Raw genomic sequence first — 57,671 nt, forward strand, 5'->3', positions numbered from 1 at the left:
GCCGCCCTGACCGGCCACCCAACCGCCGGCCGCCGCACCCGAGACGGTGGAGAGCGCCACGACGGCCGCCGCGGTCAGCAACCGCCCGCGCCAGCGCCGTCGGGAGGCGTCCTCCCCCGACTCCGGTACGCCCCACCGGTGCCGCCCGTCCGGCCCCAGCTCCGGCGAGACGAACCACGGTCCCCTCGGCTCGCCCAGTCCGGTCTGTGCTGCCATACGTCCGCTCCTCACTGCTCGCTCGACGGGCTCAGGGCAGGCGGGAGAACCACCGCATCGACCCGGCCGCGGCGCCCATCGCGAACACCAGCCCGAGGCCGATGAACCGGGCGGAGATGTCCTGGCGTTCCTTGCGGTAACCCACCGAGGAGCCGATGTCCTCGTAGACGTCGCGCAACTCCCGGGTCGAGCCGGCCTCGTGGAATCCGCCCCCGGTCTGCTCGGCGACCGCCTTGAGCGTTTCCCCGTCGACCGGCACCTGGATCGGCCGGCCGCCCCGGTCCACGAAGCCGCTCGGGGTGCCGAAGGAGATGGTGTGCACCGGCACCTTGGCCGTTACCGCCGCCGCGGTGGCCTCCATCGGGTCCATGCCGGCGGTGTTCGCGCCGTCGGAGAGCACGATGATCCGGGCCGGCGGCGGCTGCTTCGCCGCCTTGGCGTCCAGCCCCTTCACCGCGCCCAGCGACGCGCTGATCGCCTCGCCGATCGCGGTGCCCTGCACCCCGGTCATCCCCTCGGCGAGCCGTCCGATGCCGTCGTGCAGCGCCTCCCGGTCGGTGCCGGGTGGCACCACCACGGCCGCGCTGCCCGCGAAGGCAACCAGCCCGACGTTGAACTCGTCGGGCAGCCCGTCGACGAAGCGGGTGGCGGCCTCCTTGGCCGCGCCGAGCCGGTCGGGCTCCACGTCCCTGGCGAGCATCGAGGTGGAGACGTCGACGGCGACCACGACGGTGGCCCGTTCCCGGGGCACCCGCACCTCGGCGGCCGGCCGGGCGAAGCCCACCACCAGCAGCGCCAGCATGGCCAGGAAGAGGCCGGCGGGCACGTGCCGCCGCCAGGCGGGCCGGTTCGGCGCGACCCGGTCGAGCAGCCGCAGGTTGGTGAAGCGGACGGCGTAGGCGCTGCGCCGGCGCTGCATCAGCAGGTAGCCGACCGCCAGGGCGAGCACCCCGAGCAGCAGCAGGAGCCGGGCGGGCGACTGCCAGGTCACGCGATACCTCCCCGGGCCGCGGCGGGCGCCGCCGCGAGTCGGCGCTGGGCGTGTACGTGCCGCACGATGTCGGCGGTCCAGTCCCGGTCGGTCCGCAGCGGCAGGTGGGCCGCGCCGCAGCGGCGCAGCGCCCGGCGTACCTGGTCGCGCTGGGCGGCCGCGGCGCTGGCGTAGCGCCGGCGCAGGGCCGGGTCACCGGTCCAGACCTCCCGCCGCCGGCCGGTCTCGGGGTCCACCATGGTGATCAGGCCGACGTCCGGCAGCTCCAGTTCGCGCGGGTCGGTGATCTCCACGGCGAGCACCTGGTGCCGGGCAGCGAGCCGGCGCAGCGCCGGCTCCCAGGGCACCGGCTCGTGGTGGTCGTCGGGCAGGCCGTCGAGGAAGTCGGAGACCACCACGACGAGGCCGCGCGCGGTGGCCATCCGCTGCGCCGCGGCGAGCGCCTCGCCCAGGTCGGGCGGGGCCGGCGCGGCGTCGGCGTCGTACCCGCCGGCGCGGGGGGCGGTCAGCAGCGCCCGGAGCAGCCCGAGCAGGTGGGTACGGCCGCCGCGGGCCGGGAACCGGCGCAGCCCGGTCGGGGCGAGGACCTGCGCGCCGAGCCGGTTGCCGGCGCCGGCGGTGAGGAAGCCGACCGCCGCGACGGCGGCCACCGACAGCTCGCGCTTGTCCAGCTCGGCGGTGCCGAACTCCATGCTGGGGCTGGCGTCGACCAGCAGCCAGGTGGTGAGTTCCCGGTCGGCGTCGACCTCGCGTACGTGCGGCACGGTGGTCCGGGCGGTCACCGCCCAGTCCATCCGGCGCACCTCGTCCGCCCCCGGCCGGTACTCGCGGCTGCCGGCGATCTCGCTGCCGGGGCCCGGTAGCAGGCCCCGGTGCTCCCCCTGGAGCAAACCGTCCAGGCGGCGGGTGACGGTCAGCTCCAGCCGGCGCAGTCGCTGCTCGGGAGCGAGTTCGGCCAGACCCGGGTCGGCCGGCACGGCCACGGCCGCGCGCCTCACGCCGCCGCCAGGTCCGGCGCGTGCTCGGGCCGCCCGGTGGCCAGGACGGGCGGTGGCACCGCGTCGACCAGCCGGCGCACCACCGCCTCTGCGGAGACGCCGTCGGCGACCGCGTCGAAGGAGAGCACCAGCCGGTGCGCCAGCACGTCCACCGCGAGGTCCCGGACGTCCTCGGGCAGCACGTACTCCCGGCCGCGCAGCAGCGCCTGGGCGCGGGCCGCGGCGACCAGGCCGAGGGTGGCCCGGGGACTCGCCCCGTACGCCAGCATCGGGGCGACCTCACCGGCGCCGAACCGACCCGGGTCCCGGGTGGCCAGGATCAGCCGGACGACGTACTCGGCGAGCGCGTGGTGCACGAAGATGTGGGCGGCGCGCTGCTGGAAGGCGTGCAGCCGGGCCGGGTCGAGGATCTGCCGCGGCCGGGGCCGGTCGGCGCTCATCCGGTAGAGGATGGCCAGCTCGTCGGCGTCGCTCGGGTAGTCGACCACGACCTTCATCAGGAACCGGTCGCGCTGCGCCTCGGGGAGCTGGTAGACCCCCTCGGACTCGATCGGGTTCTGGGTGGCCAGCACCAGGAACGGCTCGGGCACCGGCCAGCTGCGCCCGCCGATGGTGACCTGCCGTTCCGCCATCGCCTCCAACAGCGCCGACTGCACCTTGGCCGGGGCCCGGTTGATCTCGTCGGCCAGCACCAGGTTGGCCATGATCGGGCCCAGCTCGACGTCGAAGCTCTCCTTGGAGGCCCGGTAGATCCGGGTGCCGACGATGTCGGAGGGGACCAGGTCGGGGGTGAACTGGATCCGGGAGAAGGTGCCGCCGACGACGGTGGCGAGGGTGTGCGCGGCGAGGGTCTTGGCGACGCCGGGCACCCCCTCCAGCAGGCAGTGCCCGTCCGCGATCAGTGCGGTGAGCAGGCGTTCGACGAGCCGATCCTGCCCGACGATCACGCGTCTGACCTCGAAGAGGGTCTGTTCCAGCTCGGCGCCCACCGCGTCGGGATTGACCGGGCTGGGCAGGCTGGCCAGGGTGTCCGAGATGTCCGTCACGGTGCTTGCTTCCCGGGGCGACGGCCGACAAACGTCGGATTATCAGCCCCGGGCAGGCCCTTTCCGCCCCGGAACGGGACGAGTCACCCGCCCGGTCGGCAACCCGGAGAGCGGGCGACGAACGGGCGTTCCACACCGGACGGTGCCGACCCCCGTCCGGGGGCCGGCACCGTCGCGCAACGCGGTGTCAGTTGGCGACGACCAGGTGGAACGGCTTGTCGGCGGCGCTCCCGCCGGAGGTGCGGGTCTGGACGAAGACCGCGTTCGGGGTCAGGTAGCGGGGCGCCACCGCGAACTCGCCACCGTGTACTTGGTGACGGAGACGACGTTCGCCGAGTGCTGGAGCAGCGTCCCGTTGGCGGCGACGACTGCGAAGGCGACCGTGCCGGTGGCCGGCGCGGCCAGGGTGCTGGCCATCGCCGCCTTGGCCTGCCGGGCGGCGGCCGGCGACACCGGCGGCTGGGCCGCACCGGCTGCCGGAGCGTCGTCTGGCCGGCCTGGGCCGGAGCCTTGGTTGTCGGCTGGGCGGCGGCGATCCCTCCGCCGGTCGGGGTGAGCGCCAGGACGCCGAGCGTCACCGTTGCGGCCTTACGCCTGAAGAATGCGGCCACGAGGTTCCCCTTTTTGTGACCGTGGCGATACGGCCGACCCGCTCGTGCCGGCGGGCCGGTTGCATTTTACGGGCGAGCCGCTTGACGAAGGAAGAATGCTTCCATCCGCACCTGAGGTGTGGATTCACCCTCACCTGATACCAGCCCTGATCAGGTGTTACTACGCTCTGTTGCAGCGCCACAACCAGGAGGAACGTAGCATCGCAAAAAGTGGAGGGTCAATAGATCCCCGCCGCGTTTCGCAATTCTGACAACGTCGCCGGAAATTGTGAGAGGCGAACGTCGGAACATTCGCGAAAAGCTGCCGGGCCCCCTACGCGACCCTTTCGGCCGCTAGCCTGGCGACCGTGGTGGACACTGCGACGACCGACCCGGCGACCGGGCGCCGGATCTCCGACGGGCTCTGCTGGCTCGCCGTCCTACCGGCGGTCGGCGCGGCGGTGGTTCGGCTGGCCGGGCTGGAGCGGGGGCCGCTGGTGCAGGCGGTCGCCTTCACGCCGTACGTCGCGGTCTGGAGCGTGCTGGCGCTGCTGCTCGCGCTCGCCCTGCGGCGCCGCTGGCCGGCGGTGACCGCGGCCGTGGTGGCGTTGAGCCTGGTCGGCGCGGTGGCGCCCCGGTCGCTGGCCTCCGGCCAGCCGCCGGCGGGCGGGCCGACCCTGCGGCTGCTCACCGCCAACCTGCTCAAGGGCGGCGGCGACGCCCGCACCCTGGTCGACCTGGTCCGGCGGGAGCGGGTGGACGTGCTCACCGTGCAGGAGTTCACCCCGCAGGCGCAGGTCGCGCTCGACCGGGCGGGCCTGGCCGAGTTGCTCCCCCACCGGCAGCTCAACCCGGAGGTGGGCACCACCGGCTCCGGTGTCTACGCCCGCTTCCCGCTCTCCGCCGGCGGCTTCCGGCGCAACCCCGGGTTCGCGTTCACCCAGGCGTACGGCACCCTCACGGTGCCCGGGGCGCCGCCGCTGCGGGTCGAGTCGGCGCACCCGGCCGCGCCGTACGCCGTCGCGGTGGTCGACGACTGGTTCGCCGACCTGCGGGCGCAGCCGCGGGCCACCCCGGACGGCCCGCTCAGCATCCTGGCCGGGGACTTCAACGCCACCCTCGACCACGCCCCGCTGCGCGCCCTGCTGGGCAGCGGGTACGTCGACGCGGCCGACGCCGCCGGCGCGGGGCTGACCGGCACCTGGGGCCCGTACGACGGGGACCTGATCCCGCCGGTCGCCATCGACCACGTGCTGGTCGACCGGCGGATCGCGGTGCGCGCGGTCAGCGTGCACGGGGTGCCCGGCAGCGACCATCGCGCCGTCCTCGCCGAGCTGCGCCTCCCCACCGCCTGACCGGCGGCGGGGCCGTTGCGGGCCCGTCCCGGGCCGGTCAGACCCGGGCCCGGTCCAGCCCGTAGGTGAGGGCGTCGACCAGCGCGTGCCAGGACGCCTCGACCACGTTGGGGTGCACCCCGACGGTGGTCCAGTCCCGGCCGGTGCCGTCGGCGGTCTCCACCAGCACCCGGGTCACCGCGCCGGTGCCGTGGCTGCCCTCCAGGATCCGGACCTTGTAGTCGGCCAGCTCGAAGTGGCGCAGCTCCGGGTAGTGGCGGGAGAGGCCGACCCGCAGCGCCTCGTCGAGGGCGTTGATCGGGCCGTTCCCCTCGGCGGTGGCGATCACCCGCTCGCCGCGTACCCGGATCTTCACGGTGGCCTCGGAGACCACCGCGCCGTCCTCACGGTGCTCGACCAGCACCCGGTACGACTCGAGCGCGAACGGCCGCGCCGGGGCGGCGTCCGGCAGCTCGGAGCGGACCAGCAGCTCGAACGAGGCGTCGGCGGCCTCGAACGACCAGCCGCCCGCCTCCAGCTCCTTGACCCGGCTGGTGACCTTCGACAGCGCCTCCGGATGGCCGGCCAGGTCCAGGCCCAGCTCGCGGCTCTTGAGCTCGACGCTGGCCCGGCCGGCCATCTCGGTCACCAGGATCCGCATGTCGTTGCCCACCACCGACGGGTCCACGTGGTTGTAGAGCAACGGGTCGACCTTGATCGCGCTCGCGTGCAGCCCCGCCTTGTGGGCGAAGGCGGCGGCCCCGGCGTACGCCTGGTGGGTGTCGGGGGCGATGTTGGCGATCTCGGCGATGGCGTGCGAGACCCGCACCATCTGTTCCAGGCAGCCCTCCGGTAGGACGGGCAGCCCGAGCTTGAGCTGGAGGTTGGCGACGACGGCGAAGAGGTCGGCGTTGCCGGGGCGCTCGCCGTAGCCGTTGGCGGTGCCCTGGACGTGCCGGACACCGGCCTCGACGGCGGCGATGGTGTTGGCCACCGCGCAGGCCGTGTCGTTCTGGGCGTGCATGCCGAGCAGTTCGGGGGCGACGCCGGTCCGGGCGGCGAGGTCGGCGATCGCGGCGGTCACCCGGGACGGCAGCATCCCGCCGTTGGTGTCGCAGAGCACGAACCGCTCGGCGCCCGCGGCGAGCGCGGTCTCGACCACCGAGGTGGTGTACGCCGGGTCGTGCCGGAACCCGTCGAAGAAGTGCTCCCCGTCGACGAAGACCCGCCGCCCCTCGGCGACGAGATGCGCCACGGTGTCGTGGATCATCGCCAGGTTCTCCGCGCCGGTGGTGCGCAGGGCCCGCTCGACGTGCCGGATGTCGGCCTTGGCGACCAGGGCGATCGCCGGTGTCTGCGCGTCGAGCAGCCCGCGCACCTGCGGGTCGTCGGCGACCGCGACTCCGGCCCGGCGGGTCGCGCCGAAGGCGACCAGCAGCGCGTGGTTCAGGTGCAGCTCGGTGCGCGCCCGGCGGAAGAACTCGGTGTCCTTCGGCACGGCGCCCGGCCAGCCGCCCTCGATGAAGCCGACGCCGAACTCGTCGAGCAGCCGGGCCACCGCGAGCTTGTCGACCACCGAGTAGCTGAGCCCCTCGCGCTGGGCACCGTCGCGCAGCGTGGTGTCGTAGACCTGGAACGTCATGGTGGTCCCTTCTTCGTGCCTGGGGCGAGCAACAAAAAGACCCCCCGCGGATGCGGGAGGTCTGCGCGCTCGGCGGAGGGGAGGCCGGCGCGCTAGCTGTCAATAATCAGGACGGTGCTGGTCACGATCGCCACTCTGCCACCCCGGCCCCGGTTTTGGGAGGAAGAATCCACATGCCGGGACGATGACGCAGGGTGGCCGTACCCGATCCGCGGCCCACTCCGGGGCGGAACGCTTCGCCGGTGATCGACTTCACAAGCCACCCGGCCGCCGACCGGCGGAAACAACGCTGCGGGGAGTATCTGGAACCGATCCAGTTAACGGCCCTCGTGCCGCTGTCAAGGAGGACCCGTGCTCACTGTCGGTGACCGCTTCCCCGAGTACGAACTCACCGCCTGCGTGTCGCTCGACGCCGACAAGGCGTTCGAGACGATCAACCACAAGTCCCACGAGGGCAAGTGGCGGGTGGTCTTCTTCTGGCCGAAGGACTTCACCTTCATCTGCCCGACGGAGATCGCCGAGTTCGGCCGGCTCAACGGCGAGTTCGCGGACCGCGACGCGCAGGTGCTCGGCGTCTCGGTGGACAACGAGTTCGTCCACTACGCCTGGCGCAAGGACCACCCGGACCTGCGCGAGCTGCCGTTCCCGATGCTCAGCGACATCAAGCGCGAGCTGACCGGCGACTGCGGCGTGCTCGGCGAGGACGGCGTCGCCCAGCGGGCCACCTTCATCGTCGACCCGAACAACGAGATCCAGTTCGCGATGGTCACCGCCGGCTCGGTCGGCCGGAACGTCTCCGAGGTGCTGCGGGTGCTCGACGCGCTGCAGACCGACGAGCTCTGCCCGTGCAACTGGAACAAGGGCGGCCAGACCCTGGACGCCAACGCCCTGCTCGCCGGCGCCGGCGCCTGACATGGGTCTGGACGTCATCAAGGCGGCGCTGCCCGAGTACGCCAAGGACATCAAGCTCAACCTCGGCTCCACCGTCGGCACCTCGACGCTCAAGCCGGAGCAGGCCTGGGGCACGGCCCTGGCCTGCGCGGTCGCGGCCCGCAACCCGGTGGTGCTGAGGGAGATCGCCGCCGAGGCGGCCAGCCACCTCAGCCCCGAGGCGGTGGAGGCGGCCAAGGGCGCCGCCACCATCATGGCGATGAACAACGTCTACTACCGGGCCAAGCACCTGATCGGCGACGAGCAGTACGCGTCGATGCCGGCCCGGCTGCGGATGCAGATCATCGCGAAGCCGGGCGTGGAGAAGGGCGACTTCGAGCTCTGGTGCCTCGCCGTCTCGGCGATCACCGGCTGCGGGGTCTGCCTGGAGTCGCACGAGAAGACGCTGCGTGCCTCGGGCTTCACCCGGGAACAGGTGCACGAGGGACTGCGCATCGCGGCCGTCGTACACGCCGCCGCGGTCGCGCTGGACGCCCAGGCCGCACTGGGCTGAACCGTACCCATCGGTGGGCCGGTGCCGCGTGTCGCGGCGCCGGCTCATCGTCATTTTCGGTCACATGGTGTGAAAGCCGGCAGCCCCGGGTACCTCGATGATGCGTAAGAAGCACGTCCTCCAAAGACGACTACCACAGTCGAGGCAGGAGTTTTGCCATGGACAGGCTCGACCCGCGCAGTACGCACGGCACGACGGAGCCCATGATCGACGGCGGCCAGGGAGCGTTCGCCGGCGGAGCGCCCACGGGCGCCTTCAACCCGTGGAGCTACCGCGACGAGGCCCGGGTGGCCGACGCGGACCTGGTCGGCTACAAGGTCGAGGCCACCGACGGCAGCATCGGCAAGATCGACAGCGCGAGCCACGAGGTCGGCGCCAGCTACCTGGTCGTCGACACCGGCCCGTGGATCTTCGGCAAGAAGGTCATGCTGCCGGCCGGCACCGTCAACCAGGTCGACCACGACGAGCGCAAGGTCTACGTCGACCGGGACAAGGACCAGATCAAGGCCGCGCCGGAGTACGACGAGAGCAGCCACAGCGACCCGGCCTACCGGGACAAGCTCGGCGGCTACTACGACGACACGTACGGCAACCTTCCTCCGGGCACCGCACGCTGACCGGAACGGACACCGACGGCCGGTGGGGCGACGCCCCACCGGCCGTTACCGTGTCAACGTGGACGACATCGAGGTCAACCGTCGGATCCCCTTCTCCGTCATGTTCAACTTTCGCGACGTCGGCGGCTACCCCGGTCACGACGGCCGCACGGTGCGCTGGGGGCGGCTCTACCGCTCGGACTCACCACACCGGCTCGACGGCGCGGACCGGGAGGCCTTCGCCGCCCTGGGCGTGCGGACCGTGATCGACCTGCGCCGGCCGTCCGAGGTGGAGCGGGACGGCCGGGTGCCGGAGCTCGACGGGCTGGCGTACCGGAACATCCACCCGGAGCACGCCGACTGGGGCGAGAACCACTACCGGCCGGGGGCGGACCTGGCCCGCTACCTCGCCGACCGGTACGCCGACCTGGCCGAGACCGGCGCCGCCGGGCTGGCCGAGGCGGTCGGGCTGATCGCCGACGAGACGAACGCCCCCGTGCTGGTGCACTGCGTCGCCGGCAAGGACCGTACCGGCCTCGTCTGCGGTCTGACGCTGGCCGCGCTCGGGGTCTCCGACGCCGAGATCGTCGCCGACTACGCGCTGAGCACCGAGGCTGCCGCGCGCTTCCAGGCCTGGTTCGAGAGCACCGGCAAGCAGATCCGGCCGGGGCTGCCCCCGCTGACCACCCCGGCGGAGGCGATGGTGCTCTTCCTCGCCGAGCTGCGGCAGCGGTACGGGTCGGTGGAGGACTACCTCCGGCGGTCCGGCATCACCGACGACCAGCTCACGGCCCTCCGCGCCCACCTGCTGGAGTAGGCCGGGCCGGAAACGCGTCCGCCGGCCGCGCCGTGGAGGCGGCGGGCCGGCGGACGTCGGGAACGATCAGAGAACGCGCTGCACCCAGCCCTGCGGGTCCTCGGCCTCGCCGCGCTGGATGGCCACCAGCTGCTCGCGCAGCGCGGTGGTGGACCGGCCCGGCTCGCCGCCACCGATCAGGAACTCGCCGTCCGGGAAGCGCACCCGGCCGATCGGGGTGATCACCGCGGCGGTGCCGCACGCGAAGACCTCGCGCAGCCGGCCGCTCGCGGCGTCGGCCTGCCAGTCGGCGAAGCTGACCGGCCGCTCCTCGACCCGGTGCCCGGAGGCGGCCGCCAGGGTGAGGATCGCGTCCCGGGTGATGCCGGGCAGGATGGTGCCGGTCAGCGGCGGGGTGACCAGGGTGTTGTCGTCGTAGACGAAGAAGACGTTCATGCCGCCCAGCTCGTCGACGAACCGGCGCTCCACCGCGTCGAGGAAGACCACCTGGTCGCAGCCGGCCTCGATCGCCTCGGCCTGGGCGGCCAGCGAGGCGGCGTAGTTGCCGCCGCACTTCGCCGCGCCGGTGCCGCCGGGCGCGGCCCGGGTGTAGTCCGGGGAGACCCAGACGGTCACCGGCTTGACGCCACCGGCGAAGTACGCCCCGGCCGGCGAGGCGATGACGCAGTAGAGGTACTCGTTGGCCGGGCGGACGCCGAGGAAGACCTCGCTGGCGAACATGAACGGCCGCAGGTAGAGGCTGGCGTCCGGGCCCTCCGGGATCCAGTCCCGGTCGATCTCGACGAGCTTGCGCAGCGACTCGACGAAGGCCTCCGGCGGCAGCTCCGGCATGGCCAGCCGCCGGGCGGAGGCGACGAACCGGGCCGCGTTGGCCTCCGGGCGGAACATGGTGACCGAGCCGTCGGCGGTCCGGTACGCCTTGAGCCCCTCGAAGATCTCCTGCGCGTAGTGCAGGACCGCGCTGGCCGGGTCCATCGGGATCGGCGCGCGCGCCTCGACCCGGGCGTCGTACCAGCCCTTGCCCTCGGCGTAGCGGATGGTGACCATGTGGTCGGTGAAGACCCGGCCGAACCCCGGGTTGGCCAGCAGGGCGGCCCGATCGGCGGCGGATACCGGCGCGGGATTCGGACGGATCTCGAAATCGAGCTTGTCACCACCGCTCATCGCGCTGACCTCCCTGCGGGTTCGCGGCGTGCGGGATCGCACACCGACGTCACTGGTGCCTGAAACTTACCCCGAACGGTCGTTCAGCGGATAGCTCCGCCCCGGCAGATCGAGCGCTCCGAATAAGGGTCGCGCGGGGGCGTCGGCGGGCCGGCGTCGGGAACGACCGCGGCCCGGCCCGGGGTCTGGCGACCCGGCGCCGGACCGGTGGCGGAGGTGACGGGGCGGTCAGCTCACCGCGTGGGCGGCGAGCCGGTCGCCGACCTCCGCCGTGCGCAGCGGTACGCCCGGAGTGCGGGCGGCCAGCTCCGCGGCGACCGCGCGGGTGACCCGGGCGGCGGCGTCGCGGTGGCCGAGCTGGTCGAGCAGGAGCGCCACGGAGAGCACCGCGGCCACCGGGTCGGCGATCCCCTTGCCGGCGATGTCCGGCGCCGAGCCGTGCACCGGCTCGAACATCGACGGGTACGCCCCGGTCGGGTTGATGGAGCCACTGGCCGCGAGCCCGATGCCGCCGGTGACCGCGGCGGCGATGTCGGTGAGGATGTCACCGAAGAGGTTGTCGGTGACCACCACGTCGTACCGCTGGGGCTGGGTGACCAGGAACATCGCCGCGGCGTCGACGTGCTGGTATTCCGTGGCGACGTCGGGGTGCTCGGCGGCGACGGCCTCGAAGGCGCGGGCCCAGAGCGAGCCGGCGTGGGTGAGCACGTTGGTCTTGTGCACCAGGGTGACCTTGCGCCGCTCCCGGCGGGCGGCCCGGGCGAAGGCGTCCCGGATGACCCGTTCCACCCCGTGCCGGGTGTTCAGGCTCTCCTCGGTGGCCACCTCGGCCGGGGTGTCCCGGTGCAGGGTGCCGCCGGCGCCCGCGTAGAGCCCCTCGGTGCCCTCGCGGACCACGACCAGGTCGACCTCGCCCGGCTTGACGGTCGCCAGCGGGCCGGGAACGCCCGGCCAGAGCCGCGACGGCCGCAGGTTGACGTACTGGTCGAAGGCGAACCGGAGCTTGAGCAGCAGGCCGCGTTCCAGCACCCCGGGCGGCACGCTCGGATCGCCGACCGCGCCGAGCAGGATGGCGTCGTGGCCGGCCAGCTCGGCCAGCACCGACTCGGGCAGCACCTCACCGGTACGGTGGTAGCGGGCCGCGCCCAGGTCGTACTCCGTGGCCTCGGTGCCGGGAAGCACGGCGTCGAGGACCTTGCGGGCCTGCGCGACCACCTCGGGTCCGATCCCGTCCCCGGCCACCACCGCGATCCGTGCCACCTGACGCTCCTTCACCTCGTCGCCTGGGTGCACCGTACGTCGTCGTCCCGCCTCCCGGTACGGACCTTCCACGATCCGGGAAACTCGGATGCTCAGGAGGCTCCCAGGTGGCATTCATGGTGCGGTCATCTCCGCTACCTAGGGTCGATGACGTCAGCGGGTCACGGGGGCCCGGGACGGAGCCAGCCGCGGCGTTGCGGCGCCGGCGGCGAAGGAGCGGGTGTGATGCGGATCGACCAGCAGTCCAGACCAGGCCGGGCGGACGAGCAGGCGCGCACCCGATGGGTGGACCAGACGGCCTTCTCCCGGCGCCGGCCGGACCTCCGGCTCGGCACCCGTACCCACCAGGTCGACCCGGCCGACGCCGCCGGCGACCGGATCGCCGCGTCGCACACCGTCCGCACCAGCACCGCCGAGTACTCGCTGCTGCTCAACGCGCCGCAGCACCTGGGCCGCCGGGTGGTCGGTGACGCCCTGCGCGACGCCGTCGCCGAGCTGCGCGCCATCGACCTCACCTACGGGCCCACCCGCCCGGACAGCCTGGTCTCCCGGCTGCGCCGGGGCGAGATCGGCACCGAGTCGTACCCGCCGCTGGCCGACCTGGTCGACCGCTGCGCGGCGATGCGCGCGGCCACCGACGGCTGGTTCGACGCCTGGGCGGTGCCCGGCGGCTTCGACCCGGGCGGCCTGCTCAACGGCTGGGCGGTGGAGCGGGCCGCGGCCCGGCTGCGGTCCGCCGGCATCACCGACTACGCCGTGCTCTCCGGCGCCGACCTGACCGTACGTGGGCACGCCGCGCACGGCGGCCCCTGGCGGGTGGCCGTGCATCACCCCACCGACGGGCGGCGCGCACCGCTGGTGCTGGAGATGACCGCCGGCGCGGTGGGCACCTCCGGGGTGACCGGCCGGCGCGGGCACGTGGTCGACCCGCACACCGGCGAGCCGGCCGAACACCTGGTCGCCGCCACCGTCGTCGGCCCCGACCTCGCGGTCGCCGACGCCTACGCCACCGCGCTCTACGCGGCCGGGCCCACCGGGCTGTCCTGGTTCCGCAACGGCTCGGGATATCAGGCTCTCTTCGCCCACCGCCGCCGCTGAGTGGTGCGGGCGGCACGTCGGCCGAACGGGGTGGAGGGGGTCCACACCGGTGGCGCGGTCGACGGGCCGGCGATCGGCCCCCACGGTCTCGGCAACGACCGTGGGGGCCGGTCAGCGACGAGTGCGCGTGGCTCGCGCAATCGAGGGGTGCGGACCGGCCGGCCGGACGCCTGACCTCGTCACCCGAAGACGTGTCGACGCCTCGACTCACCCGGTGACCGCACCGGTACGCTAGCGAATCGACGCAACTCGACGCAAGAGTCTCCACAGCGGACCGTTCGCCGAGGACCGTCGCCACCACCTGCTATCCGTCGGCGGGTCAGTGTCGCCGGGGGGAACGCCGGATGGCACGCTGTGCGCCGTGAGTTTCGATCTCAGCGTGTGGGCCCTGCCTGACGGGGCCACGCCCGAGGACGTGCGGGCGGCGGTACGGCGGTGCCGCGAGGGGCACCACGGCGACCGGTACCCGGATCCGCGGGTGGTCGGCTTCTACCGGGCCATCACCGCCAGCTACCCCGACCGGCCGGCCGGCCCGGGGACGCCGTGGGAGGTGGCCCCGCTGCACGCGGCCGTCGACCACGTGGAGCTGAACCTGGTCCCGACCTGCGAGGACCAGGTGCTGCTCGACATCGAACGACTGGCCGGTGAGCACGGCCTGATGCTCTTCGACGCCCAGGACGGCTCGGTCTATCCGCCGCCCTCCCCCGTCGGGGGCTGACCCGCCGGTACGACGAAGGGCCCGGCCGTGACGGCCGGGCCCCCTGCGTCGTGCGGTGGGACTACTCGTCGCGCAGGTCCGCGGCGCTGGCCGAGTTGGCGCCGATCGAGTCGGCCGCCGAGGTGAGCAGGTCCGCGCCGAGCGCCTGGTCGACGGTGAGGGTCATCAGCGTCTCGCCACCGGCCTCCCGACGGGCCACCTGCATCGCGGCGATGTTGATGCCCGCCTCGCCGAGCAGGGTGCCGACGGTGCCGACCACGCCCGGCCGGTCGACGTAGCGCAGGAAGAGCAGGATGCCCTCCGCCCCGATCTCCACATCGAAGCCGTCGACCTCGGTCAGCTTGATGACGTCCCGGGTGCCGGTCTGGGCGACCGTGCCGGAGACGCTGACCGTACGGCCGTCGGGCAGCGCGCCCCGGACGGTGACCAGGTTGGGGTGGTCCACCGTCTCGGCCTGGGTGGCGAGGGTGACCTCGACGCCCCGCTCGGCGGCCAGGTGCGGCGCGTTGACGTAGGTGACCTGCTCCTCCACCACCGAGCTGAACAGCCCCTTGGTGGCGGCGAGCTTGAGCACCGAGACGTCGTGGGCGACGATCTCGCCGCGCACCTCGACGGTGACGCTGGCGGCGACCCCGCCGGCGACCGCGGTGAAGGCCCGGCCGAGCTTCTCGGCCAGCGGCAGCAGCGGGCGGACGTCCTCGGCGACCACGCCGCCGGCCTGCACGTTGACCGCGTCCGGCACGAACTCGCCCTGCAGCGCCAGCTTGACGCTCTTGGCCACGGCCAGGCCGGCCTTGTCCTGCGCCTCGTGGGTGGAGGCGCCCAGGTGCGGGGTGGCCACCACGTTGTCGAAGGCGAACAGCGGCGACGAGGTGCAGGGCTCCTTGGCGTACACGTCGACGCCGGCGCCGGCGACCCGGCCCTCGGCGATCGCGTCGGCCAGGGCCTGCTCGTCGACCAGGCCCCCGCGGGCGGCGTTGACGATCCGGACGCCGGGCTTGACGACCGCCAGCTCCTTCTCGCCGATCAGGCCCACGGTCTCCGGGGTCTTCGGCAGGTGGATGGAGATGAAGTCGCTCTCCCGCAGCAGCTCCTCCAGCCCGACCAGGCGGACGCCGAGCTGGGCCGCGCGGGCCGGCTGGATGTAGGGGTCGTACGCGATCAGCCGGGTGCCGAAGGCGGCGATGCGGGACGCGAAGAGCACGCCGATGCGGCCGAGACCCACCACGCCGACGGTCTTGCCCTGGAGCTCGACGCCGGTGTACTTGGACCGCTTCCACTCCCCCGCCTTGAGCGCGGCGCTGGCCGCGGCGGTGTTGCGGGCCACGGCGAGCAGCAGCGCGACGGCCTGCTCGGCCGCGGAGACGATGTTGGAGGTCGGCGCGTTGACGACCATGACGCCCCGCGCGGTGGCGGCCGGCACCTCGACGTTGTCCAGGCCCACGCCGGCCCGGGCGACCACCTTGAGACGCGGCGCGGCGGCGATCGCCTCGGCGTCGATCTGGGTGGCGCTGCGCACGATCACCGCGTCGGCCTCGGCGAGCGCGGAGAGCAGGGCCGGGCGGTCGGTGCCGTCGACGTGGCGTACGTCGAAGTCGTACGCGAGCACCTCGATGGCGGCGGGAGCGAGTTCTTCGGCGATCAGTACGACAGGATTCATTGGTCCTCGTAGATGTCGTCAGAGCGGTCGGCTGCGGCGGGGGACGCCGCGCTGCGCCCTGCGGTGAGCCGTGCCATGGCCGTCAGGTGCCGGCTACGCACCTACCAGGGATCGTAGGGCGCGGGCCGGGCGGCGTGTCCGGGACTGCGGGGTGAGTGCCCTCACAACCAGACATGTCCCAGGGCTGAACAGGGGCGGAACGCAGGCGGTGGCGGGCCCGGCGCCGGGGAGAGCGCCGGACCCGCCACCCGTGCCGGTCAGGCCGTCTCGGTGATCGGACGGTCCACCCAGCTCATCATCGACCGCAGCTTCTGGCCGGTCTCCTCGATCGGGTGCGCCGCGCCCTCGGCCCGCCACTTGGCGAAGTTCGGCCGACCGGCCTCGTCCTCGGCCACCCACTCGCGGGCGAACTCGCCCGACTGGATCTCGCCGAGGATCTTGCGCATCTCCTCCTTGACCCGGGAGTCGATGACCCGCGGGCCACGGGACAGGTCGCCGTACTCGGCAGTGTCGGAGACGCTGTACCGCATCCGGGCGATGCCGCCCTCGTACATCAGGTCGACGATGAGCTTCAGCTCGTGCAGGCACTCGAAATAGGCCACCTCGGGGGCGTAGCCCGCCTCGGTTAGCACCTCGAAGCCAGTCTGCACCAGCGCCGCCGCGCCGCCGCAGAGCACCGCCTGCTCGCCGAAGAGGTCGGTCTCGGTCTCCTCGGTGAAGGTGGTCTTGATCGCGCCGGCCCGGGTGCCGCCGATGCCCTTGGCGTACGACAGGGCGAGCGCGAAGGCCGAGTCACTGGCGTCCTGCTCGACGGCGACCAGGCAGGGCACACCCTTGCCGTCGACGTACTGGCGGCGGACCAGGTGACCCGGGCCCTTCGGGGCGACCATCGCCACGTCCACGTCGGCCGGCGGGGTGATCAGGCCGTACCGGATGTTGAAGCCGTGGCCGAAGAAGAGCGCCTTGCCGGGGGCGAGGTTGGGCTCGATCGCCTCGGTGTAGAGGGCCCGCTGCGCGGTGTCCGGCGCCAGGATCATGATGACGTCGGCCTCGGCCGCCGCCTCGGCCGGCGTGAGCACCCGCAGGCCCTGCTCCTCGGCCTTCGGCCGGCTCTTCGAGCCCGCCGGCAGGCCGATCACCACGTCGACGCCGGAGTCGCGCAGCGACAGCGCGTGGGCGTGGCCCTGGCTGCCGTACCCGATCACCGCGACATTACGGCTCTGGATCAGGCCCAGGTCGGCATCGTCGTCGTAGTACACCTCAACGCTCATTGACTTCCCTTTCGTACGGCGGTCCGAGCGGCCCGTCGTGGACTTGTGTGATGGTCAGGCGGCGCGCAGCGCGGGCCCGGCGGTGATGGAGCGCGAGCCGCGCCCGATCGCCACCGTGCCGGACTGGACCATTTCCTTGATGCCGAAGGGTTCGAGGTCGCGCAGCAGCGCGTCGAGCTTGTCCGGGGTGCCGGTGGCCTCGATGGTCAGCGTGTCCGGCGCGACGTCGACCACCCGGGCCCGGAACAGGTTCACCGTCTCCAGCACCTGCGCCCGGGCGTTGCGGTCCGCGCGGACCTTGACCAGCAGCAGCTCCCGGGCGACCGAGACCTGCGGGTCCAGCTCCACGATCTTGAGTACGTTCACCAGCTTGTTGAGCTGCTTGGTGACCTGCTCCAGCGGGGACGACTCGGCGTTGACCACGATGGTGATCCGGGAGACGTCCGGGTTCTCGGTCTCGCCGACGGCGAGGCTGTCGATGTTGAAACCGCGCCGGGAGAACAGGCCGGAGACCCGGGCCAGGACACCCGGCTTGTTCTCCACCAGGACGGACAGCGTGTGCAGGGTCATCAGATCTCGTCCTCGTCGAAGGCCGGGCGGACGCCACGGGCGAACATGATCTCGTCGTTGCTGGTGCCGGCGGCCACCATCGGCCAGACCATCGCGTCCTTGCCGACCACGAAGTCGATCACGACGGGGGCGTCGGTGATCGCCATCGCCGCCTCGATGGTCTTGTCCACGTCGGCGGCGTTCTCGCAGCGCAGGCCGATGCAACCGAGCGCCTCGGCCAGCTTGACGAAGTCCGGGATGCGGTGCTTGTGGGTGCCCAGCTCGGTGTTGGAGTAGCGCTCGCCGTAGAAGAGCGTCTGCCACTGCCGGACCATCCCCAGGTTGCCGTTGTTGATCACGGCGACCTTGACCGGGATGCCCTCCAGCGCGCAGGTCGCCAGCTCCTGGTTGGTCATCTGGAAGCACCCGTCGCCGTCCACCGCCCAGACCACCGTGTCGGGCCGGCCGACCTTGGCGCCCATCGCCGCCGGGACGGCGTATCCCATGGTGCCGAGGCCGCCGGAGTTGAGCCAGGTGCCCGGCTTCTCGTACGAGATGAACTGGCTGGCCCACATCTGGTGCTGGCCGACGCCCGCCACGTAGATCGCGTCCGGGCCGGCGATCTCGCCCAGCCGCTTGATCACGAACTGCGGGGAGAGGGTGCCGTCGGACGGCTCCTCGTAGCCCAGCGGGTAGCGCTCGCGCAGGTCGTTCAGCTGGGTCCACCAGTCGGCCAGGTCGGAGCGGTGGCCGGCCTTGCGCTCGGCGGTCACCGCGGTGATCAGCTCGTCGATGACGTGCTTGGCGTCGCCGACGATCGGCACGTCCGCGTGCCGGTTCTTGCCGATCTCCGCCGGGTCGATGTCGGCGTGCACCACCGTGGCGTCCGGGGCGAACGAGTCCAGCTGGCCGGTGACCCGGTCGTCGAACCGGGCGCCCAGCGCCACGATCAGGTCGGACTTCTGCAGGCCGTAGACCGCGGCGACGGTGCCGTGCATGCCGGGCATGCCCAGGTGCTGGCGGTGCGAGTCGGGGAACGCCCCCAGCGCCATCAGCGTGGTGACCACCGGGATGCCGGTCAGCTCGGCGAGCTTGCGCAGGCTCTCGGTGGCGCCGGCCTTGAGCACGCCGCCGCCGACGTAGAGCACCGGCCGGCGGGCCATGGCCATCAGCCGGGCCGCCTCGCGGATCTGCTTGCCGTGCGGGTGCAGGGTCGGCCGGTAGCCGGGCAGGTCGAGGGTGGGCGGCCAGGCGAAGGTGGTCGGCGCCTGGAGGACGTCCTTGGGGATGTCGACCAGCACCGGCCCGGGCCGCCCGGTCGAGGCCAGGTGGAACGCCTCGGCGAGCACCTGCGGGATCTCCTCGGGCGTCTGCACCAGGAAGTTGTGCTTGGTGATCGGCAGGGTGATGCCCTGGATGTCCGCCTCCTGGAAGGCGTCCGTGCCGATCGACGGGCGCGCCACCTGCCCGGTGATCGCGACCATCGGCACCGAGTCCATGTACGCGTCGGCGATCGGGGTGACCAGGTTCGTCGCGCCCGGCCCCGAGGTGGCGATGCAAACGCCGACCCGGCCGGTCGCCTGGGCGTAGCCGGTGGCGGCGTGCCCTGCGCCCTGCTCGTGGCGGACCAGGATGTGCCGCACGGTCGAGTCGTAGAGCGGGTCGTACGCGGGCAGGATCGCCCCGCCCGGAATACCGAAGACGACATCGACGCCGAGCGCCTCGAGGGACCGCACCAGCGAGCCGGCGCCGGAGACCTGTGACGGCGCGGACTGCCGTACGGTCGCGGCGGCTCCGTCAGCGCCGGCCGATGCGCCCCTGCCACCACCGGCCGGGGCGGCGCCGGGCCGCGGCGCGGGGGTGTGGTCGGCGTCGCTGGCCGCTTCGGTGGCCGTGCGCGCCCGCCGGGCGGAGTGGGCGAGGGTCTCTGGCGTGGGTCTCGTCATGGCGGTTCAGCCCTTCGGCTGGAGTGGGTGGAGCTTCTTCGACGTGCAACGGGGCGGTCCGCCCCGGCGGGTCCGACGGCAATAAAAACGGCCCGCGTGCAGATGCACGGGGCCAGCGCACTCTCGACGGGAGAGAGTGCGCTCAGGTAAGTACTCGCAGCGACCGGATCGACGACATGTCGACAAGCCTGACGCATCTCGCGGGATGAGTCAACTCATCCCACATGTTGGTTCACGAACGGGGGACACCGTCGCCCGTCGGGGCCCCCGGAACCGGCCCGGCCTGCGCGGATCCCTCCTGCGAGACACGTGGCGCGGGCACCGGCGGGTGGGACCGCAGTCGGGGCAGCAGCGGCGACGGAGTGGGCCGGACCGGCGGGGCCGGCGCCGGCGGCGGGAGCGACGCCGGTCGGGCCCCCGGCGAGGTGGCCGCCTCCAGCATCGCCTCCAGGTGCTCGGCCGGCACCCCCCAGCCGAAGAGCGCGCCCTGGCCGAAGCGGCAGCCGGCGGCGACCACCGCGGCCAGCTCGGCGGGCGAGGTCACACCCTCGGCGATGACCTCCAGGCCGAGCTGGTGGCCCAGCCGCATCACGATGTCGACCATCGGGGCGAAGGCCGGCCCGTCCCGGTCCACCGGACGGACCGGCTCGTGCTCGGCGACCAGACTGTGGTCGATCTTGAGGATGTCGATCGGGAGCCGGCGCAGCTGCCCCAACGACGAGTACCCGGCACCGAAGTCGTCCAGCGCGATCCGCACCCCGGTCAGCCGCAGCGCGGTCAGCCGGCGGATCAGCTCGTCCAGGTCGGTGGCGACGGCGTGCTCGGTGACCTCCAGCACCAGCCGCTGCGGCGGCACGTGGTGGGCGCGCAGCGCCTCGGCGACCTGCACCACGTACTCCGGGGCGTGCAGCTCGCGCGGGGAGACGTTGACCGAGACCCACACGTCGTGCCCGTCGGCCAGCCACCGGGAGAGCTGCCAGCAGGCCTGGTGCAGCACCCAGGCGCCCAGCTTGGCGATCATCCCGCACTCCTCGGCCAGCGGGATGAACTCGTCCGGGCGGACGTTGCCCAGCTCCGGGTGGTGCCAGCGGAGCAGCGCCTCCGCGCCGACCGGACGGACCGACGGCAGCGAGGCGACCGGCTGGAACGCCAGCCGCAGCTCGTCGCGCTCGATCGCGCCACGCATCTCGTGCTCCAGCCGGGTCCGGCGCAGCAGCAGCTGGTCGTACGTGCCGTCGTAGCGCTCGATCCGGTTCTTGCCACGCTGCTTGGCGTAGCGCAGCGCCAGGTCGGCGTGGCGCAGCAGCCCCACCACGTCGGGCTCCCCGCACTGCCCGGCCACCCCGATGCTGACCGACAGGAACACCGGCCCGTCCGGCTGGTCGTACTCCCGGCCGAGCACCCGGAGCAGCCGCTCGGCGACCACGTCGGCGTCGGCCTGGCGGCCCCGCATCAGCACCGCGAACTCGTCGCCGCCGAGCCGGGCGGCCAGGTCGCCGGGGCGCAGGTTGCCCCGCAGCCGCCGCCCCACCTCGGCCAGCACCATGTCGCCCACGTCGTGGCCGCGCATGTCGTTGACGTTCTTGAAGCCGTCCAGGTCGAGGCCGAGCAGCACGCAGCCGACGCCCTCGTCCGCGCAGCGCTGCATCTCGCGCAGCAGACCGCGCCGGTTGGCCAGCCCGGTGAGCGGGTCGGTGTGCGCCAGCTCACGGAAGTGCGCCTCCCGCTCGGCCAGCCGGCCGGCGTACCCGCGCATGTCGTTGAGGGTGAGGTACTGCCGGGCGACCAGCGCGAAGCCCTCGATGCTGCCGGCGACGATGCCGAGCGCGTCGAACCGGCCGCCCTGGACGAGGTGGAACATCGCCGAGGCGGCCATCGCGAACATCGGCACGAAGGCGTACTCGCCGTCGCGGCGGATCAGGTCGACGTCGACCTGGCCGGATGGCTCCCGGTGCACCGCCAGGGCGGCGGCCAGCAGACCCACGGCGAGCACCGCGGTGCCGGCGAGGGTCATCCCGCGGCCGGTCTGGCAGACCCCGGCGACCACACCGAGCCCGCCGGTGGTGGTGGCGGTGATGCCGGCGCCGAGCAACGCGAACCGGAACCGGGGTGAGTCGGCCCGGAGCACCACGATCAGCGTCAGGCCGGCGGTCGCCGCGGCGGTCACCGAGGCGAGCAGGATCGCCGGGCAGGCCACCGGGGTGGCCGCCCCGAGCAGCCGGGTCGGCCCGGAGAAGAGCACCCAGCCGACGAACCAGAGCGCGGTGGCGATGATCAGGCCGTCCAGCAGCAGCCGGGCGGTGGCCGCCCGGCTGACCACGGCACCGGGGAGCCGGAGCAGCCCGGCGCCGGCGGCGGCCCCGCTCAGCGCGACGGTGACGGCGATCAGCACCGGCCAGCCGGTCAACTGGGTGGCCCGGTGCGGGGCGTGGCCGGGGTCGCCGATCACCACGGCCAACCCGGTCGACATGCCCACCAGGGCTACCGCCGCGGCGGCGGCCAGGAGCAGGTACGGCTGGCGGTGCGGGCCGGCGGAACGGCGCCGGGCCGAGCCGGCCAGCAGTGCGGTGGCGGCCACGGCGAGGAGGCCGCTCAGCACCGCGACGGCGGCCATGCCCGGGGGGAAACGCACGCCCTCAACTGTGCCGGATGGCTGCCGCCCGCGGGGGACCGGGTGTGCATCTGTTGGGACACGGCACGACCGCCCGGGGTCCGCGCGTCGGCGGTGTAAGACTGGGTGGCATGCCTGAGCTGCGGTCGAGGACCTCCACCCACGGTCGGACGATGGCCGGCGCCCGGGCCCTCTGGCGGGCCACCGGGATGACCGACGACGACTTCGGCAAGCCGATCGTCGCCATCGCCAACAGTTTCACCCAGTTCGTCCCCGGTCACGTACACCTCAAGGACATGGGCGGCCTGGTCGCCGACGCGGTGGCCGAGGCCGGCGGGGTGGGTCGGGAGTTCAACACCATCGCGGTGGACGACGGCATCGCGATGGGCCACGGCGGCATGCTCTACTCGCTGCCCAGCCGCGAGCTGATCGCCGACGCGGTGGAGTACATGGTCAACGCGCACTGCGCGGACGCCCTGGTCTGCATCTCCAACTGCGACAAGATCACCCCGGGCATGCTGCTGGCCGCGCTGCGGCTGAACATCCCGACCGTCTTCGTCTCCGGCGGGCCGATGGAGGCCGGCAAGACGGTGGCGATCGAGGGCGTGGTGCACTCCAAGATCGACCTGATCGACGCGATGATCGCCTCCTCCAACGAGGCGGTCACCGACGACCAGCTCGGCGAGATCGAGCGCTCCGCCTGCCCCACCTGCGGCTCCTGCTCCGGCATGTTCACCGCCAACTCGATGAACTGCCTCACCGAGGCGATCGGCCTGGCCCTGCCCGGCAACGGGTCGACGCTGGCGACCCACGCCGCCCGCCGCTCGCTCTTCGTCGAGGCCGGCCGCACCGCGGTGGAGATCGCCAAACGCTGGTACGACGCCGACGACGCCTCGGTGCTGCCCCGCGCGGTGGCCAGCCGGGCCGCGTTCGAGAACGCGGTCGCCCTGGACGTGGCGATGGGCGGCTCGACCAACACGATCCTGCACCTGCTCGCCGCCGCCCGCGAGGCCGAGCTGGACTTCTCCGTCGCCGACATCGACGCGATCTCCCGCCGGGTGCCCTGCCTGGCCAAGGTGGCCCCGAACTCGCCGCAGTACCACATGGAGGACGTGCACCGGGCCGGCGGAATCCCGGCCATCCTCGGCGAACTGGACCGCGCCGGCCTGCTGCACCGGGACGTGCACGCGGTGCACTCCCCCTCGCTCGCCCAGTGGCTCACTGACTGGGACGTCCGGGGCGGTTCGCCGAAGGCGGAGGCGGTGGAGCTGTTCCACGCCGCCCCGGGCGGGGTGCGCACCACCGAGCCGTTCTCCACCACCAACCGCTGGTCGTCGCTCGACACCGACGCCGCCGACGGTTGCGTCCGGGACCGGGAGCACGCGTACTCCGCCGACGGCGGGCTGGCCATCCTGCACGGCAACCTCGCGCCGGAGGGCTGCGTGGTGAAGACCGCCGGGGTGCCCGAGGAGTGCTTGACCTTCCGCGGCCCGGCCAAGGTCTACGAGTCCCAGGACGACGCGGTGACGGCCATCCTGGCCAAGGAGGTCGTCGCCGGCGACGTCGTGGTGATCCGGTACGAGGGCCCGAAGGGCGGCCCCGGCATGCAGGAGATGCTCTACCCCACCTCGTTCCTCAAGGGCCGGGGGCTGGGCCGGGCCTGCGCGCTGCTCACCGACGGACGGTTCTCCGGCGGCACCTCCGGACTGTCGATCGGGCACGTCTCCCCCGAGGCGGCCTCCGGCGGGCTGATCGCGCTGGTCCGGGCGGGCGACGAGATCGTCATCGACATCCCCGGCCGGTCCATCGCGCTGAACGTCGGTGAGGACGTGCTCCAGGCCCGCCGGGTCGCCGAGGAGAAGCGGGACCGCCCGTACACCCCGACGGACCGGCAACGCCCGGTCTCCGCGGCGCTGCGGGCGTACGCGTCGATGGCCACCTCGGCCAGCGACGGCGCGTACCGGCGGGTGCCGGAGTAGCCGACGGTGGGGCGGCCGGTCAGCCGGTGATCAGGTTGATCGCCACGCCGATCGGAATGGACGCCGCGAGGCCGGCGACGAGCCACCACACCTGCTCGCGCCGGGATCTCTCCTGGCCCGAGGCGATGAGGCCCTCGATGTGGGTCAGGTTCTGCGCCACCAGGGTCAGCTGATCGCCGTCGGGCGACGGGGCGGACGCGCCGTCCCGCCGGGCGGTGGCGCGTCGCACCCGGCTCGTCGCCGACAGCATCAACCGGTACCGCCGGGGGCGGCGGCGCTCGGCGAACACCGGCCCGGTGAGGTCCTCCTCCTCGGCGACCCCGGGCGGCGCGGTGGTGGTGCCCACCGCCCCGCCGACCGTCCGGGCGTCGCCCGTGCGGTGCAGGCGCACCCACCGCCGGGCGCGGTGCCAGCTCGCCAACCACAGGCCACCACCGGCGGCGAGCACGGTGAGGCTGGTGACGATCGAGGCGACCGCCCACGCGTCCGGGACGAGGAACCCGGCGGCGCCGATGGGCACGGAGGCCAGGATGAACGCCTTCGCTGTCGCCGTGCCGCTCGTTCCGCGCATGCCTGCCATTGAACCGGCTGGGTGCCCGTCACGGTGGTTCTGTCCGGTGGGCGACAGTCGTCCCGGACCCGTCTGGCTAGCGGGCGACCGCCGCCGGCGTGCCCAGCGCGAGCGCCCTGGCATGGCGGATCGCCGCCGGGGTGTCCGGGAAGACCAGCCCCTCGCGGCGCAGCTCGTCGGCCACCCCGAGGGTGCTGAGCACCTGGTCGTGGCCGGGGGTGATGCCGGAGAGCAGGACGGTGATGCCGCGTCCGCGCAGCCGGCGGATCGCGTCGCCGAGGACGTGCGCCCCGGTGGCGTCCATCGTCGTCACCCGGGACATCCGCAGGATGACCACCCGGACGTCGGCGATCTCGGAGAGTTCCAGCAGGAAGGTGTGCGCGGCGGCGAAGAAGAGCGGCCCGTCCAGCCGGTACGCCACGATGTGCTCGGCGAGCAGCGCGTGCTCCTCGGCGCTGTGCTCGCCGCGGTCGAGGGGGACCTGTTCCAGCCGGGCGCTGCGGGCCACCGCGCGCAGCGCGAGGACGACCGCCACGGCGATGCCGACCGCCACCGCGGTCACCAGGTCCCAGATCACCGTTACGGCGAAGGTGAGCACCAGCACGACCGCGTCGCCCCGGGTGGCCCGGGCGAGCGCCCAGAGGGAGCCGGCCTCCACCATCCGGACGGTGGTGGCCAGCAGCACGCCGGCCAGCGCGGCGAGGGGGATCCGGCTGACCAGCGGCGCGGCGGCCAGCACGATCGCCGCGAGGGCGACGGCGTGGGTGAGGGCGGCCAGCTTCGAGGCGGCCCCGGCCCGGACGTTCACGGCGGTGCGGGCGATGGCGGCGGTCGCCGGAATGCCACCGAAGAGCGGCGAGGCGAGGTTGGCCAGGCCCTGGCCGAACAGCTCCCGGTCCGGGTCGTGGCGTTCACCGACGGTCATCCCGTCCGCCACGGTCGCCGACAGCAGGCTCTCCAGCGCGGCGAGCGCCGCCACCGCGAGCGCAGAGGGCAGCAGCACGCCGACCGCGTCGAGGTCGAGGAAGCCCAGCGACGGCGCGGGCAACCCCTGGGGTAGGGCGCCGATCCGGACCAGGTCGACCGGGGCGAGCTCGGCGAGCACGGTCGCGGCGGCCACCCCGAGCAGCGAGAACGGCAGCCGGGGCCGCCACCGGGCGCCGAGCAGCAGCAGCGCCGCGACGCCGAGGGCCACCGCGAGAGCCGCCGGCTTCGGATGTACGACGAACCGGCCGACCGCGTCCGCGGCCACCGCCCAGACCTTCTCGCCGTGGGCATCGGTCACGCCCAGCGCGGCGGGCACCTGTTGCAGGGCGATCACCACCGCGATGCCGGCGGTGAAGCCCTCGATCACCGGGGTGGGCAGGTAGCGGACGTACCGGCCGAAGCGGGCGAGGGCGAGGGCGATCAGCACCAGGCCGGCCATCGCCCCGACCATGAGGACCCCGGTGGGGCCGAAGCGCTGCACCACCGGCACCAGCACCACGGTCATCGCCCCGGTGGGGCCGGAGACCTGCAGGTTGGAGCCGCCGAAGATCGCCGCGACCGCCCCGGCCACCACGGCGGTGACCAGGCCGGCCTGGGCGCCCAGCCCGGAGGTGACGCCGAAGGCCAGGGCCAGCGGCAGCGCCACCACCGCCACGGTCAGCCCGGCCAGCAGGTCCCGCCGGGGCGAGCGGCGCACGGCCGCCCAGTCGCTCCGGCCGGGCAGCAGCCCGAGCACCCGCTCCCGGATGAGGGTGGCCGCGCTCACCGGCCGTCCCCGGCGGAGCGCAGCTCGTCGAGGAGACCGTCCCGGTCGGTGAGGACCGCGCCGAGGATGCGTCGCCCGGCGGCCAGCAGATCGGCCACGTCGGGGGTGCTGAGCGCGTACATGACCAGCGGGCCGTCGCGGTGCGAGTTCACCATCCCGGCGCGGCGCAGCACGGCGAGCTGCTGGGAGAGGTTGGACGCCTCGACGTCGATGGTCGCGAGCAGGTCCCGGACCGGTTTCGGGCCGTCCTGGAGCAGTTCGAGCACCCGGATCCGCACCGGGTGCCCGAGCGTGCGGAACAGCTCGGCCTTGGCCTGGTACAGCGGCACCGACATGAACGTCCTCCCCTTCACCCTGAAGACTTTAGCACTTGAAGAATTCTTCAAGTCATAGAGCGCGGGGGTGGGACCGGTCGAGGACAGGTGAGCGGAGAGCGATATGACGGAGAGGCATGAATATGACGCAGAGGCATATCGCTCTCCGCGGTACCCGCGGCGAGCGTCGCTACCAGGAGTGACCACCTGGGCCGCGAGACACGGAGGGCCCGGCGCGAGAGACGCCCGCGCGAGAGGGGCCGGTGGACCGGGGCGGCGGCGAACGCGCGGGCGGCCGGCCGACGGCAGGGAGGTCCGCCGGCCGGCCGCGAACCGGTCACTCGGCGCGCAGGTTGTCCAGGTCGTGGCTGCCGGGGCTGACGCAGATCAGCACCCCGCGCACGTCGCGGCCGTCGCCGGCGCGGCGGCCACCGTCGCCAGCAGCCCGGCCAGGGCCAGCAGTACGCCGCTCAGTCGCCGCCTCATGCGATCCCCCCGGTGATGTCGTTGACGCAGCGCAGTACCGGGCGGGCGGTCAGCGCCGCCGGGTCCAGCGGCGCGTCGGCCCGTACCGTGAACGTCACCGACTCCCCCGGCAACAACGTCACCAGCGCCTCGTCCACCTCGGCGGAAGGGTGGAGCCGATCCGGGAAGAGGGTCAGGTCGCGCAGCACCGTCCGGGCGGTCACCCGGACCCGCTGCCCGCCGTGGACCGGCTCCACCGCCGCGTCGTACCGGGCCGCCGGCCAGTCGGCGTCGCGGTCCTCGGCGAAGAACCAGAGCGCCCGCTCGGCAGTGTCACCGGACTCGGCCACCAGCAGCTCCCGCCGGGCCTCCTCCGGCCGGGCCAGGTCCGCCGGCAGCGCCAGCGTCACCGACGCGTACGCCGGGACGTCGACCTGGGACTCCGTCTTGGCACGCGGCTCGCCGGCCAGGGTCAGCCGGGTCACCGTCACCGGCGCCTGCCACGGCTGCCCGGTCTCGTTCACCGCGACCAGGGCCAGCCCACCGTCGCGGGGCTGGACGGTGAGCAGCCGGTCGGCGTACGCCCGGCGCAGCGCGTACCAGAGCGGCTTGCGGCGGCCGTCGCCGTCGATCGCGGCCCACGAGGTGACCGGCCAGCAGTCGTTGAGCTGCCAGACGATGGTGCCGGCGCAGACGTCCCGGTGGGAGCGGAAGTGCTCCACCCCGAGCTGGATCGCCCGGGCCTGGTTGAGCTGGGTGAGGAAGTGCCAGTCGTCGAAGTCCGCCGGCGCCGGCAGGTGGGCGTCCAGCCCGCGCTGGAGCTTCGCGTCCCCGTCGGCCGCCTTCTGGTGGTGGGCCATCCCGGGCGAGTCGTGGGCGAGGGGCTCGTCGGAGAGCGACCGGCGCAGCGTCGCGTACGCCGGGGGCGCCTGGTAGCCGAACTCGGCGACGAAGCGCGGCACGTACTCCCGGTACTTCGTGTAGTCGTCGGTGTTCCAGACGTCCCAGATGTGGGTGGTGCCGTGGGCCGGGTCGTTCGGGTGCAGCTCCTCGCTGCCCGACCAGGGGCTGCCCGGCCAGTACGGCCGGGTCGGGTCCAGCTCGGCGACGGTCCGGGGCAGCAGGTCCAGGTAGTAGCCCCGGCCCCAGGTCCGCCCGGCCAGCGGCTCCTGCCAGTCCCAGTCGTGCCAGCCCCAGATGTTCTCGTTGTTGCCGGTCCAGAGCACCAGCGACGGGTGCGGGGCCAGCCGGGTCACCTGCTCGGCGGCCTCGGCGGCCACCTCGGCGGCGAACGGCTCCTCCTCCGGGTACGCCGCGCAGGCGAAGAGGAAGTCCTGCTGCACCAGCAGGCCACGCTCGTCGGCCAGCTCGTAGAAGTCCGTTGACTCGTACCGGCCGCCGCCCCAGACCCGGAGCAGGTTGATGTTGGCGTCGACGGCCTGGCCGAACCGGTGCGCCAGCCGGTCCCGGGTGATCCGGGTGGGAAACGGGTCGTCGGGGATCCAGTTGACCCCCCGGACGATCACCGGCCGGTCGTTGACGTGCAGGGTGAACGGGGTGCCGTGCGCGTCGGGGGTGGTGTCCAGGCGTACCGAGCGGAAGCCGATCCGGCGGGACCAGTCGTCCAGGGTACGGCCGTCGGGGGCGCAGAGGGTGACGTCGAGCTGGTGGAGGGCCTGGTTGCCGTACCCGTGCGGCCACCACAGCTCGGGGTCGCGAACGGCGAGGGTCAGCACGGCCGTGCGCTCCCCCGCACCGACGGTGACCTCGCCGGTGGCGCCGGCGACGGCGGCCCGTACGGTCAGCGGTGCGTCGGCCGCCCGCTCGATGTCGACGTGCAGCTCCACCCGCCCCTCGTTGCCGGTCACCGTCACCAGTGGACGGACACCGGCGAGCCGGGCGGTGGACCAGGAGTCCAGCCCGATCTCCTGCCAGATCCCGGCGGTGACCAGGGTCGGCCCCCAGTCCCAGCCGAAGTTGCAGGCCATCTTCCGGATGAACTGGAACGGCTCCGGGTAGGCGTTGGGCCGGTCCCCGAGCCGGTCCCGGTGCGCCTCGGCGTAGCGGTACGCCGAGTCGAACCGGACCGACAGGGTGTTCGGGCCGGGGCGCAGCAACGGCCGGACGTCGAATCGGTGACTCCGGTGCATGTTCTCGGTCCGACCCACCTCGGCGCCGTTGAGGGTCACGGTGGCGACCGTGTCCAGGCCGGCGCAGACCAGGTCGACCCGCTCGTCGTCGCCGGGCTGCCAGGCGAAGGTGGTCTCGTAGTGCCAGTCGGTGCGTCCCACCCAGGTCAGCGCCGTCTCGTTGGCGTCCAGGAACGGGTCGGGGATCAGGCCGGAGGCGAGCAGGTCGGTGTGCACGCAGCCGGGCACGGTGGCCGGCACCGCCCTGTCGACGATCTCCGCCGGCACCTGCGGGCCGGGGACGGCCCGCAGCACCCAACCCTCGTGCAGCGCTCGCTGACTCACGATTTCACCGCGCCTTCCATGATTCCGCGGACGATCTGCCGGCCGCCGATGAACAACATGACCAGCAGGGGGACGGTGGCGATGAAGGCGCCCGCCAGCACCCGCCGGTAGATGACGTAGTTGCCGCTGGCCAGATCGGAGATGGCCACCATCGAGGTCGGGTAGTCGGTGCCGCTCAGCGTGATCAGCGGCCACTGGAAGTCGTTCCAGGTGGCGACGAAGGTGAGCAGGCCCAGCACCGCCAGGGCCGGGCGGATCGCGGGCAGCACGATGCTGCCGTACACCCGCATCGTGGTGGCGCCGTCGACCCGGGCCGACTCGACCAGCTCATCCGGGACGGTGTTCACGATGAACTGCCGCATGTAGAACACCCCGAAGGCGGTGACCAGGCCGGGGGCGATGACCGCCAGCAGGGTGCCGTTCCAACCGAGCTTGCCCATCACGATGTAGAGCGCCACGATGCCGAGCTGGTTGGGCACGGTCAGCGTGAGCACCACGAAGAGCATCAGCGCGTTGTTGCCCTTGAACCGCAGCTTGGCGAAGGCGAACCCGGCCAGCGAGCAGAAGAAGAGCACCGAGGCGGTCACCACCACCGAGACGATGACGCTGTTGATCAGGGAGGCGGCGAAGTAGACGTCCTGGAGGGAGAAGACCTCCCGGACGTTGGTCATGAACTGGTTGCCGGGGACCACCGCCGGCGGGATCTTCGCCAGCGCGGCGTCGTCGCTGGTCGCGATGACGAACATCCAGTACAGCGGGAACGCGGCGAACAGGAACGTCACGGCCAGCAGCAGGTAGGTCCAGACGCCGGCCGGGGTGTCCTGCGGCGCCCGGCCCATCAGCGCGGGCCGGTTGCGGCGCACCTCTGCGGCAGGACGCGGTGGGGCGACGGCGGTCATTTGCGACCTCCCGACAGGCGGTTGGTGAGCAGGGTGTTGATCCCCGCCACGATCAGGATGATCAGGAACAGGGCCCAGGACATCGCGGCGGCGTAGCCGAGGTTGAGGTCCTTCCAGCCAACCTTGTAGATCAGCTGGGCGATGGTCTGCCACTCGCCGTTCGGCCCACCGGTGGCGGCCTGCGAGTTCAGGTCGAAGAGCATCGGTTCGGTGAAGAGCTGGAGCCCGCCGATGGTGGAGAGCACCACGGTGAAGACGATGACCGGCTGGATCATCGGCACGGTGATCCGCCAGAGCTGCCGCCACGGGCCGGCGCCGTCGATCGCCGCCGCCTCGTAGACGTCGCGGGGAATGGACTGCATCGCGGCCAGGTAGAGCAGGGCGTTGTAGCCGATCCACTTCCAGTTGACCATCGTGGCGATGGCGATCCAGGCGTGCGTCTTGTCGGCGCGCCAGTCGATCGGGGTGTCCCCGTCGAGGCCGAGCAGGCCGAGCACCCAGTTGGCCATGCCGAAGTCCCGGGAGAAGAAGACGCTGAACACCATCGTCGAGGCGACGATCGGGGTCACGTACGGCAGCAGGATGCCGACCCGCCACCAGGTCTGCGCGCGCAGCTTCCGGTTGAGCAGTGACGCCACGATCAGGGCGAGCAGCAGCTGGGGCACGGACGACAGCAGGAAGATGCCGAAGGTGTTGTAGAGCGCGTTCCAGAAGTCGTCGTCGCCGAACAGCCGGGTGAAGTTCTCGAAGCCGGCCCAGGCCGGCAGCGTGGGGTCGTCGAGCCGGTAGTTGCGCAGCGAGACCACGCCGTTGAAGACCAGCGGGAAGAGCCCGAAGACGATGAAGAGCAGGAAGAACGGGGCGATCATCAGATACGGCATGTACCGCATGTCGAAGCGGTACAGCCGGTTGCGCCAGGTGGTCCGCCGCTCGTCGGCCCCGGGGCCGCGGCGCTCAGGAGCGGCTCGGTGGTGCGACGGCGCGGCACGGGTGGTGGACATGGAACACACTCCAGGGCCGAAGAGGTGACGGGGGTACGCGCTCGTCGACCACCGGGGGTGCGGAGCGCGGGTTCCGGGCGCCGGCCCGGGCGGCGCCGACCGCCGTGGCCGGCGGCGCTGCTGGTCCGACGGGTGACCGGTGGCCGAGCGGGGATTCCGCCCCGCCACCGGTCAGCAGTCGGTCAGGACTTGCCGGCCTTCTCGGCCTCCTTGACCGCCTCCGCCCAGGCGGCGTCCGGCTTGAGGGTCCCGTTCTGCACCCGGGTGATCACGTTCTCCACCGCGACCCGGGTCGGGCCGTTCTTCTTCCCCAGGTACTGCGGGGTGAGGCCCTGCGCCATCTTCGGGAAGATCTGCCCGACCGGCGCGTTGTTGAAGAACGGGTTCTTGAACTCGGAGATCGCCGGGTCGGCGTAGAGCGCTGGCTGCGAGGGCAGGTTGCCGACCTTCTTGAAGATCTCGATCTGCTGCTCCGGCTGGACCAGCCACTCCAGCAGCTCGTACGCCTCGTCGACGTGCTTGCCCTGCTTCGGGATGGTCAGGAACGAGCCACCCCAGTTGCCGCCACCGCCGGGCACCGCGGCGATGTCCCACTTGCCCTGGGTGCCGGGGGCGGTGTCCTTGATGTGGCCGAGCATCCACGCCGGGCAGGCGAGGACGGCGAAGGAGCCGCTGGTGAAGCCCTTGTCCCAGTCGGCCTGGAAGCTGGCCAGGTTGGCCGAGAGCCCGGCCTGGATGGCCTTGACGGTGTAGTCGAAGGCGACCTTCGGACCCTGCTCCATCTGGAGCTGGTCCTGCTCGTTGTAGAAGCCGACCGGCTGCTGGCCCAGGATCGGGTTGAACAGGTTGGTGCCGGAGTCGATGAACTTCTTCTTGGTCTTGCCGGTGTACTGCTGGCCGACCTCGATGAACTTGTCCCAGGTGGGCCAGAGGGCGGAGACCTGGTCCCGCTCGGTCGGCAGGCCGGCGGCCTTGAACAGGTCGGTCCGGTAGCACATCGCCAGGCCGCCGACGTCGGTGCCGAGACCGATCTGGGTCTTGCCGTCGGCCGACAGCGACTGCTTCCACTTCCAGGGCAGGTACTTGCCCTCGTACGAGCCGGCGCCCTTGTCGAGCAGGTTGACGAACTTGTCGGACTGGCTGCGGAACTGGACCATGAAGCCCTCGTCGATGGCCGCGATGTCCGCGGCGCCCGAGCCGGCGACGAGCTTCTTCTGCAGGTCCTCGTGCTGGGCGTTGTACTCGCCCGAGTTGAGCTGGATCTTGACGTTGGGATGGGCCGCCTCGTACTTGGCCTTGAGGTCCTGGAGCCCGAAGTCGCCCCAGAAGTTGATCTTGAGCGTCACCGTGCCGCCTCCGGAGTCGGAGTCGGTGGTGCTCTTGCCGCTGCACGCAGCGACCATGAGCAGGCTGGCGGCACCGGCCACCGCCACGCGCGCCCAGTGGGTCCAGGACCGTTTCATGTCATCCTCCGCGCCAAATGGGAACGCTCCCGATATCGAGAGACGTTGACTGAACCGGATAAGTGAAGCCCACCGTACGGTTCGCCATCGACAGTGTCAACGGGCGGTTAACGCTGAGTCCGTCCCGTAACCTGCGGCCACCATTGGGAGCGCGACCATGCGTGGTGAAGCGCTCTCCCGGGCACATCGGGACGGCCCGGGCTGGCGCAGATGGGGCGGGGTAGGCCGTATGCTTAACCGTGCAAGCAATCGTTCAGTGCGGTGCTGAACGACGGCTCGGGCGGGTGAACCACCGATCCGGGCCGGGGTAGCGTGAGGGCCGCCGGTGATCCCGGCGCCGTGGGACCGGCCCGGGGGCCGCGAGAGAAGTGAGGAGCACGCCGGTGAAGCGGCCGACCATCGCCGACGTAGCCCGACGAGCCGGGGTGTCCAAGGGCGCGGTGTCGTACGCGCTCAACGGGCAGCCGGGCGTGTCCGAGGCGACCCGTCAGCGCATCCTGGCGATTGCCACGGAGATCGGCTTCAGCCCGAGCAGCGCCGCCCGCGCGCTCTCCGGCGCCACCGCCAACGCGGTCGGCCTGGCCCTGTGCCGCCCGGCCCGGATACTGGGCATCGAACCCTTCTTCATGGAGCTGATCAGCGGCGTGGAGGCCGAACTCTCCGCCCGGTCGTACGCCCTCACCCTCCAGGTGGTCGCCGACCAGCAGGCGGAGATCGCGGTCTACCGGCGCTGGTGGGCCGAGCGGCGGGTGGACGGGGTCTTCGTCTGCGACCTGCGCACCGACGACGCGCGGGTGCCCGCGCTGGAGGAGCTGCAACTGCCGGCGGTGGTGATCGGCGGCCCCGGGCACACCGGCAGCCTGGCCAGCGTCTGGTCCGACGACGCGGCGGCGCTGGTGGAGACCGTGGAGTACCTGGTGGCGCTCGGCCACCGCCGGATCGCCCGGGTCGGCGGCCTGCCCACGCTGCTGCACACCGAGATCCGCAGCGACGCGTTCGCCGAGGTGTGCCGGCGGCTGGGGCTGACCGACTCGTCCACCGTCTGGTCGGACTACACCGGCGAGGAAGGCGCCCGGGCCACCCGCCGGCTGCTCAGCTCCGCCAACCGCCCCACCGCGGTCATCTACGACAACGACGTGATGGCGATAGCCGGCCTCTCGGTGGCCCAGGAGATGGGGCTCGCCGTCCCCGGCGACCTGTCGATCGTGGCCTGGGACGATTCGCCGCTCTGCCAGCTGGTGCACCCGCCGCTGACGGCGCTCGGCCGGGACATCCCGGCGTACGGCGCGCACGCCACGCGGCAGCTGCTCCGGGTCATCGCCGGCGAGCCGGTGACCGGGCTGCAGGACGAGACCGCCCACCTCACGCCCCGCGGCAGCACCGCCCCGCCCCGGGCCCGATGAACCGGTTAAGCAATCACTGAACGACGCGGTCAGCGCGACGCCGAGGGGAACTCCGCGAAGTACGCCTCCACCCGCTCTGCGGTGGCCGGCCGGGCCAACCCGAACCCCTGGCCGTAGCGGCAACCGGCCCGGCGGGCGCGCTCCACGTCCGCGTCGGACTCCAACTCCTCGACCACCACGTCGAGGCCGAGCCGTTCGCCCAGGGTGACCACCACGTCGAGCAGCGGACGCTCCGCGCCGTCCACCGGCTGCGGCCGCACCTTGAGCAGGTCGATCGGCAGCCGGCGGAGCTGGGCCAGCGACGCGTGCTCGGCCTGGAAGTCGTCCAGCGCGGTGCGGACGCCCAGCGAGCGCAGACCCGCCAGCCGGGCCACCACGGTGGACAACTCGGTGCCCAGCCGCGGCTCGGCGACCTCCACCACCAGCCGGTCCGCCGGCACGCCGTGCCCGGCCAGCGTCGCGCTCACCCGGGGCAGCAGATCCACGGCCAGCAGCTCGCGCGGCGTCAGGTTGACCGCCATCCAGAGCCGCCGCCCCGCCGTCGACCAGTCGGCGAGCTGCCGGCAGGCCCGGTCGAGGACCCAGTCGCCCAGCTCGCCGATCAGGTCGAGATCCTCTGCCACCGGCAGCAACTCACCCGGCAGGACGGTGCCGAGCACCGGGCTGCGCCAGCGCAGCAACGCCTCGACGCCGACCGGCAACCGGTCGACCAGCCCCAGCACCGGCTGGTAGACCAGGTCCAGCTCCCCCCGGGCCGCCGCGCCGGGCAGCTCCCGTTCCAGGTCCAGCCGGCGGACCAGCTGCTCCTCCAGGTAGGCGTCGTACCACTCGACCCGGTTGCGGCCGAGCTGGACGGCGCGCCGGCGGGCCAGGTCGGCCTGGCGCAGCACGTCCTGCGGCCCGTCCCCGCTCAGCTCGGCCAGGCCGACACTGACCCGTAGCCGCACCATCTGGTCGGCGGTCGGCGAGGGCTGGGCCAGGGCAGTCACCAGCCGGGTGCCCAGCGCGTACGCCGGGACCGGCGCGGCGTCGGTGACCACGACGAACTCCTCCCCGGACAACCGGGCCACCAGGTCACGCGGACCGACCACGTCGCGCAACCGGCGGGCCGTGGTGACCAGCAGGGCGTCCCGGGTGGCCCGGGCGGCGTCGTCGACCGCGCCGAGGCCGTCCAGGTCGACCAGGAGCACCGTGCCCGGGTCGCGCCGGAGGCCGAGCGCCCGCAGCAGCTCCCGCCGGTCGGCCAGGCCGGTCAGCCGGTCGATGGCGGCCGCCCGGGCCGACTCCCGTCCCACCCGGCGTTTCCCGACGTCCCGTACGTGCAGCACCACCGCCCCGACCTCGGGCACCCCGCGCTGGTCACTCACCGTGGACTCGGTCTCCCGCCAACCACCGTCCCCGCCGGCCATCCGAGCCGCCAGCAGGGGCGACTCGCCGTCGGATCCGGTCGCCGCGAGCAGCGCCAACGCCGCGGGCGCGTCGTCCGGGTGCAGCAGGGCGGCCAGGGGCCGGCCGCGCACCGCGTCGTCGCGGAGCCCGAACCACCGGGCGCCGGCCGTCGAGAGCCAGGCCACCCGCAGCTCGTCGTCGAGCAGCAGGACCAGATCCCGGCCACCGGAGACCAGGGCCCGGAAGTGCGCCTCCCGGGCGGCCAGCCGGCGCGCCCCGCGCCGGTCGTCGGCGGCGGCGATCAGCTCCCGCACCACCAGCGGCGGGATGACCGCCAGCCCCAGCAGCACCTCGCCCGGCCGGAACGGTCCGAGCAGCCCCAGATGCAGCAGCGCGGCGAGCATCGCCACCGCGGCCGGGGCGGTGACCCGCGGCCAGGGCGGGGGCGGGCCGTCGCCGCGCGGCGAGTCGCCGGCCGACACCCGGCCCATCCCGGCGGCGGTGAGCAGGGTGCCGGCGATCAGCGGCGGCACCGCCGTCAGCACCGCCGGCTCCGGCGCCCGGCACGCCAGCAGCACCACCAGGTCGGCCAGCCCGGCCAGGGCGGCCGCCGCCCCGGCCCGGCAGAGCGCCGCCCCGGGCCGGCGGCGCCGGTCGGCGATGGCGCTCACCAGCAGCCCGGCCGCCCCGCCCGCGCCCAGCACGGTGACCACCCGGACCACCGCCGGCACCGGGCCCGGCGGGACGAGCACCCAGCCGGCGAAGAGCAGGGCGGTCCCGAGGCTGAGCACGTCGAGGGCCCGGCGCAACCGGACCCGGGGGGCCAGCCGGAATTGGCCGGGGAGCAGCAGCAGGCCGCCGCCGTACCCGAGGGCCGCGGCGGCCAGCCCCGCGGACGCCACCTCGGTCCGCTCGGCCGGCACCGCCAGCGGCAGCACCGCCACGGTCAGGCCGAGCACCGCCACGGCGGTGTCGAGCAGCGCGGCGGCGCGACGTCGGCGCGGAGCGGCGCGGCCGCTGCCCCGGGCGGTGGCCAACCGGGAGAGCCGGACCCCGGCCAGGGCGCAGCCGGACGCGCCGGCCAGCGTGGTCGCGGCGAGCGGGGGCAGCGCACCGGTGAGACCGACGCCGATCAGCAAGGCGACCAGCACGAAGACGGCGGCCACGGCGGCGGGTGGACGGCGGACGAGGTACGCGAGGGGCACGGCGGTCGCCTTCGTGAGGGGGACACGGGGCGGTGCGACGGTGCGGCGGTACGGCGGGTCGGACAGATATCCGACACACCAACCCCGCAACGAATGGCCCGGGGTGTCAGTAACGGCCTCCCGGAGTGACCCACGTCACCGCCGGCATGGTGGTGGTCACGGCCGTCCCGCCCCCACCGACCGGAAGCCGTCCGAGGTGGGATCATTCGAGGGTGAGCAGCGCCGATACCATCCGCTTCCGGTTCAACCAGGCCATCCTGGTCGCGGCGCTCGTCGCCCTGATCGGCACGCTGCCGCTGGCCGCCGCCGAGTGGTACCTGCTGCCGGTGCTGCTGATCCCGCTGGCCGTCGCGGTCTGGGCCTGGCGCGCCGGCACCGACGCCGACGCCCGCGAGCTGCGGCTGCGGGCCCTGTTCGGCGGCCGGCGGATCCCCTGGGACCGGGTCACCGAGCTGACCACCGACCCGCGTGGCCGGGCCGTCGCCCGGCTCGACGACGGGCAGGAGGTCCTGCTGCCCGCGGTCCGCGGCACCGATCTTCCCCAGCTGGTCTCGGCCACCGGCCAGACGTCCACTGAGCCCGGCGGGGCACCGACTCAGTAGCCGCCCTCGACCGTGTTGATCAGTGACTCCCCCGCCGCGTACCGGCGCAGTTGCTCGCCCACCAGCCGGTACGCCCGCGGCAGCAGGCCGCGCACCGAGCCGGCGACGTGCGGAGTGAGCAGCACGTTCGGCAGCTCCCACAGCGGGTGGTCCGTGGGCAGCGGCTCCGGGTCGGTCACGTCCAGCGCGGCCCGCAGCCGGCCGGAGGTGAGCTCCGCTACCAGCGCCTCCGTCCGCGCCACCGGACCCCGGGCGGCGTTGACCAGCAGCGCGCCGTCCGGCATGGCGGCGAGGAACGCCGCGTCGACCATCCCCCGGGTCTGCGGGGTCAGCGGCACCAGCAGCACCACCACGTCCGCCTCGGGCAGCAGCCGGGGCAGCTCGTCCACCCCGTGCACCCCCTCGGCCGGGCGGGCCGAGCGAGCCACCAGGGTGAAGCCGACGTCGAACGGGGCGAGCCGGGCGCGGACCGCCGACCCAATCGAGCCGGCACCCACGATCAGCACCCGCTTGCCGGTCAGCTCGTCGGTCGGCGTGACCGCGTCGTACGCCCACTCGCGGCGGGCCTGGGCACGGGCCATCGCCGGGAAGTTCCGCAGCTGGGACAGGATCGCGGCGACCACCCACTCGGCGGTGCCGGCGTCGTGCACACCCCGGGCGTCGCAGAGCGCCACCCCCTCGGGGACCCGGCCCACCCAGGCGTCCGCCCCGGCCGAGAGGAGCTGCACCACCGCCAGGTCGGGCAGCCGGTCCAGCATCGCGGTGGCGTCCCCGCCCGCGAGGAACGGCGGCACCCAGAATCGGACGTCCGCCGGGTCCGACGGCGGGCGCCCCGGATCGGTCCACGGCTGCACCGTGACGCCGGCCGGCACCTCGCCGAGCAGCCCGACACCGGCCTCGTGCGGAATCCATGCCTTCACGAGGGCCGACGATAGCGACCGGCGCCCGGCGGGGGTGGGCGGGTCGGCGAACGGCGGCGGCGTCCGACACGTCCGTGGTTGTCGGTGGCCCCGGACGGGTATAACCAAGGGTCGAGGCGCCATTGGGCGTGCCGTTACTCCGGAGACAGGTGGCCGATGACCGCGCCCTCCCCGGGCCGCCCCGCGCGATCGCCCGCCGTCGAGCTGTCGGCGCTGGCCGACCCCGCCCGGCTGCGCGCGCTCGCCGACACCGGCCTGGGCGCCGCGCCCGACGAGGCGTTCGACCGGTTCGCGCGGCTGGTCAGCGACCTGCTCGACGTGCCCGTCGCGCTGGTCTCGCTGGTCGGCGAGGACCGGCAGTTCTTCCCCGGAATGGTCGGCCTGCCCGAGCCGTGGGCGGGCCGCCGGGAGACTCCACTGAGCCACTCCTTCTGCCAGCACGTGGTCCACATCGAGATTCCGATGGTGCTGCCGGACGCCCGGCTCTACCCCCGGGTCCGGGAGAACCTCGCGATTCCCGAGCTGGCGGTCATCGCGTACGCCGGGATGCCGCTGACCGACCTGGACGGCCGGGTGCTCGGCTCGCTCTGCGCGATCGACAGCAAGCCCCGGGCCTGGACGGCCGAGCAGCTGCGTACGCTCTCCGACCTGGCGGCGGCCTGCTCCTCGGAGCTGCGACTGCGGATCGCGCTGGACAGCGCGGAGGAGGCCCGGCGGCGGGCCGAGGAGGCGCACGAGCGGCTCAAGCTGCTGGCCGGGCTGAGCGAGACGCTCGCCGGCACGCTCGACGTGGGGGCTGCCGCGGCCCGGCTGACGGCGGCGGTGGTGCCGCTGCTGGCCGACTGGGCCCTGGTCAGCCTGGTGGACCGGGAAGGCGCGCCGCGCAGCGTCACCGGGGTGCACCGGGATCCGGCGTGCGCCGCCGACGTGGCCCGCTTCGCCGCGCTGATGCCGACCCGGCTCGGCCCCGCGTCGGTCACCCACACCGTGCTGCGCACCGGGCAGCCGGTGCTGGGCAGCGCGGGCACTCTGGACGACGTCCGGCGGGCCAGCCCCGACCCGGAGATGGTCGCCCTCGCCGACCGGCTCGGCTTCGGCTCCCACCTGACCGTGCCGGTCCCGGCCCCCGGGCGGGCCGCGGTGATGGGCACCATGACGCTCGTCAACGCCCCGGGCCGGCGACCCTTCGACGACGGTGACCTGCACACCGCCCTGGACATCGGCCGCCGTGCCGGGCAGGCGGTCGGCAACGGCTGGATGTACGGCGAGCAGCGGCACGTCGCCGAGGTGCTCCAGCACAGCATGCTGCCGCAGCTGCCGGAGCTTCCCCTCGTCGAGCTGGCCGCCCGCTACCAGCCGGCCGCCGACCGGGTCGAGGTGGGCGGCGACTGGTACGACGCCTTCGTCCAGCCCGACGGGGACCTGATCATTGCCATCGGGGACGTCGCCGGGCACGACATCGAGGCCGCCGCCACCATGGGGCAGCTGCGCAACCTCGTGCGGGGCAACGCGTACGGCCGGACCGACCCGGTGGACGAGCTGATGGCCCGGCTGGACGGGGCGATCTCCGGGCTGCGGATCCGCACCGCCGCCACCGCGATCCTGGCCCGGCTGCGTCCCGGGCCCGCCGACACCCTCACGATCAGCTGGTGCAACGCCGGGCATCCGCCGCCGCTGCTGGTCGACACCGACGGCGCGGTGCGGGTGCTCGACGGCCGGCGGGAGCCGCTGCTCGGCTTCGCCCGCCCGGTCCGCCGGACCAGCCAGGAGGCGACGCTGGCCCCCGGCGACACCCTGCTGCTCTACACCGACGGGCTGATCGAGCGGCGGGACCGGCCGGTCGACGAGGGGACCGCCGAGCTGGTCAAGCGGGTCACCGGCACCGCCGAGCTCTCCCCCGCTGGCCTGTGCGACCTGCTGCTGACCGCCGCGGACAGCCGCGAGGACGACATCGCCCTGCTCGCGGTGCGGGCCCGCTGACGGTCGCCGCGTCCCCGGCTGTCGCCGGCGGGCCGGTGGGTCCGATTCCGCGGGCTAGGGTGGGGCGGGTGAGCGTCCTGCCCCCGTACCCCCGCACCGGCCGCGCCCGCGCGGCGCTGGCGGCGTCCTGCGCGGCGCTGCTGCTGACCGCCACCGGGTGCAGTTTCGGGCCGCCCGACCCGGACCCGGCGGGCAGGCCGCCCAACCTGCCCACCCCGTCCGCGTCGGCCACCTCCGGCGCCGGCCAGGAGGTGGTCGCCACCGTGCTGGCCAAGGGCCTGCGGGTGCCGTGGGGGATCGCCTTCCTGCCCGACGGCGCGGCCCTGGTCACCGAGCGGGACAGCGGGCGGATCCTCAAGGTGGGGCCGGAGTCCGGCCCCGAGGGGCTCACCGTCAGCCCGGTGCAGACCGTCCCGGACGTGGCCGCCGCCGGTGAGGCGGGGCTGCTCGGCATCGCCGTCTCCCCCGGGTACGCCAAGGACCGGACGATCTTCGTCTACTACACCACCGCGCAGGACAACCGGGTGGCGAAGCTGACCCTGGGCGGGACGCCGACGCCGATCCTCACCGGCATCCCCAGGGCGGGCAACCACGACGGCGGCGGCCTGGGTTTCGGCCCGGACGGGCAGCTCTACGTCAGCACCGGCGACGCCGGCGACCGGGACGCCGCCCAGGACCCGAAAAACCTCGGCGGGAAGATCCTGCGGATCACCCCGGCCGGGAAGCCGGCGCCCGGGAACCCGTTCCCCAACTCCCCGGTCTGGTCGCTCGGGCACCGCAACGTCCAGGGCTTCGCCTGGGACGCCGGCAAGCGGATGTATGCCGTCGAGTTCGGCCAGAACACCTGGGACGAGATCAACCGGATCGACCGGGGCGCCAACTACGGCTGGCCGACCGTCGAGGGGCAGGCCGGTGACAAGCGGTACGTCGACCCGATCGTGCAGTGGCGCACCACCGACGCCTCCTGCTCCGGCCTGGCCGCGGCGGCGCGGCTGCTGGTCACCGCGTGCCTGCGCGGCGAACGGCTCTGGCTGGTCGAGCTGACCGACATCGGCACCGTCCTCGGCCAGCCGCGCGAGCTGCTGACCCGCAGGTACGGTCGGCTGCGTGCGGTCGCCGCCGCGCCCGACGGCTCGATCTGGGTCTCCACCTCCAACCACGACGGGCGCGGCCAGCCAGTGCCCGAGGACGACCGGCTGCTCCGGCTGGTCTTCGCCGGTGGTGGCGCCGGCCGCAGCTGACCGGTCGCCGACCCCGGCCGACCGGCCCACGCGGGCGGTGACCGACCGGTCGTTGCGGCACGGACGGGCATCCGTCCCCCGGGTTTGCCAAGATCCTCGATTGGGCAGGTCAGAATCTCAGCATGGACGGTCAGGAGAACGAGCAGCGCGGGACCGGGGACCTGAACGCCCAGGACCGGCGTGAGCGACGCTGGCGACCCTGGCGACGGACGGCCGGACCGGCCGACGGATCCGGACGGGCCCGGCGGGCCGGGGTGGTCGCGGCGGTGCTGGCCGTCGGGCTGGCCGGGGCGGTGATCGGGGTGCTGGCCGGCGGCCGGGTGAACACCGACATCGGCCCGTTCCGCGCCTACCTGACCCTGGCCCCGGCCGTCGAGGGCGGCACCACGGTCGACATCCCGCCGCTGGGCGCGCTCCAGCTCGACAGCCACGACGGGCCGACCCATCTGACCGTCCGGCTGGGCGCGCTCGACCAGCGCCGTACCGAGGCGCTGATCGACGACCCGGCGAGCATCAGCCGGGCCAGCCAGTCCGCCGTCGAGGACGTCCGGAACGGGGCGATGCGGCTCGGCCTGCGTACCGTCGGCTCGGCCGTGCTGGTCACCCTGCTGCTGGCCGCCCTGGTCTTCCGGAACACCCGCCGCACCGCCTGGGCCGGCGGGGTGGCGCTGGCGGTCACCGCGGGCAGCCTCGGGCTCGCCGCCGGCACCGTCCGCCCCCAGGCGATCGAGGAGCCGCGGTACGAGGGGCTGCTGGTCAACGCCCCGGCGATCGTCGGTGACGCGCGGCGGATCGCCAACGACTACACCCGCTACTCCGAGCAGCTGCAACGCCTCGTCGGCAACGTCAGCCAGCTCTACACCACGGTGTCGGCGCTGCCCGTCTACGAGCCGGCCCCCGGCACCACCCGGGTGCTGCACGTCTCGGACATGCACCTGAACCCGACCGGCTGGCAGCTGATCCGCACCGTGGTGGAGCAGTTCGGCATCGACGCGGTGATCGACACCGGCGACATCACCGACTGGGGCAGCGAGCCGGAGGCATCCTTCGTCGGCTCGATCGGCCTGCTCAAAAAGCCGTACGTCTACATCCGGGGCAACCACGACTCGGCGCGGACAGCCGCGGCGGTCGCCCGCCAGCCCAACGCGATCGTGCTGAGCAACTCGACCGTCTCCGCGGCGGGGCTGACCATCGCCGGGATCGGCGACCCCCGGTTCACCCCGGACAAGGAGACGTCACCGGCCGGCAGCGGCCTCACCAAGCAGGTCGCTGACCAGGTCATCGGTGCCGGCGACCAGCTCGCCACGACCGTACGCAACTCGCCGAAGCCGGTGAACATCGCGCTGGTGCACGACCCGGCCTCGGCCGGCCCGCTCTCCGGCACCTGCCCGCTGGTGCTCGCCGGGCACACCCACGCCCGGCAGGTCTCCAAGCTGCCGCAGGTGTCGGGCAAGCAGCCGACCCAACTGATGGTGGAGGGTTCCACCGGCGGCGCCGGGCTGCGCGGCCTGGAGGGCGAGAAGCCGACCCCACTGTCGATGACGGTGCTCTACTTCGACCAGCAGAAGATGCTCCAGGCGTACGACGACATCACGGTGGGCGGCACCGGGCAGGCGCAGGTCAACCTCGAACGGCACGTGATCAAGGAGCCGGCGAAGGGCGCCCAGGTGCCGGTCACCCCCACCCCGACCCGGGGCGGGCCGGAGTCGACCAGCCCGACGTCGCCCACCCCGCCGAGCCCGACCTCGACCGGCTGACCGTCCCGCCGGTGCCGGTGGGACCGCGTGGTCCCCGACCGCGTGGTCCCCGACCGCGTGGTCCCCGGGCGGGCGGGACGCCGGAGCCCCGCCCCCGCCCCCGCCCGCACCGAAGTCACGCTCCGTAAGGTCCGGCCGGCCGACCCACCACCACCGCGGACGCTTTGCTCTGCTGCAGCCCAGGCAACAGTTGCCCACGGTGATCGGATCCGGCTCCGGTCGCGATCGGGCCGCTCACCTTTCCGCAGCTCACGGCGGTGTTGCCGATAGTGCAGCAGAGCAAAGCGTCCGGGTGACCACCTCCACCCCTCAGCGCCGCATCACCCTCGGTGACATATTTGCCGGTAACGCTGGGTACCCGCGCCGGCCGGACGCCACGGCAACGACCGGCGACGTCCGGGGACGCCGCAGCGGTGGCCGGCTATGACCGGCGGCGGCCGGCTACGGGTGGGGCAGCGGTCAGCGCAGCGAGAGCGCGGCCAGCGCGGCGTTGACGATGCTGCCGGGCAGCAGGTCGTGCAGCTCGTACAGCTCGCGGACGGTGCCGGACTGGCCGAACTCGTCCACGCCCAGCGGCACCGCCGGCGCCCCGAGCGCCGAGCCGAGCCAGGCCATCGCGTGCGAGGCGGCGTCGTGCACGGTCACCACCGGCGCCCGGTCGCCGAAGGCCGCCCGCAGCGCGCCGGGCACGCTCGGCACGGTCGCCGTCCGCACACCCTGGCGCAGGGTCCGCTGCCAGGCCCGGTAGAGCCGGTCCAGCGAGGTCACGTCCACCACGTGCGCGGCGATGCCCTCGTCGGCCAGTTCCGCGGCCGCGGCGAGCACCTCCGGCAGCACCGCGCCGGAGCCGGCCAGGGTGACCACCGGGGCGTCCGCCAGGTGCGGGTACGCCTGGTGCGCGTCCACCAGCCGGTACGCCCCGGCGACCACCTGCCGGCGCAGCACCGCGTCGCCGATCCGGGCCCGGGCCGCCTCGAAGGGCGCCTGGTCGATCGGGCGGGTGCTGAGCCGGAAGTAGTACGCCCCGTCCTCCGCCGGCGCGGCGGTGGCGGCCGGCGCGGCTCCCCCGGCGATCTGGCCGAGCGCGTCGCAGAGCAGCCAGTCCAGGCTGCCGGCGTACGCGGGTTCGATGAAGGTGACCCCGGGCAGCTCCAGGCCGACCGACGCGGTGATCGTCGACTGGTGGGCGCCGCCCTCGGGGGCGAGGGTGATGCCGGACGGGGTGCCGGCCACCACGAACCGGGAGCCGGAGTACGTGCCGTAGAGGAAGGCGTCCAGGCCGCGCAGCACGAACGGGTCGTAGACCGTGCCCACCGGCAGCAGCGGCTGCCCGGACAGGTCCCAGGACAGGCCGAGCTGGCCGAGCAGCAGGAACAGGTTCATCTCCGAGATGCCCAGCTCGATGTGCTGGCCCGACGGGCTCTCCGTCCAGCGCAGCATCCGGTCCTCGGTCCAGGAGCGCTGCTCGGTGGGGGCGAAGACGCCGGTCTTGTTGATGAACCCGGCGAGGTTGGTGGAGGTGGCCACGTCCGGGGCGGTGGTCACCAGGTAGGGCGCCACCTGCGGGTCGCGGGCCAGGTCGACCAGGACCCGGCCGAACACCTCCTGGGTGGAGACCGGCTTGTTGACCCGTACCTTCGTGGTCTCCGGGACGGTGACCCCGAGGGCCCGCTCGCGGGGCGCGCGGGACAGCGCCTCCCGGCGCTCGCCGGCCCGGATGCCCGCCTCCGACGCCGGGTCGAGGCGGTCCCACTCGGTGTCGGGGGTGAGGCCGTTCGCGGCCCGCAGCGCGTCGACCTGCTCGGTGCTGAGCAGCGCCGAGTGGTTGCGCGGGTTGCCGGCGATCGGCAACCCCCAACCCTTCACCGTGTACGCGAAGATCACGCTGGGCCGGTCGGTGACCGCGTCGCACTGGGCGTACGCGTCGAGCATCGCCTCCAGGTCGTGGCCGCCCAGATCCGTCACCAGCGGGCCCAGCTCGTCGTCGGAGATGTCCGCGATCAGCTCGGCGATGCCGGCCGGGGCGCCGTCGAGGAACTGCTTGCGCAGCGCCGGCCCGGCCAGCCCGAACAGCGACTGGTACTGCTCGTTGGGCATCCGGTCGATCCAGTCGCGCAGCGCCGCGCCACCCGGCCGGGCGTACGCCTCGGCGAGCTTGCGGCCGTACTTGACCTCCACGACGTGCCAGCCGGCGGCCTCGAACTGGCCCCGCCACTGGTTGATCCGGATGCCGGGGACGACCCGGTCCAGCGACTGGCGGTTGAAGTCGACCAGCCACATCACGTTGCCCAGCCCGGTGGTGGCCGGGTCGGCGACCGCCTCCCAGATGTTCCCCTCGTCCAGCTCGGCGTCGCCGATCAGCGCCACGAACCGGGAGTGCGGGCGCTGCCCGAAGTGCGCGTCGACGTAGCGGCGGGTCACCGCGGCGAAGAGCGGCGCCGCCGCGCCGAGGCCCACCGAGCCGGTGGAGAAGTCCACCTCGTCCGGGTCCTTGGTCCGCGACGGGTACGACTGGAGACCGGCACGTGCCCGCAGCTTCGGCAGGTAGGACCGGTCCAGGTTGCCCAGCAGGTACTGGATGGCGTGGAAGACCGGCGAGGCGTGCGGCTTCACCGCGACCCGGTCCTCGGCGTCCAGGTGGGCGAACCAGAGCGCGGTCATCGCGGTGACCAGGGAGGCGCTGGACGCCTGGTGGCCGCCGACCTTCACCCCGTCGCCCGTGTCCCGGTCGTGGTTGGCGGCGTCCACGATCCGGGTGGCGAGCCAGAGCACCCGCCGCTGGATCTCGTCGAGGACGTCGAGGTCGTGCTCGTTCACGGTGACTCCATCCGGGCGTCGCCGTTGACGCCCACGCGAGGGGGGTGGCGCGGGTCGCGCGCGTACCCGGTGAAGGCGGGCGGGCCGCCGCCGGGTCACGACGGCGGCCCGCTCCGGGTGGGACTCAGCCCTGGGCGCCGAGGCGCTCCAGGATCAGCTCACGGACGGTCTTGGCGTCCGCCTGGCCGCGAGTGGTCTTCATGACCGCGCCGACCAGTGCGCCGGCCGCCGCGACCTTGCCGCTGCGGATCTTGTCGGCGATGCCCGGGTTGGCGGCGATCGCCTCGTCCACGGCGGCGGTCAGCGCGCCGGTGTCGGAAACCACCTCCAGGCCCCGGTTGGCCATGATCTCGGTCGGCGAGCCCTCGCCGGCCACCACGCCCTCGAGGACGGTACGGGCCAGCTTGTCGTTGAGCTTGCCGGCGTCGACCAGGCCCTGCAGCTCGGCGACCTGCGCCGGGGTGGCGCCGATGTCGGCCAGTTCCACGCCCGTCTCGTTGGCCCGGCGGGACAGCTCACCCAGCCACCACTTGCGGGCGGCGGCCGGGGTGGCGCCGGCGGCGACGGTGGCCTCGATCAGCTCCACCGCGCCGGCGTTGAGCACCGACTGCATGTCCAGGTCGGACAGGCCCCACTGTTCCTGGAGCCGGCGGCGGTGCAGCCGGGGCAGCTCCGGCAGGGCGGCCTTCAGCTCGGCCACCCAGGCGGTGTCCGGCGCGAGCGGCACAAGGTCCGGCTCCGGGAAGTACCGGTAGTCGGTGGCGGTCTCCTTCGAGCGGCCCGGCCGGGTGTCCCCGGTGTCCTCCTGGAAGTGCCGGGTCTCCTGGGTGATCTTCCCGCCGGCGTCGAGCACCGACGCCTGGCGCAGCATCTCCGAACGCACCGCCCGCTCCACCGAGCGCAGCGAGTTGACGTTCTTCGTCTCGGTGCGGGTGCCCCACTCCTCGCCCGGAAGGTTCAGCGAGGTGTTGACGTCACAGCGCAGCGACCCCTCCTCCATCCGGACGTCGGAGACGCCCAGCGAGCGGAGCACGTCGCGCAGCTCGGTCACGTACGCCCGGGCCACCTCCGGCGCCAGCGCGCCGGTGCCGGGGACCGGCTTGGTGACGATCTCCACGAGGGGGATGCCGGCCCGGTTGTAGTCGACCAGCGACTCCGTCGCGCCGTGGATCCGGCCGGTGGCGCCACCGACGTGCAGCGTCTTGCCGGTGTCCTCCTCCAGGTGCACCCGCTCGATGCCGATCCGCACCAGCTCCCCGTTGACCTCGACGTCGAGGTAGCCGTCGAAGCAGAGCGGCTCGTCGTACTGGCTGATCTGGAAGTCCTTCGGCATGTCCGGGTAGAAGTAGTTCTTCCGGGCGAACCGGCACCACTCGGCGATGGAGCAGTTCAGCGCCAGGCCGATCCGGATCGTCGCCTCGATGGCCGCCTTGTTGGCCACCGGCAGCGAACCGGGCAGGCCGAGGCAGACCGGGCAGACCCGGGTGTTCGGCTCGCCGCCGAAGTCGGTCGGGCAGCCGCAGAACATCTTGGTGTTCGTGCCCAGCTCGACGTGGGTCTCCAGGCCGATCACCGGTTCGTAGCGCGCGACGACCTCGTCGTACGCGGGCAGTGTCGTGGTCATCTGAGCTCCTGACTCACAGCGCCGGTGGGGTGAACGTACCGACCACGGACTCCAGCGCGGCGGCGACCCGGTACATCCGGTCGTCGGCCATCGTCGGGGCCATCACCTGCAGGCCGACGGGGAGACCGTAGGAGAGGCCGCACGGCACCGAGATGCCCGGGCCGCCGTACAGGTTGGTCGGGATGGTGAACAGGTCCGCCAGGTACATCTGGTACGGGTCCGAGGTGCGCGCGCCGATCGGGAACGCCACGAACGGGGTGGTCGGCGAGATCAGCGCGTCGACCTGCTCGAACGCCGCGGTGAAGTCCCGCGTGATCAGGGTACGGACCTTCTGCGCCTGACCGTAGTAGGCGTCGTAGTAGCCCGAGGAGAGGGCGTACGTGCCGATCATGATGCGCCGCTTGACCTCGGCGCCGAAGCCGGCCTCCCGGGTCAGCGACATGACCTCCTCCAGCGACCGGTTGCCGTCGTCGCCGACCCGCAGGCCGAACCGGACGCCGTCGAACCGGGCCAGGTTGGAGGAGCACTCGCTCGGCGCGATCAGGTAGTACGCCGGCAGCGCGTAGCGGAAGTGCGGGCAGGACACCTCGACGATCTCGGCGCCCAGCTTGGCCAGCGCGTCGACCGACTCGCGGAACGCGGCCATCACGCCCGGCTCGGCGCCCTCGCCGGTGAACTCGGTGACCACACCGAGCTTCACGCCGGTCAGGTCGCCGGTGGCGCCGAGCTTCGCGGCGGCCACCACGTCCGGCACCGGGGCCGGGATCGAGGTGGAGTCCCGCGGGTCGTGACCACCGATGACCTGGTGCAGCAGGGCGGCGTCGAGCACCGTACGGGCGCACGGGCCGGGAGTGTCCAGCGACGAGGAGAACGCCACCAGGCCGTACCGGGAGGTGCCGCCGTAGGTGGGCTTCGCGCCGACGGTGCCGGTGACCGCGCCGGGCTGGCGGATCGAGCCGCCGGTGTCCGAGCCGATCGCCAGCGGCGCCTCGTACGCGGCCAGCGCGGCGGCGCTGCCGCCACCCGAGCCGCCCGGGATCCGGTCCAGGTCCCACGGGTTGTGGGTCGGGCCGTACGCGGAGTACTCCGTGGAGGAGCCCATCGCGAACTCGTCCATGTTGGTCTTGCCGAGCATCACCGTGCCCGCGTCGCGCAGCCGCTGCACGATCGTCGAGTCGTACGGCGGGCGCCAGCCCTCCAGGATCTTCGATCCGACGGTGGTCGGCACGCCCTTGGTGGTGAGCACGTCCTTGACCGCGACCGGCACGCCGGCCAGCGGGCCCAGCTCCTCGCCGGCGGCCCGGCGCTCGTCCACCGCGCGGGCGGCGGCCAGCGCGCCCTCGGAGTCGACGTGCAGGAACGCGTGCACCCGGTCGTCGACCGCGGCGATCCGGTCCAGGTGGGCCCGGGTGACCTCGACGGCTGAGGTCTCCCCGCCGGCGACGAGACCGGCGATCTCCGTCGCGGTCATTCTGGTCAGGTCGCTCATGCCGGCACTCCGCTTCGCTCCGTGCCGTCATGAGGCACCACCGCACTGAGCCTGATGATTCGCTCGCTGCGCTCGCTCATGAGGCCACATCCTCGTCCAGGATCCGCGGGACGCGGAACCGCTGCTGGTCGGCGTCGGGCGCGCCGGAGAGCGCCTCCTCCGGGGTGAGGCACGGCGTCACCACGTCCTCGCGGAGCACGTTGGTCAGCGGCACCGAGTGGGAGGTCGGCGGGATGTCCGCCGCGGCGACCTCGCCGACCTGGGCGACCGACTGGAGGATCACGTCGAGCTGGCCGGCGAAGGTGTCCAGCTCCTCCTCGGTGACGGCGAGCCGCGACAGTCGCGCCAGGTGCGCGACCTCCTCGCGGGAGATGGCGGCCATCAATGCCCCCTTCGTGGCTGTCCTGCTGGGTCTGCGTGCCGGCCGCGCGGCCGGGTGGTGCGATGACGCGCGGTGACCGGAGCGAGTCTATTGTCCTGCGCTCCCCACCACGCCTCCGACTCCCCCTCCGGCCCGGCGGCGGAACGACGCCCGGCTCAGCGGGCGTGCCGGCGGGGGATCTCCGCGTCCGGGCTGGGGGCCGGGCGGAGCGGGCGGTACCGGGCCAGCCAGGCGGCCAGCTCATCGGCCGGCATCGGGCGGGCGTAGAACCAGCCCTGTGCGGCATCGCAGCCGGCGGCGTGCAGGAGTCGCCAGGTCCGTTCGTCCTCGACCCCCTCGGCGACCACCCGTAGTCCGAGCGCGCCGGCCAGCTCGATCGTCGACCGGACGATCGCGGCGTCGTCGGCGTCGTCGGCCATCCCGAGGACGAACGACCGGTCCACCTTCACCTCGGCCAGCGGCAGCCGGCGCAGGTGCTGCAACGAGGAGTAGCCGGTGCCGAAGTCGTCCAGGGAGATGGCCACCCCGAGCCGGTGCAGCCGGGTGATCGTGTCCAGCACCCGCCGGGGGTCGGCCATCAGCGCGCCCTCGGTGATCTCCAGTTGCAGCCGCTCGGGGCGTACCCCGTAGCGGGTCAGCCGCTCGGCGATCCGGTCGGCGATCTCGCCCGTGTGCAGGTCACGGACGCTGACGTTGAGCGCCGCCCGCAGGGTGATCCCGGCGGCGGCCCACTTCGCCAGCTGCTCCACCACGTCGTCCACCACCCGGTTGGTCAGCAGCCGCATCACCGCGCTCTGCTCGGCCACCCGGATCAGCTCCTCCGGGTCGACCATGCCGCGGCGCGGGTGCCGCCAGCGCAGCAGTGCCTCGACGCCGACCACCTCCCCGGTGGCGATGGCCACCTGGGGTTGGTAGTACATGGTGATCTCGCCGACGTCGGCGGCCTCGTCGGCGTCGGGTCGGCTCGTCGGGGCGGGTGGCGCCGGAGCCTCGGCCGGCGGGGTGGCGGGCTCGCCCGGGTCGGGGGCCGCCGACCGGCGGCGGACCGGGTCGGCGCCGGTGAGGATCCGGTTCAGCAGCTCGTCGGAGTCGTCCAGGCGGACCCGCGGCCGGCGGCGCCGCGGCCACCACCGGCTCCCGCCGCCGCCCGACCCCGGGTCGGCGTCGAGCCGGGACGGCAGCGCCGCGCCGTCCCCGCCCCGCACCGGCTGGGCGGTGGGCGGCCCGGCATCGAGTACGCGACGCAGGTCGGCCAGGAGACCGAGCCGCTCGGCGGAGTTGTGGTCGGACTCGGCGGCGTACACCGCCACGGTGTCGTTGCGGTGCTTGGCGTCGTACATCGCCACGTCGGCGTGGCGCATCAGGGTGGCGTAGTCCTCGCCGTGCTCGGGGAAGAGCGCGATGCCGATCGAGCCGCCGACGTCCAGCGGCAGCCCGTCCAGCGATACCGGCTCGGCGAGCGCGGCGACCAGCCGGCCGGCCAGCTCCCGCGCGTCCTCGACCCCGTCCAGGCCGCCGGCCACGATCGCGAACTCGTCGCCGCCGAGGCGGGCCACCATGTCCCGGCCGCCGACCGCCTCGGCCAGCCGGGCGCTCACCTCCACCAGCAGCCGGTCCCCCACCGCGTGGCCGAGCGCGTCGTTGACGTTCTTGAACCGGTCCAGGTCGATCAGGAGCAGGGCCAGGTGGGCGCCGGGCTCGTCCCGGGCGACCCGCTCGGCGTGCAGGTGCACCTGCTCGGCGACCTCGGCCAGCAGGGCCTTGCGGTTGGGCAGCCCGGTCAGCGGGTCGAGCGCGGCGAGCTGCTCCTGTTCGGTGGAGAGCCGGGCCATCCGGTAGACGGCGAAGAGCGGGACCAGCACCAGCGGGACCAGGGCGGCGCTGGCCCGGGCGGCGGTGACCAGGACGGGGGCGAGCAGCAGCAGCGAGCCGGTGGAGAGCAGCTCGTACGGCAGCGCCTGCCGGGCACTGGGCCACCACCGGCCGCCGAAGCGCAGCCGCAACGCGGTGCTGACCAGGCCGTAGTTGACCGCGAACCAGGTGGCCGTGGCACCGGCGACCGCGGCCACGTCGGTCCAGTGCAGCCGGCCGCCGGCGAAGAGTTCCCCCGGCCCGAGCCAGAGCACCAGGTAGGCGGCGGCCAGCGCGCAGGCGTACTGGGCGGCGTTGAAGGTGGTCCGCCAGACCGAGTGCCGCATCCGCCAGCCGGAGACGGCGACGGCGACGGCCTGCACCGCCACGGCCGGGCCGAGCCCCCAGCCGAGCAGGATGGCGAAGGTGAAGCAGGTGGACGGGAAGACCGCCGAGGTCTGCCGCCGGCCGGGCGGGACGAAGGGGCGGGCGTCGCAGACCACGGCGAGCGCCGCCATCGTCCAGAACGCGGCGGGCAGCCCCGACAACCGGTCGGGCAGGTCGGTCAGCGGGGCGGCGGAGACCAGCACGGCCAGCGCGACGACCGTGACGACGAAGCCTGCGAAGCCGGCGAAGAGTGTCCCCCGCCCGGGCGGCACGGAGTTGCGGGGGTCGCCGGTCTCCATCGCACCTCCCGGGCAGCACGGTCCTGGTACGCGCCGGTCGCGCACCGTGCTCCCATGAAACGCCCTCTGTGCCGCCACTCCCGTACGACAGTCACGAATCGGTCGTAGTCGTAATTAAGTTGGTATACGGCCCCAAGATTCACCGGCGACCGCCGGGGCGCTCAGCTCTCCTCCACCCGGGCCACCTCGCGGGCGGCCTCCGGGCCGGATTCGAGCAGCACCCGGAAGCCCGCCTCGTCGAGGACGGGCAGCTTCAGGCTGGCCGCCTTGTCGGCCTTGGAACCCGGGTTGTCGCCCACCACCACGAAGCTGGTCTTCTTGGAGACCGAGCCGGTGACCTTGCCGCCCCGGCTCTGGATCGCCTCGGCGGCCTGATCGCGGCTGAACCCGGCGAGCGTGCCGGTCACCACCACGGTGAGGCCCTCCAGCGGGCGCGGCCCCTCGTCGACCGCCTCCTCCGCCATCCGTACGCCCGCCTCACCCCACTTGCGGACCACCTCGCGGTGCCAGTCGACGGCGAACCACTCCTTGATGCTCGCGGCGATGGTCGGCCCAACGCCGTCCACAGACGACAGCTCCTCCTCGGACGCCCGGTCGATCGCCTCGATCGAGCGGAAGTGCCGGGCCAGGGCCTGGGCGGCGGTGGGGCCGACGTGCCGGATGCTCAGCGCGACCAGCACCCGCCACAGGTCGCGCTCCTTGGCCACGGCGAGGTTCTCCAGCAGCTTGGTCGCGTTGCTGCCCAGGGTGCCGTCCTTGTTGACGAAGAACGGCGACGCGGCGAGCCGGTCGGCGTCGAGGGCGAACAGGTCGCCCTCGTCGTGGATGATCTCGGCGTCGAGCAGGGCGGCGGCGCCCTTGTAGCCGAGCACCTCGATGTCGAAGGCGCCCCGGCCGGCCAGGTGGAACACCCGCTCCCGCAGCTGGGCGGGGCAGCTGCGGGTGTTGGGGCAGCGGATGTCGACGTCGCCCTCCTTCGCCGGGGCGAGCGGGGTGCCGCAGGCCGGGCAGCTGGTCGGCATGACGAACGGACGGGCGTCGGCGGGACGCAGCTCGATCACCGGGCCCAACACCTCGGGGATGACGTCGCCGGCCTTGCGCAGCACCACCGTGTCGCCGATCAGCACCCCCTTGCGCTCCACCTCGCGTGCGTTGTGCAGGGTGGCCAGGGCGACCGTCGAGCCGGCCACCCGCACCGGCTCCAGCACGGCGAACGGGGTGACCCGGCCGGTCCGGCCGACGTTGACGTCGATGTCGAGCAGCTTGGTGTTGACCTCCTCCGGCGGGTACTTGAAGGCGATCGCCCAGCGCGGGGCGCGGCTGGTGGACCCGAGCCGACCCTGGATGGAGACCGGGTCGACCTTGACCACCACACCGTCGATCTCGTGCTCGACGTCGTGCCGGTGCTGGGCGTAGTAGGCGATGTAATCCGCGACGCCGGCCAGGTCGGGCACCACCCGTACCCGGTCGCTGGTCGGCAGGCCCCACGCCTTCAGCGCCGCATACGCCTCGGACTGGGCGGTCGGCGAGAAGCCCCGCCGGGCGCCGATGCCGTGCACCACCAGGCGCAGCGGTCGGGACGCGGTGACCCTCGGGTCCTTCTGCCGGAGGCTGCCGGCCGCCGCGTTGCGCGGGTTGGCGAAGGGCGCCCTGCCCTGCTCGACCAGGCCGGCGTTGAGCTCGGCGAAGGCGGCGACCGGAAAATAGATCTCGCCGCGCACCTCCAGCAGCTCCGGCACGTCGGGGAACTCCCCGGTGCCGGTGAGCTTCGTGGGCACGTCCCGGATGCTGCGGACGTTGGCTGTGACGTCCTCGCCGGTGCGCCCGTCGCCCCGGGTGGCCGCCCGGACCAGCCGGCCCTTCTGGTAGGTGAGGTTGATGGCCAGGCCGTCGACCTTGAGCTCGCAGAGGTAGGGCACCGGGCCGCCGGCGTCCCGCTCGACCCGCTCGGCCCAGGCGGCCAGCTCCTCGTCGGCGAAGGCATTGTCCAGCGAGAGCATCCGCTCGGCGTGGGTGACCGGGGTGAAGTCGGTGGAGAAGGTGCCGCCGACCCGCTGGGTGGGCGAGTCCGGGGTGCGCAGCGCCGGGTACTCCGCCTCCAGCGCCTCCAGCTCCCGCAGCTGTTTGTCGAACTCGGCGTCGGTGATGGTCGGCGCGTCGAGCACGTAGTAGCGGTACTGGTGTTCGGTGAGCTCCTGGCTCAGCGTCGCATGCCGCTCCCGGGCCGCGGGGGTCGGCTCACCGCCGGCCGCCGCCTCCTGCGCGGCGCTGACCTGCTGGGGGATCGCTTCTTCGGACACCCTGCCGCCTCCGGACAACCAGTCGGGTTTCCCCGTGATCACGCTACCGGAGCACCGTATCGGGCCGGTGGGACAATCCTCGACGCGCCCGACGGGCGGCCGGGCGTTGGCCATGCGACGATCGCCGCACGTCGGCGCCCTGCCGACGGTACGCGGACGCGGGGGTACGAATGCCGGACTGGGTGCTCTGGGCGGTGCTGGTCGTGCTGGCCGTGGTTGCCGGCTGGGCCTGGAACGAGTGGCGGCTGCGCGGCGGGCGCCCGTCCGGCGGCGGCCGGAAGACCCGCCCCGAGCGGGGCACGCCGCCCCGGGACCGCGCGCGCCCCACCGCGCCGCCCCGCCCGCGCACCCCCACCGGTACGCCCCGGCCGGGCGAGATCTGGTGGGCGGACGTCCCGTACCACGACGGCACCGGTTCCAAGGTGCGGCCGTGCCTGGTGCTGCGCGGCGACGACCGGGGCGCCGAGGTGCTCAAGATCACCAGCCAGGACAAGAGCGACCGGGACGACCACGTGCGGATCCCCACCCGGGACTGGGACGCCGACGCCGACCACGACAGCTGGCTCGACCTCGCCGAACCCGTCCACGTCCCGGCCGACGCCTTCGCCAACCGGGCCGGAAAGTGCGATCCCGCCGTCTGGAGCAAGGTCCGGAAGCTTCCCCACCTGCCGGTCTGACCCGACCGCGGTCGGTACCGACCCACCGCCGACGACGTCGGGCGGGACCCGACCGCCGGTCAGTCCCAGCCGGCGCCGAGGGCGGTGAGCTGCCCGGCGTACTCGATCCGGCCGGTCCACTCCGCCGGCCAGGCCGACAGCCCGTGGGCGGCACCGACGAACGCGCCGGCCAGCGCGGCGATCGAGTCGGAGTCGCCGGCCGTGGTGGCGCCCCGGGCCAGGGCGGCGACCGGATCGTCGACATGGCGCAGGGCGCAGAGCAGGGCGGTGGCCAGCGCCTCCTCGGCGATCCAGCCCTCGCCGGTCTGCCGGCACGGGTCCCCGCCGTCGTCCGGCGCGGCGAGCGCGGCGTCGAGCCGGGCCAGCGCGCGCCGACACTCGTCCCAGCCCCGGGCGATGAACTCCTCCGGGCCGTCCACCCCGGGACGCTGCCAGAGGTCGCCGAGCCAGTCTCCCCGGTAGACCCGGCGCTGCGCGTCGGCCCGCGCGGTGAGCAGCCCGGGCAGCTCGGCCGGCGCGGCGCCCTCGCGCAGCAGCCGCACCGCGTACGCGGTCAGCTCGCTGGCCGCCAACCCGGTCGGGTGGCCGTGGGTCAGGCCCGCCTGGAGCTGGGCCAGGCCGGCGAGGGTGTCGAGGTCGACGTCGAGCAGGCCGACCGGGGTGACCCGCATGTTCGCGCCGCAGCCCTTGGAACCGGCCACCGTGGCCTCCTGCCAGCGCATCCCCCGGCTCAGCTCGGCGCAGGCGCGCAGGCAGGTCATCCCCGGCGCGCGGTTGTTCTCCGGGCTGGCCGCCCAGTCGAGAAAGCGCTGCCGCAGCAGCGGCTCGACCGCCTCCGGGGTGTACGCCGGCGCGTCGTGCAGCGCCCAGCCCACCGCCAGGGCCATCTGGGTGTCGTCGGTGACCAGGGCGGGCTCGCCGACCAGCTCGCGCGGGCCGGTCGGACCGTACCGGCGGACGATCTCGGCGACGGTCAGGAACTCGGTCGGTTTGCCCAGGGCGTCACCGTAGGCGAGACCGAACAGCGAGCCGGAGGCCCGCCGGAGCGAGGAGTCGATCACGTTGACGATCATGCCGCCACGCCGCAACCCGCGCCCGGCGGGGCACCGCCGCCGGTCAGTCCCAGCAGAGGCAGAACGGGTGGCCGGCCGGGTCGGCGTACACCCGCCAGTCGTCGCCCTCGCCGCGCAGCCGGCGGGCGCCGAGGGCCAGCGCCGCCTTCTCCGCGGTCTCGATGTCGTCGACGGTGACGTCGATGTGGAACTGCTGGGGACGGTTCGGATCCGGCCAGTCCGGCGGGCGCAGGTCGAGCGCCTTCTGGAAGGCGATCCGGGGCTGGTGCCCGGGCGGGCCGCCGAGCACCACCCAGTCGTCGTCGGAGTCCTCCTCGATCAGCGGCAGGCCGAGCAGCTCCGCGTAGAAGCCGGCCAGCGCGCGCGGGTCGGGGCAGTCGATCACCACTGAACGCAGCTGTCCAATCATGGCGGTCATCCTGCCCGCCGGGTACGACGGAAAACCCTCAGTCCTCGTGCAGTCGCCGTCCGGCGTCCCGGCAGGCGGCGAGGACGGCCCGGGCGTACTGCGGGGTGGCCCCCGCCAGGCCGCAGGCCGGGGTGATGACCACCTGCTCGGCGAGCTGACGGCGGGGGAAGCCGAGGCGGTCCCAGACGGTGCGTACCCGGTCGGCGACCTGGGCCGAGGTCGGCGCGCGACCGGCCGGCGGCAGTGTGGGCGCGGCGCCGGCCAGCAGCCCGAGCCCGGCGTCGAGCGCCTCGCCGAGCGGGTCCAGGTCGGTGAGCAGGCCGAGGTCGAGCGCGACGCCGGTCGCGCCGGCGGTGCGGATCAACTCCAGCGGCACGTCGGGGGCGCAGCAGTGCACCACGGTCGGCACTCCGGCCGCGTCGATCACCTCGCCCAGCAGCGTCCGGGCCAGCTCGGGCTGGACCGCCCGGTAGGTGCCGAAGCCGCTCTCGGTGGAGATCCGCCCGGCGAGCACCGCCGGCAGGGACGGCTCGTCGAGCTGAAGCAGCACCGACGCCCGGGGCAGCCGGCGGGCCACCGCCTCGACGTGCCGGCGCAGCCCCTCGGCCAGGGAGCCGGTGAGGTCGCGCACCGCCCCCGGGTCCCGGACCATCCGCCCGCCGATCGGCAGCTCCAGGGCCGCGGCCAGGGTGAACGGCCCGGCCGCCTGGATCTTCACCGGCCCGGCGTACGCCTCGGCCTGCTCGGCGAGCTGGTCCAGGTCGCGTTCCATCAGGTCCCGGGCCCGGCGCAGGTCCCGCCCGGGGCGCAGCGCGATCCGCCAGCGGGCCGCGTACAGCTCGACCGGCAGCTCCACCAGGAGCCCACCGGTCCGCCCGATCAGGTCCGCACCGGGGCCGCGCGCCGGCAGCTCGGGCAGGTGGGGCAGGGCGGGCAGCTCACCGAGGACGACCCGCTGCGCCTCGGCGATGTCGGTGCCGGGCAGCGAACCGATGC

Annotated in this window: 45 protein-coding genes (2 of these 45 running past the window's edge); 14 read left to right on the plus strand and 31 right to left on the minus strand. The window is 73.6% G+C overall.

Going from position 1 to position 57,671, the window contains the following annotated elements:
* The 5 genes from AC5RWQ_RS21030 to AC5RWQ_RS21050 form a co-directional block, all read right to left on the minus strand.
* A protein-coding gene (locus tag AC5RWQ_RS21030; RefSeq protein WP_494284397.1) for a S1C family serine protease crosses the window boundary here: on the minus strand, positions 1–216 show its 5' portion. Its footprint begins 645 nt before the window's first position; only the first 216 of its 861 coding nucleotides appear in the window; it begins with the start codon at positions 214–216; its stop codon lies beyond the left edge, outside the window.
* A 31-nt stretch (positions 217–247) separates the two neighbouring features.
* Positions 248–1,207, minus strand: coding sequence for a VWA domain-containing protein (locus AC5RWQ_RS21035; protein ID WP_494284398.1), 960 nt, complete (start codon positions 1,205–1,207; stop codon positions 248–250).
* On the minus strand, positions 1,204–2,184 hold the full coding sequence (locus AC5RWQ_RS21040) for a DUF58 domain-containing protein (protein WP_494284439.1): 981 nt from the start codon (positions 2,182–2,184) through the stop codon (positions 1,204–1,206). Before AC5RWQ_RS21040 ends, AC5RWQ_RS21035 begins: the two co-directional genes overlap by 4 nt.
* A gap of 17 nt (positions 2,185–2,201) precedes the next feature.
* Positions 2,202–3,251 (minus strand): AAA family ATPase, encoded by a 1,050-nt coding sequence (locus AC5RWQ_RS21045; protein ID WP_494284399.1) that lies wholly within the window; start codon positions 3,249–3,251, stop codon positions 2,202–2,204.
* A gap of 270 nt (positions 3,252–3,521) precedes the next feature.
* Positions 3,522–3,704 (minus strand): hypothetical protein, encoded by a 183-nt coding sequence (locus AC5RWQ_RS21050; protein ID WP_494284400.1) that lies wholly within the window; start codon positions 3,702–3,704, stop codon positions 3,522–3,524.
* A 508-nt stretch (positions 3,705–4,212) separates the two neighbouring features.
* Between AC5RWQ_RS21050 and AC5RWQ_RS21055 the strand changes: the two genes are divergently transcribed.
* Positions 4,213–5,196: an endonuclease/exonuclease/phosphatase family protein gene (locus AC5RWQ_RS21055; RefSeq protein WP_494284440.1), complete on the plus strand. Its 984-nt coding sequence runs from the start codon at positions 4,213–4,215 to the stop codon at positions 5,194–5,196.
* Positions 5,197–5,233: 37 nt separating this feature from the next.
* Here AC5RWQ_RS21055 and cimA read toward each other — a convergent pair whose 3' ends face one another.
* Positions 5,234–6,817 carry a citramalate synthase gene (cimA, locus tag AC5RWQ_RS21060; protein ID WP_494284401.1) on the minus strand — a complete coding sequence of 528 codons (1,584 nt, stop codon included), beginning with the start codon at positions 6,815–6,817 and terminating at the stop codon, positions 5,234–5,236.
* A gap of 351 nt (positions 6,818–7,168) precedes the next feature.
* On the opposite strand from cimA, the gene AC5RWQ_RS21065 reads away from it, so the two are divergent.
* The 4 genes from AC5RWQ_RS21065 to AC5RWQ_RS21080 all read left to right on the plus strand — a co-directional run bounded on the left by AC5RWQ_RS21065 (position 7,169) and on the right by AC5RWQ_RS21080 (position 9,674).
* Positions 7,169–7,729, plus strand: coding sequence for a peroxiredoxin (locus AC5RWQ_RS21065; RefSeq protein ID WP_334482988.1), 561 nt, complete (start codon positions 7,169–7,171; stop codon positions 7,727–7,729).
* A 1-nt stretch (position 7,730) separates the two neighbouring features.
* Complete coding sequence (gene ahpD, locus AC5RWQ_RS21070; RefSeq protein WP_494284402.1) at positions 7,731–8,261, plus strand: alkylhydroperoxidase, AhpD family; 531 nt, start codon at positions 7,731–7,733, stop codon at positions 8,259–8,261.
* 158 nt (positions 8,262–8,419) lie between these two features.
* Positions 8,420–8,878 carry a PRC-barrel domain-containing protein gene (locus tag AC5RWQ_RS21075; protein ID WP_494284403.1) on the plus strand — a complete coding sequence of 153 codons (459 nt, stop codon included), beginning with the start codon at positions 8,420–8,422 and terminating at the stop codon, positions 8,876–8,878.
* 100 nt (positions 8,879–8,978) lie between these two features.
* Positions 8,979–9,674, plus strand: a complete 696-nt coding sequence (locus AC5RWQ_RS21080) for a tyrosine-protein phosphatase (RefSeq protein ID WP_494284441.1) — start codon at positions 8,979–8,981, stop codon at positions 9,672–9,674.
* Positions 9,675–9,740: 66 nt separating this feature from the next.
* Here the strand turns inward: AC5RWQ_RS21080 and AC5RWQ_RS21085 are convergent, their stop codons facing one another.
* Together AC5RWQ_RS21085 and AC5RWQ_RS21090 are read right to left on the minus strand one after the other, a co-directional pair.
* Positions 9,741–10,838, minus strand: coding sequence for a branched-chain amino acid aminotransferase (locus tag AC5RWQ_RS21085; RefSeq protein ID WP_494284404.1), 1,098 nt, complete (start codon positions 10,836–10,838; stop codon positions 9,741–9,743).
* 228 nt (positions 10,839–11,066) lie between these two features.
* Positions 11,067–12,098, minus strand: a complete 1,032-nt coding sequence (locus tag AC5RWQ_RS21090; RefSeq protein ID WP_494284405.1) for a 3-isopropylmalate dehydrogenase — start codon at positions 12,096–12,098, stop codon at positions 11,067–11,069.
* 225 nt (positions 12,099–12,323) lie between these two features.
* On the opposite strand from AC5RWQ_RS21090, the gene AC5RWQ_RS21095 reads away from it, so the two are divergent.
* A complete protein-coding gene (locus AC5RWQ_RS21095) occupies positions 12,324–13,196 on the plus strand; it encodes an FAD:protein FMN transferase (protein WP_494284406.1) in 873 nt (290 codons plus the stop codon).
* A 361-nt stretch (positions 13,197–13,557) separates the two neighbouring features.
* Positions 13,558–13,914 carry a hypothetical protein gene (locus AC5RWQ_RS21100; protein ID WP_494284407.1) on the plus strand — a complete coding sequence of 119 codons (357 nt, stop codon included), beginning with the start codon at positions 13,558–13,560 and terminating at the stop codon, positions 13,912–13,914.
* A 61-nt stretch (positions 13,915–13,975) separates the two neighbouring features.
* On the opposite strand, the gene serA is transcribed toward AC5RWQ_RS21100, so the two are convergent.
* The 5 genes from serA to AC5RWQ_RS21125 all read right to left on the minus strand — a co-directional run bounded on the left by serA (position 13,976) and on the right by AC5RWQ_RS21125 (position 21,954).
* Positions 13,976–15,574 (minus strand): phosphoglycerate dehydrogenase, encoded by a 1,599-nt coding sequence (serA, locus tag AC5RWQ_RS21105; protein ID WP_334483007.1) that lies wholly within the window; start codon positions 15,572–15,574, stop codon positions 13,976–13,978.
* Positions 15,575–15,831: 257 nt separating this feature from the next.
* Positions 15,832–16,845, minus strand: a complete 1,014-nt coding sequence (gene ilvC / locus AC5RWQ_RS21110) for a ketol-acid reductoisomerase (protein WP_494284408.1) — start codon at positions 16,843–16,845, stop codon at positions 15,832–15,834.
* A gap of 54 nt (positions 16,846–16,899) precedes the next feature.
* Positions 16,900–17,415, minus strand: coding sequence for an acetolactate synthase small subunit (gene ilvN, locus AC5RWQ_RS21115; RefSeq protein WP_088963577.1), 516 nt, complete (start codon positions 17,413–17,415; stop codon positions 16,900–16,902).
* Positions 17,415–19,340: an acetolactate synthase large subunit gene (locus AC5RWQ_RS21120; RefSeq protein WP_494284409.1), complete on the minus strand. Its 1,926-nt coding sequence runs from the start codon at positions 19,338–19,340 to the stop codon at positions 17,415–17,417. The genes ilvN and AC5RWQ_RS21120 overlap by 1 nt, the downstream gene beginning before the upstream one ends.
* A gap of 232 nt (positions 19,341–19,572) precedes the next feature.
* A complete protein-coding gene (locus AC5RWQ_RS21125) occupies positions 19,573–21,954 on the minus strand; it encodes a putative bifunctional diguanylate cyclase/phosphodiesterase (protein ID WP_494284442.1) in 2,382 nt (793 codons plus the stop codon).
* A 128-nt stretch (positions 21,955–22,082) separates the two neighbouring features.
* Between AC5RWQ_RS21125 and ilvD the strand changes: the two genes are divergently transcribed.
* A complete protein-coding gene (gene ilvD, locus AC5RWQ_RS21130) occupies positions 22,083–23,930 on the plus strand; it encodes a dihydroxy-acid dehydratase (RefSeq protein ID WP_494284410.1) in 1,848 nt (615 codons plus the stop codon).
* Between the two features lie 19 nt (positions 23,931–23,949).
* Here ilvD and AC5RWQ_RS21135 read toward each other — a convergent pair whose 3' ends face one another.
* The 7 genes from AC5RWQ_RS21135 to AC5RWQ_RS21165 form a co-directional block, all read right to left on the minus strand.
* Positions 23,950–24,501 (minus strand): hypothetical protein, encoded by a 552-nt coding sequence (locus AC5RWQ_RS21135; RefSeq protein ID WP_494284411.1) that lies wholly within the window; start codon positions 24,499–24,501, stop codon positions 23,950–23,952.
* A 76-nt stretch (positions 24,502–24,577) separates the two neighbouring features.
* Positions 24,578–26,254, minus strand: a complete 1,677-nt coding sequence (locus AC5RWQ_RS21140; protein WP_494284412.1) for a SulP family inorganic anion transporter — start codon at positions 26,252–26,254, stop codon at positions 24,578–24,580.
* Positions 26,251–26,589 (minus strand): ArsR/SmtB family transcription factor, encoded by a 339-nt coding sequence (locus AC5RWQ_RS21145; protein ID WP_494284413.1) that lies wholly within the window; start codon positions 26,587–26,589, stop codon positions 26,251–26,253. The genes AC5RWQ_RS21140 and AC5RWQ_RS21145 overlap by 4 nt, the downstream gene beginning before the upstream one ends.
* A gap of 461 nt (positions 26,590–27,050) precedes the next feature.
* Positions 27,051–29,507, minus strand: coding sequence for a glycoside hydrolase family 2 protein (locus AC5RWQ_RS21150; RefSeq protein WP_494284414.1), 2,457 nt, complete (start codon positions 29,505–29,507; stop codon positions 27,051–27,053).
* Positions 29,504–30,346 carry a carbohydrate ABC transporter permease gene (locus AC5RWQ_RS21155; RefSeq protein ID WP_420883948.1) on the minus strand — a complete coding sequence of 281 codons (843 nt, stop codon included), beginning with the start codon at positions 30,344–30,346 and terminating at the stop codon, positions 29,504–29,506. Before AC5RWQ_RS21155 ends, AC5RWQ_RS21150 begins: the two co-directional genes overlap by 4 nt.
* A gap of 56 nt (positions 30,347–30,402) precedes the next feature.
* Positions 30,403–31,407, minus strand: coding sequence for a carbohydrate ABC transporter permease (locus tag AC5RWQ_RS21160; RefSeq protein ID WP_494284415.1), 1,005 nt, complete (start codon positions 31,405–31,407; stop codon positions 30,403–30,405).
* A gap of 182 nt (positions 31,408–31,589) precedes the next feature.
* Positions 31,590–32,870 (minus strand): ABC transporter substrate-binding protein, encoded by a 1,281-nt coding sequence (locus AC5RWQ_RS21165; protein ID WP_494284416.1) that lies wholly within the window; start codon positions 32,868–32,870, stop codon positions 31,590–31,592.
* 383 nt (positions 32,871–33,253) lie between these two features.
* Here AC5RWQ_RS21165 and AC5RWQ_RS21170 point away from each other — a divergent pair, with 383 nt between their 5' ends.
* Positions 33,254–34,273 (plus strand): LacI family DNA-binding transcriptional regulator, encoded by a 1,020-nt coding sequence (locus AC5RWQ_RS21170; protein WP_494284417.1) that lies wholly within the window; start codon positions 33,254–33,256, stop codon positions 34,271–34,273.
* 29 nt (positions 34,274–34,302) lie between these two features.
* On the opposite strand, the gene AC5RWQ_RS21175 is transcribed toward AC5RWQ_RS21170, so the two are convergent.
* Complete coding sequence (locus AC5RWQ_RS21175) at positions 34,303–36,867, minus strand: putative bifunctional diguanylate cyclase/phosphodiesterase (protein WP_494284418.1); 2,565 nt, start codon at positions 36,865–36,867, stop codon at positions 34,303–34,305.
* Between the two features lie 212 nt (positions 36,868–37,079).
* On the opposite strand from AC5RWQ_RS21175, the gene AC5RWQ_RS21180 reads away from it, so the two are divergent.
* A complete protein-coding gene (locus AC5RWQ_RS21180) occupies positions 37,080–37,469 on the plus strand; it encodes a PH domain-containing protein (RefSeq protein WP_494284419.1) in 390 nt (129 codons plus the stop codon).
* Here AC5RWQ_RS21180 and AC5RWQ_RS21185 read toward each other — a convergent pair.
* Positions 37,463–38,389 (minus strand): 2-hydroxyacid dehydrogenase, encoded by a 927-nt coding sequence (locus tag AC5RWQ_RS21185; protein WP_494284420.1) that lies wholly within the window; start codon positions 38,387–38,389, stop codon positions 37,463–37,465. The genes AC5RWQ_RS21180 and AC5RWQ_RS21185 overlap by 7 nt on opposite strands.
* Positions 38,390–38,545: 156 nt before the next feature.
* Between AC5RWQ_RS21185 and AC5RWQ_RS21190 the strand changes: the two genes are divergently transcribed.
* The 3 genes from AC5RWQ_RS21190 (at position 38,546) to AC5RWQ_RS21200 (ending at position 43,367) form a co-directional block, all read left to right on the plus strand.
* A complete protein-coding gene (locus tag AC5RWQ_RS21190; protein ID WP_494284421.1) occupies positions 38,546–40,369 on the plus strand; it encodes a GAF domain-containing SpoIIE family protein phosphatase in 1,824 nt (607 codons plus the stop codon).
* A gap of 59 nt (positions 40,370–40,428) precedes the next feature.
* On the plus strand, positions 40,429–41,610 hold the full coding sequence (locus tag AC5RWQ_RS21195) for a PQQ-dependent sugar dehydrogenase (protein ID WP_494284422.1): 1,182 nt from the start codon (positions 40,429–40,431) through the stop codon (positions 41,608–41,610).
* A gap of 122 nt (positions 41,611–41,732) precedes the next feature.
* On the plus strand, positions 41,733–43,367 hold the full coding sequence (locus AC5RWQ_RS21200) for a metallophosphoesterase (protein ID WP_494284423.1): 1,635 nt from the start codon (positions 41,733–41,735) through the stop codon (positions 43,365–43,367).
* 459 nt (positions 43,368–43,826) lie between these two features.
* Here AC5RWQ_RS21200 and AC5RWQ_RS21205 read toward each other — a convergent pair whose 3' ends face one another.
* The 6 genes from AC5RWQ_RS21205 to ligA all read right to left on the minus strand — a co-directional run bounded on the left by AC5RWQ_RS21205 (position 43,827) and on the right by ligA (position 54,516).
* On the minus strand, positions 43,827–46,184 hold the full coding sequence (locus AC5RWQ_RS21205) for a thiamine pyrophosphate-binding protein (protein ID WP_494284424.1): 2,358 nt from the start codon (positions 46,182–46,184) through the stop codon (positions 43,827–43,829).
* A 124-nt stretch (positions 46,185–46,308) separates the two neighbouring features.
* On the minus strand, positions 46,309–47,808 hold the full coding sequence (gatB, locus tag AC5RWQ_RS21210) for an Asp-tRNA(Asn)/Glu-tRNA(Gln) amidotransferase subunit GatB (protein ID WP_494284425.1): 1,500 nt from the start codon (positions 47,806–47,808) through the stop codon (positions 46,309–46,311).
* Between the two features lie 13 nt (positions 47,809–47,821).
* On the minus strand, positions 47,822–49,297 hold the full coding sequence (gatA, locus tag AC5RWQ_RS21215; protein WP_494284426.1) for an Asp-tRNA(Asn)/Glu-tRNA(Gln) amidotransferase subunit GatA: 1,476 nt from the start codon (positions 49,295–49,297) through the stop codon (positions 47,822–47,824).
* Between the two features lie 76 nt (positions 49,298–49,373).
* Entirely contained in the window at positions 49,374–49,679 is a 306-nt protein-coding gene (gatC, locus tag AC5RWQ_RS21220) for an Asp-tRNA(Asn)/Glu-tRNA(Gln) amidotransferase subunit GatC (RefSeq protein WP_334483069.1), read from the minus strand.
* Positions 49,680–49,834: 155 nt separating this feature from the next.
* The gene (locus AC5RWQ_RS21225; RefSeq protein WP_494284427.1) at positions 49,835–52,216 is read right to left on the minus strand and encodes a putative bifunctional diguanylate cyclase/phosphodiesterase; all 2,382 of its coding nucleotides are present in this window, start codon (positions 52,214–52,216) and stop codon (positions 49,835–49,837) included.
* A gap of 161 nt (positions 52,217–52,377) precedes the next feature.
* On the minus strand, positions 52,378–54,516 hold the full coding sequence (ligA, locus tag AC5RWQ_RS21230) for an NAD-dependent DNA ligase LigA (protein ID WP_494284428.1): 2,139 nt from the start codon (positions 54,514–54,516) through the stop codon (positions 52,378–52,380).
* Positions 54,517–54,686: 170 nt separating this feature from the next.
* On the opposite strand from ligA, the gene AC5RWQ_RS21235 reads away from it, so the two are divergent.
* Positions 54,687–55,193, plus strand: a complete 507-nt coding sequence (locus tag AC5RWQ_RS21235) for a type II toxin-antitoxin system PemK/MazF family toxin (protein WP_494284429.1) — start codon at positions 54,687–54,689, stop codon at positions 55,191–55,193.
* Positions 55,194–55,252: 59 nt separating this feature from the next.
* Here the strand turns inward: AC5RWQ_RS21235 and AC5RWQ_RS21240 are convergent, their stop codons facing one another.
* The 3 genes in view from AC5RWQ_RS21240 to AC5RWQ_RS21250 are tightly spaced (at most 43 nt apart) and all read right to left on the minus strand, a layout consistent with a single transcriptional unit that may run on beyond the window.
* The gene (locus tag AC5RWQ_RS21240) at positions 55,253–56,266 is read right to left on the minus strand and encodes an ADP-ribosylglycohydrolase family protein (RefSeq protein WP_494284430.1); all 1,014 of its coding nucleotides are present in this window, start codon (positions 56,264–56,266) and stop codon (positions 55,253–55,255) included.
* A 43-nt stretch (positions 56,267–56,309) separates the two neighbouring features.
* Positions 56,310–56,675, minus strand: coding sequence for a VOC family protein (locus tag AC5RWQ_RS21245; RefSeq protein WP_494284431.1), 366 nt, complete (start codon positions 56,673–56,675; stop codon positions 56,310–56,312).
* Positions 56,676–56,712: 37 nt separating this feature from the next.
* Positions 56,713–57,671 carry the 3' portion of a methionine synthase gene (locus AC5RWQ_RS21250; RefSeq protein ID WP_494284432.1) on the minus strand. Its footprint extends 43 nt past the window's final position, so 959 of the gene's 1,002 nt are visible here — the last part of the coding sequence; its start codon lies off the right edge, out of view; it ends in the stop codon at positions 56,713–56,715.

Source organism: Micromonospora sp. BS32, from assembly GCF_059089345.1.

Coding starts and splice junctions, on each gene's coding strand:
- AC5RWQ_RS21190 (WP_494284421.1), top strand. CDS start 38,546: ATGACCGCGCCCTCCCCGGGCCGCCCCGCGCGATCGCCCGCCGTCGAG.
- AC5RWQ_RS21235 (WP_494284429.1), top strand. CDS start 54,687: ATGCCGGACTGGGTGCTCTGGGCGGTGCTGGTCGTGCTGGCCGTGGTT.
- AC5RWQ_RS21080 (WP_494284441.1), top strand. CDS start 8,979: ATGTTCAACTTTCGCGACGTCGGCGGCTACCCCGGTCACGACGGCCGC.
- ilvN (WP_088963577.1), bottom strand. CDS start 17,415: ATGACCCTGCACACGCTGTCCGTCCTGGTGGAGAACAAGCCGGGTGTC.
- AC5RWQ_RS21085 (WP_494284404.1), bottom strand. CDS start 10,838: ATGAGCGGTGGTGACAAGCTCGATTTCGAGATCCGTCCGAATCCCGCG.
- AC5RWQ_RS21240 (WP_494284430.1), bottom strand. CDS start 56,266: ATGATCGTCAACGTGATCGACTCCTCGCTCCGGCGGGCCTCCGGCTCG.
- AC5RWQ_RS21075 (WP_494284403.1), top strand. CDS start 8,420: ATGGACAGGCTCGACCCGCGCAGTACGCACGGCACGACGGAGCCCATG.
- AC5RWQ_RS21155 (WP_420883948.1), bottom strand. CDS start 30,346: ATGGGCCGGGCGCCGCAGGACACCCCGGCCGGCGTCTGGACCTACCTG.
- AC5RWQ_RS21200 (WP_494284423.1), top strand. CDS start 41,733: ATGGACGGTCAGGAGAACGAGCAGCGCGGGACCGGGGACCTGAACGCC.
- AC5RWQ_RS21120 (WP_494284409.1), bottom strand. CDS start 19,340: ATGACGAGACCCACGCCAGAGACCCTCGCCCACTCCGCCCGGCGGGCG.
- gatA (WP_494284426.1), bottom strand. CDS start 49,297: ATGAGCGACCTGACCAGAATGACCGCGACGGAGATCGCCGGTCTCGTC.
- cimA (WP_494284401.1), bottom strand. CDS start 6,817: ATGACGTTCCAGGTCTACGACACCACGCTGCGCGACGGTGCCCAGCGC.
- AC5RWQ_RS21125 (WP_494284442.1), bottom strand. CDS start 21,954: ATGGCCGCCGTCGCGGTGCTGAGCGGCCTCCTCGCCGTGGCCGCCACC.
- ilvD (WP_494284410.1), top strand. CDS start 22,083: ATGCCTGAGCTGCGGTCGAGGACCTCCACCCACGGTCGGACGATGGCC.
- gatC (WP_334483069.1), bottom strand. CDS start 49,679: ATGGCCGCCATCTCCCGCGAGGAGGTCGCGCACCTGGCGCGACTGTCG.
- gatB (WP_494284425.1), bottom strand. CDS start 47,808: ATGACCACGACACTGCCCGCGTACGACGAGGTCGTCGCGCGCTACGAA.
- ahpD (WP_494284402.1), top strand. CDS start 7,731: ATGGGTCTGGACGTCATCAAGGCGGCGCTGCCCGAGTACGCCAAGGAC.
- AC5RWQ_RS21245 (WP_494284431.1), bottom strand. CDS start 56,675: ATGATTGGACAGCTGCGTTCAGTGGTGATCGACTGCCCCGACCCGCGC.
- ilvC (WP_494284408.1), bottom strand. CDS start 16,845: ATGAGCGTTGAGGTGTACTACGACGACGATGCCGACCTGGGCCTGATC.
- AC5RWQ_RS21160 (WP_494284415.1), bottom strand. CDS start 31,407: ATGTCCACCACCCGTGCCGCGCCGTCGCACCACCGAGCCGCTCCTGAG.
- AC5RWQ_RS21145 (WP_494284413.1), bottom strand. CDS start 26,589: ATGTCGGTGCCGCTGTACCAGGCCAAGGCCGAGCTGTTCCGCACGCTC.
- AC5RWQ_RS21165 (WP_494284416.1), bottom strand. CDS start 32,870: ATGAAACGGTCCTGGACCCACTGGGCGCGCGTGGCGGTGGCCGGTGCC.
- AC5RWQ_RS21225 (WP_494284427.1), bottom strand. CDS start 52,216: ATGGAGACCGGCGACCCCCGCAACTCCGTGCCGCCCGGGCGGGGGACA.
- serA (WP_334483007.1), bottom strand. CDS start 15,574: ATGAATCCTGTCGTACTGATCGCCGAAGAACTCGCTCCCGCCGCCATC.
- AC5RWQ_RS21095 (WP_494284406.1), top strand. CDS start 12,324: ATGCGGATCGACCAGCAGTCCAGACCAGGCCGGGCGGACGAGCAGGCG.
- AC5RWQ_RS21135 (WP_494284411.1), bottom strand. CDS start 24,501: ATGCGCGGAACGAGCGGCACGGCGACAGCGAAGGCGTTCATCCTGGCC.